Below are 49,062 nucleotides of genomic sequence, written 5' to 3' on the forward strand. Positions count from 1 at the left end.
ATTTTGGTGAATTCCTGAGGGATTTCCCCGATAGAGTCCCGAACCGCCGGGCGCCGCCGCGCCCGGCGGTTTTCCGCACTCCGCGAGAGGGATTCCCCGTGTGCTACGACCCGGACGCCGCGCCGCCCGCCTTCAGCCCCGCCCCGTGGCCGTCGGCCGAGGCCACCCCCCTCACCCTGACCTCGGCCGACGGCACCGAATTCGGCGCCTTCCTGGCCCGCCCGGAGATCGCCACCGGCGCCGGCGTGCTCCTCCTGCCGGACAACAAGGGCCTTTCCGCGTTCTACCGGCAGACCGCCGCCCGACTCGCCGAACAGGGCCATCCGGCACTCGTCCTCGACTATTACGGGCGCACCGCCGGCGCCGATCCGGAAAAGCGTCCGGCGGAATTCGGCGAACTGCCGAACCTGCTCCCCCACCTGCTCGCGCTCACCCCCGAGGGGCTGGACGCCGACATCACCGCCGCACGGGACCGGCTGCGCGCCGCCGGGCCCGCCGAGGTGGTCGCGCTCGGCTTCTGCTTCGGCGGCCGGCAGGCCTTCCGCGCCGCCGCGCCGCGCTTCGGCCTGGCGGGCGCGGTCGGGTACTACGGCTACCCGGACACCCTCAACGGTGCCCCGGGGCCCACCCAGCTCGCCGCCGGGCTGACCGCCCCGGTCCTCGCCTTCTGGGGCGGCGCCGACGAGCACATCCCGGCCACCGCCGTCGAGGACTTCGACGCGGCGCTCACGGCGGCCGGCCTCCCGCACGAGTTCGTGACCTACCCGGGCGCGCCGCACAACTTCTTCGAACTCTCGGCGGCCGCGCACGCCGCCGCGGCCCGCGACTCCTGGCAGCGCCTGCTGGAATTCCTCGGACAGGCCGGCTGAACCCCCCGGCGGATCGTCCGTGGACACCCGCTAGGCTTCGCGCCGTGTCCGAGCCCGATGCCGCCACCGCGCCGCCCGCCGCGCCCCCGATACCCGCCGCCGCGCCACGGTCCCCCTGGTGGCGCTTCGCCCTGCTGGTGGCGCTGCTCGCGGCGACCGCCGCCTCACTGCTGCTGTGGAGCCCGACGGACCTGCTGAACGGCGGGCTGGCGGACCGGATGCCCTGGTACTGGTTCGGCCCGCTGTTCACCCTGGTCTACGCGGTGGGGACGCTCGCCTTCCTGCCCCGGCTGGCGCTGAACATGGCGGCCGGGCTGCTGCTCGGCATCAAGCTGGGCCTGGCGCTGGCGGTGCTCGGCAGCACCCTGGGCGCCGCCATGGCCTTCGCCCTCGGCCGGGGCCTGGGCCGCGAGGCGCTGCGCCCGTACCTGCGCGGGAAGGTGCTCGGCGCGCTGGACCAGCGGTTCACCGAGAAGGGCTTCCGCAGCGTCCTGGTGATGCGGGTGCTGCCCGGCATGCCGTTCCAGGCGGCCAACTTCGGGGCGGCCTTCTCCGGCACCCGCTTCCTGCCCTTCGTGCTCGCCACCGCGATCGGCGTGGTGCCGAACACCCTGGTGTACGTCACGGCGGCGGCCAGCGCCGGGCAGCCGGACTCGGCGGCCTTCCTGCTGTCGGCCGGGATGATCGCCCTGGTGGGGGTGGGCAGCGTGGTCGGGCTCTGGCGGGCGGCCAAGGCCCGCCGCCGGGTGATGGCGGGCTGAGCCCACTCGCCCGCCCCCGGAGCCTGGCCACACGGACCGGTGGAACGGACCGGTGGAACGGACCGGCGACACGGACCGGTGGAACAAAATGGTTCGCGTCCGCCCGTCACCGGCCGCCAGGATGGCGCGCATGAACGAACCGAACCCGCGGGTGGACCCTCCGATGGTGGCCGACGAGGCCACCACCCTCACCGGCTTCCTCGACTACCACCGCGACACCCTGGCCCAGAAGTGCGCGGGCCTGACGGACGACCAGCTGCGGCTGCGCTCCGTCCCGCCGTCCAACCTCTCGCTGCTGGGCCTGGTCCGGCACATGGCCGAGGTGGAGCAGTACTGGTTCCAGTCGGTGCTGCTCGGCCAGGAGATCCCCGAGGGGCACTTCTGGACCGAGGCGAACGAGGACGGCGACTTCGACGACATCGACACCGCCGACGTGGCGGCCGACTTCGCCGTCTGGCGCGCCGAGATCGAGGCCTCCCGGAGCGCGGCCGCCGGACTGCCGCTGGACACCGTCGGCAAGAAGCTCCGCCGGGGTGAACCGGTGACGCTGCGCTGGATCCTCGCCCACATGGTCGAGGAGTACGCCCGACACAACGGTCACGCGGATCTTCTGCGCGAATCGGTCGACGGCGCGACCGGCGAGTGAACCGCCGGGTGAAATCGTTTCCGCATTGTTGACAGATGGTCAATTACCGGTCCGACGCGACCGATAAGGTCAACGCGCGCAACCGTACGACGCCGTGTCGCGTCGCTGGAGGTGCCCGGGTCCGCCCGGGTTTCCGGCACGGCACGACTCGTACGGGGGTCGCGAGCGGGCACGGGACCGGTGAACAGTGCGATACTCGGACAGTTCCGACGAGTGGATGACGTGTCAAAAACGGACACGCGCCCCCGGGGGACCAGGACGGGACGAGGCAGGGAGGCGCGGCATGGGAGCACTTCGCGACGAGCACCACAACGGGTGGCTGATGCCCTCGGGTCACTACCCGGCCGCGGTGTACGACGACGAGTGGGTCGACCAGGAGACGGTTCCGTCCTCCCCGGCGCCCGCGAAGATCGTCTCCCTGCGGCCGACGGGCTTCGAGGCGGCGCGGACGGTCGGTGAGCACATCCGGGCGAGCATCCCGGTCGTCATGGACCTGACCGAGATGGAGGAGGCCGAGGCCAAGCGCATGGTCGACTTCGCCTCCGGACTGATCTTCGGCACCCAGGGCGGCATCGAGCGGATCGCCCGGCGGGTCTTCCTGCTGACGCCGGCCGACGTCGAAGTCATGGTGATCGACCGCCCGCTGGACGACACCGGCTTCTACAACCAGAGCTGAGCCGCCGCCGCTGCCGGGCAGCGGCACCCCGACACCCCCGACCGGGGACGGTGACCCACCGTCCCCGGTTTTCGCATGTCCGGACGCCGAGAACCCATGCATCAGATGAGACATCGCGAAAACGAATGAGACATCGATGTCTCATGTGAACTACACTCGCTTCATGGCCACCGATCGCGACACCGTCCTGGAAGCCGCCGTCGGCGTGCTCTCGCGCCGCCCGACCGCCCACCTGGACGAGATCGCCCGCGCCGCCGGCATCAGCCGCGCCACGCTGCACCGGCTCTTCCCGGGACGCGACGCGCTGATCCGCGAGGTCGGCCTGCTCGGACTGCACCGGTTCGCCACCGCGCTGGACACCGCCGGGGTCGACCAGGGCGACGCCGAGGGCGCGCTGCGCCGCCTGGCGGACGCCGCCGTCCCGGACGCCATGCTCTGCGCCTTCCTGGCCGGAGAGAACCAGCTCTACGCGCACGACGACATCAACGACCTCTGGGAGGTCCAGATCGCCCGGCTGCACGCGCTCTTCCTGCGCGGCCAGCAGCAGGGCGTGTTCCGCATCGAGCTGAGCGCCGCCTGGCTGAGCGAGGCCTTCTTCGACCTGGTGGCCGGCGTCGGCTGGTCCATCCAGGAGGGCCGGCTCGCCCCGCGCGACGCCGCCTTCTCGCTCACCGAACTGTTCCTCGGCGGCGCGCTGCGCAGACCGGACGCCGGCACCCCCGCTCCCCCCATCCACCGCACCTCCGACCACGGGCCGGACACCGATACGCCATGAACACCCTGACCGCCCGCCAGCGCTGGACCGGCCTCGCCGTCCTCGTCCTGGCCGTGACCGTCGTCGCCCTGGACGCGACCGTCCTCTCCCTCGCCATCCCGTCGATCAGCGAGACGCTGCGCCCCAGCGGCACCCAGCTGCTCTGGATCGGCGACTCCTACTCCTTCGTGCTGGCCGGACTGCTGGTCAGCATGGGCGCGCTGAGCGACCGGATCGGCCGCAAGAAGCTGCTGCTGGCCGGCTCCGCCGCCTTCGGCGCCGCCTCGCTGCTGGCCGCCTACGCGCCGAGCCCCGGCTGGCTGATCCTGGCCCGCGCGCTGCTCGGCGTGGCCGGCGCGACGATCATGCCCTCCACCCTCTCGCTGATCCGCGGCCTCTTCCCGGACGACCGGGAGCGGGCCACCGCGATCGGCATCTGGGGCGCCGCCGCCACGGCCGGTGCCGCGCTCGGGCCGGTGGTCGGCGGGGTGCTGCTGGAGCACTTCTGGTGGGGCTCGGTGTTCCTGATGAACATCCCGGTGCTGCTCCTGCTGCTGGTGTCCGGCGCCTGGCTGCTGCCGGAGTCCAAGGACCCGAAGCCGGGCCGCTGGGACCTGCTGAGCGTGCTGCTGTCGCTGGCCGGTGTGATCGGCCCGGTCTACGCGATCAAGGAGGCGGCCGCGCACGGCGTGGACCGCTGGGACGTGCCGGTCACCTTCCTGGCCGGCGGCGCCGCACTGTTCCTCTTCGTCCGCCGCCAGCTGCGGCTGGAGACCCCGCTGCTCGACGTCCGGCTCTTCCGCGACCGCCGGTTCACGGCGGCCGTCTCGGCCTCGCTGATCTCCCTGGTCGGACTCTCCGGCGTGATCTTCGTGGTCTCCCAGTACCTCCAGCTGGTCCGCGGCTACCAGCCGCTCCAGGCGGGCCTGGCCGAGCTGCCGGCCTTCGCGGGCTCGGTGGCCGGCGGTCTGCTGACCGCCCGGATCGCCCGGCGCTTCGGCGCCCGCAAGTCGCTGACGGTCTGCCTGCTGGCGATGGGCCTGGGCGTGGGCGCGCTCGGCTGGCTGGAGCAGGACACCACCTACCTGGTGCTGGCCGCCTCCTTCCTGCTGACCGGGACGGCCGAGGGCGTGGTCTACACCCTCGGCGCCGACCTGGTGCTGAGCGCCGCGCCCGCCGACAAGGCCGGTGCCGCCTCGGCGGTCTCGGAGACGGCGTACGAGCTGGGCACCGCGCTCGGCATCGCCCTGGTCGGCTCGGTGGTCGGCTCGATCTACGCGAACGGGCTGGCCGTCCCGGCCGGGACGGACCCGGCGGCGGCCGCCACGGCCGGCGAGTCGCTGGGCTCGGCCGTCGAGACGGCGCAGGGCCTGCCGGCCGAGCTGGCGCAGCCGCTGCTGGCGAGCGCCCGGACGGCCTTCGTCCACGGCATGAACAGCGCCGGACTGCTGGCCGCCGCCCTGCTGGCCGGAGCGGCCGTGATGACCTGGCGGCTGCTGCGCGGGCGCTCCACCCCGGCGGCCGACCCGGAGGGCGTCGGCACCGAGTCGCCCGTCCGGCCGAAGGCCGACGCGCGGTAGTCCGCGAGAACGGCCGCTTCCCCCTCGGGAAGCGGCCGTTCTCCGTTGCCGACCGCCCGTTCTCCGCGAGCCCTACGAGACCCCGAAGGGAAGTTCCAGCTCGGCCCAGACCACCTTGCCGTCCCGGGTGAGCCGGCTGCCCCAGCGCTGGGCCAGCTCGCTGACCAGGAACATCCCGCGCCCGCCCTCGTCCTGCTCGGCGAACGGGCGCAGTTGCGGGGTCTGCCCGCCGGCGTCGGAGACCTCGACGGTGAGCACCCGGTCGCGGAACAGCCGCAGCCGTCTCGGGGCGCCCGCGTGCAGCAGGGCGTTCGTGACCAGTTCGCTGACCAGCAGCTCGGCGTAGTCGGTGAGCCCCGCCAGGCCCCAGGCCTCCAGGGTGGCGCGGGTGAAGCGGCGGGCCTGGCCGGGTACCCGGCCGCCGCCGGTGAGCGGCAGGGTGGCGACCCGGCCGTCGGGCAGCGGCAGCACCCGGGCCATGATCATCGCGATGTCGTCCTCGGTGCCGTCGGTGACCAGCGCGCCGAGGACGGCGTCGCAGCTCTCCTCCAGGGTCCGCCCCGGGCCGGCCAGGGTGCGGGCCAGCAGGTCGATCCCGGCGTCCAGGTCCTGGCCGCGCCGCTCGACCAGGCCGTCCGTGTAGAGCGCGACCATGCCGCCCTCGGGGATGGTGAACTCGATCGACTCGAAGGCCACCCCGCCGACGCCCAGCGGCACCCCGGGCGGCACCTCGACCCTGGTGGCGGTGCCGTCGGGGGCGACCCGGACCGGCGGCAGGTGCCCGGCCGAGGCGACCTGGACGCTGCGCTCCAGCGGGTCGTACACCGCGCAGATGCAGGTGGCGAACTGGCCCTCGCCGATCCCCGAGGCGGTTTCGTCCAGTCGGGTGAGGACCTGCTCGGGCGGCATGTCGAGGGTGGCGAGGGTCCGGGCGACGGTGCGCAGCTGGCCCATCGTGGCGGCGGCCCGGATGCCGTGGCCCATCACGTCGCCGACCACCAGGGCGACCCGCCCGGAGGACAGCGGCACCACGTCGAACCAGTCGCCGCCGACCTCGCTGACCACGCTGCTGGGCAGGTACCGGTAGGCGATCTCCAGGCCGAGGGTGCGGTGCACCTCCTGCGGCAGCAGGCTGCGCTGGAGGGTGAGGGCGGTCTCCCGCTCGCGGCGGTAGAGCCGGGCGTTGTCGAGCGCGAGCGCGGTGCGGGCGACCAGTTCCTCGGCGAGGGCGAGGTCGGCGGCGGTGAACGGCTCGGGGTTGCGCATCCGGATGAACTCGGAGCCGCCGAGGACCATGCCGCGGGCGGTGATCGGCACCATCAGGTACGAGTGGATGCCCGCCGCCATCCCGGGGGCCACCCGGTCCTCGCTGGAGACCAGTCCGCGCAGCGCCTCCTCGTCCACGTGGGTGCGCAGCAGCGGCTTCCCGCTGCGCAGGCACTGGACGTAGCTGCGGTCGGGGCCGTACTCGGAGGTCTCGCCGACCACGTCGACGGCGTGCGCGAGGCCGGAGTCGTAGGACTCGCCGACGGCGACGGCGCGCAGCATGATGTCCCGGTCGGAGGGGATCGCGGTGGGTTCGGCCCCGCGCAGCACCGGTTCCAGCAGGTCGACGGTGGCGAAGTCGGCGAACCGGGGGACGACGGCCTCGATCAGTTCCTCGGCGGTGCGCTGGAGGTCGAGGGTGGTGCCGATCCGGGAGGTCGCCTCGGCGATGGTGGCCAGCCGCTCCTGGGCCCGGGCGGCGCGGGCCTCGGCCTGGAAGCGCTCGGTGACGTCGATGATCGAGGAACAGACCCCGAAGATCCGTCCGGTGGAGTCCTCCAGCCGGAAGTAGGAGGCGGACCAGGCGCGGTCCCGCTTGGGGTCCCCGGGCACCCGGCCGTGCGAGCGGGCGTCCACCACGGGTTTTCCGGTCTTCAGCACCTGGCGCATGATCTGTTCGATCTCGCTGCTGTTGATGCCGGGCAGGACGGCGGATATCCGGCGGCCGAGGTGGGCGGCGACCGGCACGCCGTTCATCCGGGCGAGCGCCTCGTTGATCCGCAGGTAGCGCAGGTCGGTGTCGTAGACGGCCATGCCGATCGGCGAGCGGGCGAAGATGCCGTCCAGCACCGCGAGGTCGGCCTCGACGGCGTGCAGGGCCCTGGTGTCGGAGGCGGTGGCGAGCAGCAGCAGGGTGCCGGCCGGGCCGGCGATCGGGTAGGTGCGGAACTCCAGGTCGACCTTGTGGCCGTCGCGGTGGCGCACCGGGAAGACGCCGGACCAGCCGGTGCCGCCCATGATCCGCTGGAACAGGCCGAGGACCTCGGCGCGGTCGGACTCGTCGGTGAGCAGCCGGGCGGCGTGGCTGCCGACGGCCTCCTCGGCGGAGTAGCCGAGCAGGGCCTCGGCGTCCTCGCTCCAGTGCAGGATGAGTCCGTCGTCCTGGAGCAGCGCCGTCGCGAGCGGGACCAGCCGATGGCCTTCGGGGCGTTCAGCCTCGGGACGTGTCAGGGCTCCGCCCCGTGCCAGGTCGGCGGCGGTCGCGTCCCACTCGTGTCCGTGCATGATCAGGCAGCACCCCGGTTCGGCTCGTGCCCGGCCGGGTGGGCCTCGCGGTCCGTGCCGGCCGGGATTCTTCTCCAGACTGCACGGACATCGGCCGCCCGGCGACCCCTTGGTCAGGGGGCGTCCGGCCGCTCCGGGTGTACGGGAGTCATGGGCGTACCGGGCGCAGCGTACTCTCCAGAACGCCTGCCCACTGCCTGATCACTCCGGAACGTCGGTGACTGTCGTCGGTGAGCAGGTTGGCGAGGCCCAGTCCGCGGGCGAGGTCCAGTGTGGCCTGCACGGATTCGCGGACGCCGGGGCGGTTCTGGTCGGCGTCCAGGAACTCCACGGCGGCCCGGTGGGCCTCCCGGCCGACGCGGCCCTCCAGGGCGATGATCCGTTCCCGAAGCGCCTCCTCGGTGGCCGCGGCGGTCCACAGGTGGAGGGCGGCGCGGAACAGCGGGCCGGTGTAGAGGCGGACGATCATGTCGACCACGGCGCGGGTGCGGTCGGGCCCGGCGGCCGGCAGGTCGTCCGCGTGGGCGCGGACGGCTGCCAACCGCTCGGCGGTGACGTGCTCGACGGCCGCGGTGAAGAGGTCCTCGCGGGTCGGGAAGTGGTGCTGGGCGGCGCCCCGGGAGACCCCGGCGCGCTCGGCGACGACGGCGACGGTGGAGCCGTGCCAGCCGAGCTCGGCCAGGCAGTCCACGGCCGCCGCGAGCAGCCGGGCCCTGGTGGCTCGGCTGCGGTCCTGCTGCGGGGTGCGGGCGGCGGGGTGGCTGGTCATGGCGGCGGGCGGTTCCTGTTCCGGTCGGGTCGCGGCGGCTCCGGGTCGGGGTGCGGCGGGACGATCCTCACAGACGGGTGCCGGTCCCGGGCCGCCGGGGCGGTCCCTCAGCGGACGGCGGTGCGCTCCGCCTCGCGGGCGCGCAGCTCGCGGCGGAGGATCTTGCCGGCCGCGGACTTGGGGACGGCCTCGACGAACTCCACCGCGCGGACCTTCTTGTAGGGGGCGACGTGGCCCGCGACGTACCCGGCGACCTCGTCCTCGGTCAGGGCGCTGCCCGGGGCGCGGACCACGAAGGCCTTGGGGCATTCGGTGCCCTCGGCGTCCGGGACGCCGATCACGGCGGCGTCGGTGATCTGCGGATGGCCGAGCAGGACGGCCTCCAGTTCGGCGGGGGCGACCTGGTAGCCCTTGTACTTGATCAGCTCCTTGACCCGGTCGACGATGTGCAGGTAGCCGCGTTCGTCCACGAAGCCGACGTCGCCGGTGTGCAGCCAGCCCTCGGCGTCGACCACCGCGGCGGTCTCGGAGGGTCGGCCGATGTAGCCCTTCATCACCTGGGGGCCGCGGATCAGCATCTCGCCGCGCTCGCCGGGCCCGAGGTCGCCGTCGGAGCCGTCCAGGGCGGCGATCCGCATCTCGGTGGAGGGGAGCATCCGGCCGAGGGAGCCGGGCGGGGGGTTGTCCTCGCGCGGGGAGACCACGTGGCTGACCGGGGAGAGTTCGGTCATGCCGTAGCCCTGGAGCAGGTGCGGCAGGCCGAGGCGGCGGGCGCAGGCGGTGGCGAGTTCGTGGTCGAGCGGGGCGGCGGCGCACAGCAGGTACTCGACGGTGGAGAGGTCGTACCGCTCCACGACCGGGTGCCGGGCCAGGGCGAGGGCGATCGGCGGGGCCACCACCAGGGCCTGTACCCGGTGTTCCTGGACGGTGCGGCAGAACTGTTCGAGGTCGAAGCGGGGCAGGATGACGACGGTGGCGCCGCAGCGCAGCGGCTGGTTGAGCAGCGCGGCCTGTCCGTAGATGTGGAAGAAGGGCAGGACGGCGAGCACCCGTTCGCCCTCGGCGGGGCGGTAGAGGGCGTCGCACTGGGCGAGGTTGGTGGAGATCGAGCGGTGGGTGAGCATCACGCCCTTGGGCAGGCCGGTGGTGCCGCTGGAGTACGGGAGGACGGCGATGTCCTCGGCCGGGTCGATGGCGACCTCGGGGGCGGGGCCGGGGGCGGCCAGCAGGTCGGCGAGCGAGCGGTGGCCCTCGGCGCCGTCCAGGACGATGATCTCGGTCGGCGGGTGGCCCTGTTCGGCGAGGAGTTCGGCGGCCGTACGGGCGGTCGGCAGGAAGTCGGCGACGGTGACGAGCCAGCGGGCGCCGCTGTCGCGCAGCTGGCGGGCCAGGTCGGCGGGCGTGGCCATCGAGGAGACCGTGGTGACGGTGGCACCGGCCCTGCTCACGCCGTAGTAGGCCATCGGGTAGGCGGTCGAGTTGGGGCTGAAGAGGGCGACGACGTCGCCGCGGCGCACGCCTGTGTCGGCCAGTCCGGCGGCCACCCGCTCGACGGAGGAGACGAGCCGGGCGTAGCTGACGGTCTCGCCGGTGAGGCCGTCGATCAGGGCCGGACGGTCGCCGTGCTCCGCCGCGGCGCCGAGCACCGCCTCGTGGATCGGCAGGTCGACCACGGGAACGTCGGGGAACTCGCTTCGGAACACCAAGGTGGGCCTCCAGTAAGGAAGTTGACGCTGCAACGAACCCGCGGGCAAATTCGGCGCGAGGGCGCTTTCAGGAGCATACGGACAGTCAGGGTGCTGGCTCCGCCATTGTGGGGAACCCGTGATGGGACAGGGGAGGCGCAGTCGCTCCCGGGGGGCGCCCGCGTGGAGGGCGCGCACCACCGCCACCCGCCCCGGGTGGCCTTCTCCGCCCCCGGGGCACTCACGCCGGACGCCCGTTCCCGCCCGAACTCCTCGCTCGCCCGTCCGAATTCCTCGCTCGCCCGTCCGACCGGCCGGAGGTCAGTACGACTTGGGCAGCCCCAGGGTGTGCTGGGCGACGTAGTTGAGCACCATCTCGCGGCTGACCGGGGCCACTCGGCCCACCCGGGTGGCGGCGAGCAGCGCGCCCAGTCCGTACTCCTGGGTCAGGCCGTTGCCGCCCAGGGTCTGCACCGCCTGGTCGACGGTGCGGGCGGCGGCCTCCCCGGCGGCGTACTTGGCCATGTTGGCGGCCTCCCCGGCGGCGGCGTCCTCGCCCGCGTCGTAGAGCAGCCCGGCCTTCTGGGTCATCAGCCGGGCCAGCTCGATCTCCACCGCGCACTGGGCGAGCGGGTGGGCCAGGCCCTGGTGGGCGCCGATCGGGGTGGACCAGACGGTGCGGGTCCTCGCGTACTCCACGGCCTTGCCGAGGGCCTGCCGGGCCAGGCCGAGCGAGAAGGCGGCGGTCAGGACCCGTTCGGGGTTGAGGCCGGCGAACAGCTGGAGCAGACCCGCGTCCTCGTCTCCGACCAGGGCGTCGGCGGGCAGCCGGACGTCGTCCAGGAACACCTGGAACTGCTTCTCCGGGGCGATGAGTTCCATCGGGATCGCCCGGTACTCGAAGCCGGCGGTCCCGCGCGGGACGACGAACAGGCAGGGCTTCAGCTTGCCGGTGCGGGCGTCCTCGGTACGGGCGACGAACAGCACCGCGTCCGAGTGGTCGATGCCGGAGACGAAGACCTTGCGGCCGGTCAGCAGCCAGTCCTCGCCGTCCCGCCGGGCGACGGTGGATATCCGGTGCGAGTTGGAGCCGGCGTCCGGCTCGGTGATGCCGAAGGCCATCGTGCGGCTGCCGTCGGCCAGGCCGGGCAGCCAGCGGCGCTTCTGCTCCTCGGTGCCGTAGCGGGCGATCACCGTGCCGCAGATCGCCGGGGAGACGATGAGCAGCAGCAGCGGGCAGCCGGCGGCGCCGAGTTCCTCCAGCACGATGGCCAGATCGGTGATGCCGCCGCCTCCGCCGCCGTACTCGGCGGGCAGGTTGACGCCGAGGTAGCCGGCCCGGCCGGCCTCCGCCCACAGTTCCTCGGCGGGCTCGCCGGCCCGGGCCTTGGCGAGGTAGTACGAGGAGCCGTAGCGGCGGCCGAGATCGCCGACGGCCCGGCGCAGGTCACGGCGTTCGGGGGTCTCCAGGAGCTGACTGCCGATGGTGGACATGCGGGTCCTTCCTCAGGCTTCGGTGGGTTCTCGGACCCACGCGGGGTTCCCGGGCCCACATGGGGTTCCCGGGCGCCGGTGCGGGCTCGGGCGTCGGCGGGCTCGCGGGCTCGGGCGCGGTTCTCAGGCCTCGGCGCGGTCCCGGGCACCGGCCGGCTCGCGGGCGTCGGCGGCCCCGGCGGGCCGGACGACAGCCAGCAGGGCGCCGGTCTCGACCTGACGGCCGGGGGCGGCGAGCAGTTCGACGAGGGTGCCGTCGGCGGGGGCGGCGACCCGGTGCTCCATCTTCATCGCCTCCAGCACCAGCAGCGGCTGCCCGGCGGCGACGGTGTCCCCCACGGCGGCCGCGACCCGGACGACGGTGCCCGGCATCGGGGCGAGCAGCGCGCCGGGGTCGGTGCGGACGACGGGGTCGGGGAAGCGCGGCAGGGCGGTGAGCGCGGCGCCGCCGTCGGGGGTGTCGACGTACACCCGGTCGCCGTACCGGGCGACCGGGTACGCCCGGCGCAGCCCGCCCTCGGACAGCACGACCCGGTCCGGCGCGGCCTCGACCAGTTCGACCCCCGGGTGGTCCTCGGCCAGCAGACCGGCCCGGGTGAGCCGGTAGCGGACCTCGGTCTCGGTGCCGTCGGCGTTCCGGTAGCGCTTGACCTGCGGTTGGGAGGGCAGGTTGCGCCAGCCGGAGGGGAAGGGGCTCCGGCGGGCGGCGGCGTCCGCGAGGGCGGCGGCCAGCGCGGCGCGTTCCACCGCGCCGGCAGCCGGGGCGGTGAGTCCGGCCGCGTGCTCGGCCAGGAAGCCGGTGTGCAGCCGGGCGGCCAGGAACGCCGGGTGGCGCAGCGCGCGGACCAGCAGTTCCCGGTTGGTGGCGGGGCCGTGGACGCGGGCGCGGGCGAGCGCGTCGGCGAGCCGGCGGGCGGCGGCGGCGCGGGTCGGCGCCCAGGCGATCACCTTGGCGAGCATCGCGTCGTAGTGCGGGGTGATCTCGTCGCCGGACGCCACCCCGGAGTCCAGCCGGAGCCCGGCGCCGGTGAACTCCTGGTGCGGGAGGGTGAGTTCGAGCCGGTGCAGGGTGCCGGTGGCGGGCCGCCAGTCGTGCGCGGGGTCCTCGGCGTAGAGCCGGGCCTCGATCGCGTGCCCGGTGGTCGGCGGCGGGGTTGGCGCGGGCAGCGGTTCCCCTTCGGCGACGGCGAGTTGGAGGGCGACCAGGTCCAGGCCGGTGACGGCCTCGGTGACCGGGTGTTCGACCTGGAGGCGGGTGTTCATCTCCAGGAAGAAGAACCGGCCGTCCTCGGCGAGCAGGAACTCGGCGGTGCCGGCGCCGGTGTAGCCGATGGCCCTGGCGGCGTCGCGGGCCGCCGTGTGCAGCCCGGCCCTGACCCCGGCCGGCAGACCGGGGGCCGGGGCCTCCTCGATCACTTTCTGGTGGCGCCGTTGCAGCGAGCAGTCCCGGTCGCCGACCGCCCAGACGGTCCCGTGGGCGTCGGCCAGCAGCTGGACCTCGACGTGCCGCCCGGCGGGCAGGTAGCGCTCGCAGAACACCTCGTCGGAGCCGAAGGCCTTGACGGCCTCGGCCCGGGCGGCCGCCACCGCGCCGGGCAGCTCCGCGAGGCCGCGCACGACGCGCATGCCGCGCCCGCCACCGCCCGCCGCGGCCTTGACCAGCACCGGCAGGTCGGCCTCGACGGGCTCGGCGAGGGCGTCGAGCACCGGCACCCCGGCCTCGGCCATCAGCCGCTTGGCGGCCGTCTTGGAGCCCATCGCGGCGATCGCGGCCGGCGGCGGGCCGACCCAGAGCAGCCCGGCGTCCCGCACGGCCCGCGCGAACTCGGCGCTCTCGGAGAGGAACCCGTACCCGGGGTGGACGGCGTCGGCCCCGGCGGCGAGCGCGGCCCGGACGATCAGGTCGGCGCGCAGGTAGGTGTCGGCGGGCGCGGCGCCGGGCAGCCGGACGGCGGTGTCGGCCTCGCGGACGTGCGGGGCCCCGGCGTCCGGGTCGGAGTGGACGGCGGTGGTCGCGATGCCCAGCTCCCGGCAGGTGCGGAAGACCCGGCGGGCGATCTCGCCCCGGTTGGCGACCAGCAGGTTGGTGATCATGTAGTCCCTCAGAATCGGAAGACGCCGTAGCCGCGCGCGCCCTCGACCGGCGCGTTGTGGACCGCGGACAGGCAGAGGCCGAGCACCGTGCGGGTGTCGCGCGGGTCGATCACCCCGTCGTCGTAGAGCCGGCCGGAGAGGAACACCGGCAGCGACTCCGCCTCGATCTGCTGCTCGACCATCGCCCGGATCGCCGCATCCGCGTCCTCGTCGTACGGCTGCCCCTTCGCCGCGGCGGACTGCCGGGCGACGATCGACAGCACCCCGGCGAGCTGCTGGGGGCCCATCACGGCGGACTTGGCGCTCGGCCAGGAGAACAGGAAGCGCGGCCGGTACGCCCGGCCGCACATCCCGTAGTGCCCGGCCCCGTACGAGGCGCCCATCAGCACCGACAGGTGCGGGACGGTGGAGTTGGCGACGGCGTTGATCATCATCGCGCCGTGTTTGATGATGCCGCCCTGCTCGTAGTCCTTGCCGACCATGTAGCCGGTGGTGTTGTGCAGGAACAGCAGCGGGGTGTTCCGCTGGTTGGCCAGCTGGATGAACTGGGCGGCCTTCTGGGACTCCTGGCTGAACAGCACGCCCTGGGCGTTGGCCAGGACGCCGACCGGATAGCCGTGCAGTCGGGCCCAGCCGGTGGCCAGGCTGGTGCCGTAGAGCGGCTTGAACTCGTCGAAGTCGGAGCCGTCGACGATCCGGGCGATCACCTCGCGCGGGTCGAAGGGCACCTTGAGGTCGCCGGGGACGATGCCCAGCAGTTCCTCCTCGGCGTACTTCGGGGCCTCGGCCAGCGGGTCCGGCCCCGGGCCTGGTTTGCGGTGGTCGAGCCGGGCGACGATCCGGCGGGCGATCCGCAGCGCGTCCGCCTCGTCCGCCGCGACGTGGTCGGCCAGGCCGGAGGTGCGGGCGTGCATCTCGGCGCCGCCCAGCGACTCGTCGTCGGCCTCCTCGCCGGTGGCCATCCGCACCAGCGGCGGGCCGCCGAGGAACACCTTGGCGCGCTCCTTGACCAGCACGGTGTGGTCGGACAGTCCCGGCACGTAGGCGCCGCCGGCCGTCGAGTTGCCGAACACCACGGCCACGGTGGGGATTCCGGCGGCGGACAGCCGGGTGAGGTCGCGGAACAGGGCGCCGCCGGGGATGAAGATCTCCTTCTGGCTGGGCAGGTCGGCGCCGCCGGACTCGACCAGGTTGACCAGCGGGAGGCGGTTGTCCAGCGCGATCTCGTTGGCGCGCAGGGCCTTGCGGAGGGTCCACGGATTGCTGGCGCCGCCGCGCACGGTCGGGTCGTTGGCGGTGATCACGCACTCGACGCCCTCGATCACCCCGATGCCGGTGACCAGGGCCGCGCCGACCGGGTGGTCGCTCCCCCAGGCGGCCAGCGGGGACAGCTCCAGGAACGGGGAGTCCTGGTCGACCAGCAGCTCGATCCGCTCGCGGGCCGGCAGCTTGCCGCGCCCGCGGTGGCGTTCCAGGTACCGGGGGCCGCCGCCCGCCAGCGCCTTGGCGTGCTCGGCGTCGAGCTCGGCGAGCTTGGCGGCCATCGCGGCGCGGTGCTCGGCGTGGTCGGGCCCGGCCGGGTCGACGCGGGTGGTCAGGACGGTCACAGCAGGGCCTCCGGGAGGTCGAGGTGGCGGGCACGCAGCCACTCCCCCAGGGCCTTGGCCTGCGGGTCGAAGCGGTGCCGGGCGGCGACGCCCTCGCCGAGCAGGCCGGCGATGGTGAAGTTGACCGCGCGCAGGTTCGGCAGCAGGTGCCGGGTGACGGGCAACTCGGCGGTCTCGGGCAGCAGTTCGCGCAGCCGGTCGACGGTGAGGGTGTGGGCCAGCCAGCGCCAGCCGTCCTCGGAGCGGGCCCAGACCCCGAGGTTGGCGTCCCCGCCCTTGTCGCCGCTGCGGGCGCCGGCCACCAGGCCGAGCGGGGCCCGGCGGGTGGGCCCGTCCGGCAGCGGCGCGGGCAGCTCCCGCTCGACGCGGCCCGGCCGGGAGGACACCGGGGCCGGCGGTACGGCGATCCGGCGGCCGTCCGGCAGCACGGCGGTGTGTCCGACGGCCTTCGCGTCGACGTGGGCGGCCTCGAACACGCCGTACGGCGCACCCGGTCCGGGCGGCGCGGTGAGGTGGAACCCCGGATATCCGGCCAGCCCCAACTCCACGGCGGCCTTGCCGAGTTCGCGCCCCACCTTGGCCGGGTCCGGGTCGCGGGCGGACAGCCGCAGCAGCGCGGAGGCGGCCTCCTCGGTCGGGGCGTCCGGGTGGTCGGTGCGGGCGAGGGTCCAGCGCAGTTCGGCCGGGCGGGCCTCCGGCCCCAGCGCCTCGGCGAACTGCCGCCGCACCAGCGCGGCCTTGGCCTCGATGTCCAGGCCGGTGAGGACGAACACCACCTCGTTGTGGTGGCCGCCGAGCCGGTTGAGACCGACCTTGAGGGTGGGGGGCGGGGCCTCGCCGCGCACCCCGTCGATCCGCACCCGGTCCTGCTCCTCCTCGGTGAGCCGGACGGTGTCCAGCCGGGCCGTGACGTCCGGGCCGAGGTAGTGCGGTCCGCCGGTCTCGTACAGGAGTTGGGCGGTGACGGTGCCGATGGTCACGGCGCCGCCGGTGCCCGGGTGCTTGGTGATCACGCTGGAGCCGTCGGCGCGCAGCTCGGCGAGCGGGAAGCCGGGGCGGGTGACGTCGTGCTCCCGGAAGAAGGCGTAGTTGCCGCCCGTCGCCTGCGCCCCGCACTCCAGTACGTGCCCGGCCACCACGGCCCCGGCCAGGGCGTCCAGGTCCTCGGCCGTCCACCCGAACCGGGCGATCGCGGGCCCGGCCACCAGCGCGGCGTCGGTGACCCGCCCGGTGACCACCACGTCCGCGCCCTCGGCCAGGCAGGCGGCGACGCCGAATCCGCCGAGATAGGCGTTCGCCGCCAACAGTCCTTCCGGCAGGCCGAGTTCCGCCCGGCGTGACAGCAGGTCGTCGCCCTCGACATGGGCGACGGCCGCCGCCACCCCCAGCCGCCGCGCCAGCCCGCGCAGCTCCTCGGCCAGCCGGCCGGGGTTGAGCCCGCCCGCGTTGACCACGATCCGCACGCCCCGTTCGCGGGCGAGGCCCAGGCACTCCTCCATCTGCCGCAGGAAGGTCCGGGCGTAGCCGAGCGACGGGTCTCTCAGCCGGTCCCGGGCGAGGATCAGCATCGTCAGCTCGGCCAGGTAGTCCCCGGTGAGCACGTCCAACGGCCCGCCGGTGAGCATCTCCCGCATCGCGGCGAACCGGTCCCCGTAGAAGCCCGAGGCGTTGCCGATCCGCAGCACCGCGCCGTCGTCCACCAATGCGCCTCCCCTGTCGGCGAGTTGGACGGCACCCTCGACGGGCTCCGCCGAGCAGCAGCGTGGCACCGGCCGGAGAAAAAAGCAATCATGCTTGCTTGTTTCTCTGCGGGACCCCACCATCGGGACCGGGGCGGGACGGTCGGCCACCGGACGCGCCGACCGGCCGACGTCCGGCGACGACGACGGCTGCGCCGAGTGCCCGGCGCGGGTGCGGTCGGCGAAGCGGCCGCCCGGCGGGCCACGGCCACAACCGGGCGAACCGCGGCCCGAGTCGGCTACCGGGTGATCCAGATCGCCGCGACTCCGCAGACGACGAGGGACACGAAGACCTGCGCCATCATGGCCGGAGGCCAGGTGTCGTCCTCCGACTCACCCCTCCGCTCCGCCTCCATCAGGCGCCGCGCGAACTTCCCCCGGTGGCCGATCATCCCCAGCGGGATGGACACCACCGCGAACGAGTACATGGCGAGCACCGCGGCCAGGTCCATGTGCTTCGCGAAGTAACCGCCGACACCGAAGACCGCCATCGCGGCCGGCGCCAGCGCCATCCTGATCCGGTACCCGGGGGTGGGCATTCCCGGCACCAGGACGGCCCAGAACACCGCCGTCGCCAGGACCGCCAGCCACCACCACGACACGACACCGAGCCCCAACGGATACACCGCACACCCCCACGTCCTGGCTGTGGAGCCGGCGTCGAACGCGGGGGCTCCACAGCGCCGCCCCGTCACGGCCCTTCGAACACGGCCGATCACCCACAGCCTAACGATCACCCGGCCGGCCGTTCGGGCGACCTGACGGGTCAGGGCGCCGGGGCCGGCCCCGGGAACGCCGTCACCGCCGTCACCGTCGACGCGGGCGGCGCGCTCCGGCCCCGTGGCCGGATGCCGTGAAGTTGCCGGTCGCCGGGGCCGAAGCCCGTCGACCGGCAACTACGGAGGCCGCGGCGGGTGTGTGTCGCACAACCATTGACCCGGAGTCAGCGGTTCCGGAAAGATCCGCGGTCATGACTACGCGCGTAAACCTTTTGTCAAGACGGCTGGTGGCACCGCTGCGCTGGGCCGCCCTGCTGTCGGTGCTGGTGTCGGTCGGCGTGTTCTTCGCCGGCGCCGAGCCGGCCCACGCGGCGCCCGCCTGCGGAGTGCTCTCCACCGGTGCGGCGAGCCAGGCGAACGCCGCCGTCCGATCCGCCTGCGGGCAGCTGGGCACCCCGTACTCGTGGGGCGGCGGCCACGGCTCGCAGCCCGGCCCGACGTACGGCCTCTGCGACTCCGCCAACGGCGCGCCCAACGACTGCAACGTCCGCGGCCTGGACTGCTCCGGCTTCGTCCGCTACGCCTACTCCCTGGCGGTCGGCGAGGACGTCATCAACGGCACCACGCGCACCCAGTGGCCGACCTCCCGGGCCGTCGCCCGCTACTACCGGGCGGACGGGACTGCGCCGCTGCTCCCCGGCGACCTGGTGTACTTCGGCAACACCGCCTCCACGATCCACCACGTCGCGATGTACCTCGGACAGGGCTACATCGTCGAGGCCCCGTACTCCGGCGGCTACGTCCAGGTGGCGCCGCTCTCCTCGCACGGCGACTACTACGGCGCCATCCGGCTCTACGGCCCCGGCAGCACCACCCCGACCCCGCCGACCACCCCGCCGCCGGCCAACAGCGGCCAGTACTGGGTGGACACCAACGCCACCGCCTCCGTGTACGGCTCCCCCACCTCCACCAACGCCACCGGGACGCTGTACCAGGGCACCAACTACGTCTACTGCAAGGCCTGGGGCCGTGAGGTCTCCAACGGCGGCAACTACAACCACTGGTGGCTGAAGACCGACCCGGACTCGGGCCCCGGCGGCCAGTGGGTGTCCGCCTTCTACCTGTCGCGCTGGGGCAACGACACGGCCAAGGCCAACGACGGCACGGTCATCCCCACCTGCGCGGGCGGCGGCACCCCGCCCGCCACCGGCAAGTACTGGGTGGACACCTTCGCCAACGCGAGCGTCTACTCCTCGCCGACCTCCGCCAACGCCACCGGGACGCTGTACCAGGGCACCAACTACGTCTACTGCAAGGCCTGGGGCCGTGAGGTCTCCAACGGCGGCAGCTACAACCACTGGTGGCTGAAGACCGACTCGGACGGCGGCCCGGCCGGCCAGTGGGTGTCCGCCTTCTACCTGTCGCGCTGGGGCAGCGACACGGCCAAGGACAACAACGGCACCACCATCCCCGACTGCTAGGTCCTGTCCGGTACCGACCGCCCCCGGACCGCCGCGCCGACCGAACCGATCAGGATTCGAGAAGCGCCCGGCCCGGGGGCGCGCCTAGCGTTGCGGTCATGAGCGACATCACCGTCCACTGGACTTTCCTCCCCCACACCGACCCCGAGGCCTCCCTCGCCTTCTACCGCGACCTGCTCGGCTTCGAGGTGCGCAGCGACGTCGGCGGCGGCCCGATGCGCTGGATCACCGTGGGCCCCGCCGACCAGCCCGACGTCTCCCTGGTGCTGGAGCCGGCCTCCGCCGACCCGGGCCGCACCGAGGAGGAGCAGCGGACCATCACCGAGATGATGGCCAAGGGCACCTACGCCCGGATCGTCCTCGGCACCCGTGACCTGGACGGCGTCTACGACCGGCTGAAGTCCGGCGGCGCCGAGCTGGTCCAGGAGCCGACCCTCCAGCCGTACGGCATCCGCGACTGCGCGTTCCGCGACCCGGCGGGCACCATGGTCCGCTTCAACGAGCTGCGCTGAACGCGCCGAGCACCGGCTCCCCCGCCCCTCAGGCCGCCGCCGGCCACCACCGGCCACCACCGCCGCACCCGAAACCGTTCGATCCCGCGCGGATCGATGGTTGGATCGAGGCGTTCGAGCACACCGACGGCGGCCGCACGGGCGGGCCCACCGGGCCGAGGAAGCACCGGGCCGACCGGGCCCCCGGACCGCCGAGAGCCAGGGAGCGAAGAGAACGATGCCCAAGCGGACGGACGTGCGGCCGCACGTCGCCGACAGCCACGACCTGATCCGCGTGCACGGCGCCCGCGAGAACAACCTCAAGGACGTCAGCGTCGACATCCCCAAGCGCCGGCTGACGGTGTTCACCGGCGTGTCCGGCTCGGGCAAGAGCTCGCTGGTCTTCGACACCATCGCCGCCGAGTCCCAGCGGCTGATCAACGAGACCTACAGCGCCTTCGTCCAGGGCTTCATGCCCACCCTGGCCCGCCCCGAGGTGGACGTCCTCGAAGGCCTGACCACCGCGATCATCGTCGACCAGCAGCGGATCGGCGCCGACCCGCGTTCCACCGTCGGCACCGCCACCGACGCCAACGCCATGCTGCGCATCCTGTTCAGCCGCCTCGGCACCCCGCACATCGGCTCCCCCAAGGCCTTCTCCTTCAACGTCCCCTCGATCAGCGGCGCCGGCGCCGTCACCGTCGAGCGCGGCGGCAGGACGGTCAAGGAGCGGCGCAGCTTCAGCGTCACCGGCGGCATGTGTCCGCGCTGCGAGGGCCGGGGCACCGTCTCGGACATCGACCTCACCCAGCTGTACGACGACAGCAAGTCGATCTCCGAGGGCGCGTTCACCATCCCCGGCTGGAAGACGGACAGCTGGTGGACGGTCGGTGTCTACGCCAACTCGGGCTTCCTCGACCCGGACAAGCCGATCCGGAAGTTCACCAAGAAGGAGATGTGGGACTTCCTGTACCGGGAGCCGACCAAGGTCAAGGTCAACGGCGTCAACCTCACCTACGAGGGCCTGATCCCCAAGATCCAGAAGTCCATGCTCTCCAAGGACAAGGACGCGCTGCAACCGCACATCCGGGCCTTCGTGGAGCGGGCCGTCACCTTCGCCGCCTGCCCCGACTGCGGCGGCACCCGGCTCAGCGAGGCGGCCCGCTCGTCGAGGATCGCCGGGACCAGCATCGCCGACGCCTGCGCGATGCAGATCAGCGACCTCGCCGCCTGGGTCGGCGACCTCGACGAGCCCTCGGTGGCGCCGCTGCTCGGCACCCTCCGGCAGGCCCTCGACTCCTTCGTGGAGATCGGTCTCGGCTACCTCTCGCTGGACCGCCCCACCGGCACCCTCTCCGGCGGCGAGGCGCAGCGCGTCAAGATGGTCCGCCACCTCGGCTCCTCGCTCACCGACACCACCTACGTCTTCGACGAGCCGACCACCGGCCTGCACCCGCACGACATCGACCGGATGAACCGGCTGCTGCTGCGCCTGCGGGACAAGGGCAACACGGTGCTGGTCGTGGAGCACAAGCCGCAGACCATCGCGATCGCCGACCACGTGGTCGACCTCGGCCCCGGGGCCGGCACGGCGGGCGGCGCGGTCTGCTACGAGGGCGGCGTCGAGGGGCTGCGGACCAGCGGCACGGTGACCGGCCGGCACCTGTCCGACCGTACGGCGCTGCGGGAGGACGTGCGCGAGCCGACCGGCGTGCTGGAGATCCGCGGCGCGAACACCCACAACCTGCGGGACGTGGACGTGGACGTCCCGCTCGGGGTGCTCACGGTGGTGACGGGGGTGGCCGGCTCGGGCAAGAGCTCGCTGATCCACGGCTCGCTGCGGCAGGAGCCGGGGGCCGCCGGCGAGGGCGTGGTCTCGGTCGACCAGGGTTCGATCAAGGGCTCCCGGCGCAGCAACCCGGCCACCTACACCGGGCTGCTGGAGCCGGTCCGCAAGGCCTTCGCCAAGGCCAACGGGGTGAAGCCGGCCCTGTTCAGCGCCAACTCGGAGGGCGCCTGCCCGACCTGCAACGGCGCCGGGGTGGTCTACACCGACCTGGCGATGATGGCCGGGGTGGCCACCACCTGCGAGGACTGCGAGGGCAAGCGCTACCAGCCGGCGGTGCTGGAGTACCGCCTGGGCGGGCGGGACATCGCCGAGGTGCTGGCCATGCCGGTGACAGAGGCGCTGGAGTTCTTCGGCTCGGGCGAGGCGAGGCTCCCGGCCGCGCACCGCGTCCTGGAGCGGCTGGCGGACGTCGGCCTCGGCTACCTGAACCTCGGCCAGCCGCTCACCACGCTCTCCGGCGGCGAGCGGCAGCGGCTCAGGCTGGCCACCCACATGGCGGACAAGGGCGGCGTCTACGTCCTGGACGAGCCGACCACCGGCCTGCACCTGGCCGACGTCGAGCAACTGCTCGGGCTGCTGGACCGGCTGGTCGAGTCCGGCAAGTCGGTCATCGTGATCGAGCACCACCCGGCGGTGATGGCGCACGCCGACTGGATCATCGACCTCGGCCCGGGGGCCGGGCACGACGGCGGCACGGTGGTCTTCGAGGGCACCCCGGCCGAACTGGTGGCCGCCCGCTCCACGCTGACCGGCGAGGCGCTGGCCCGGTACCTGGGCTGAGCCGTCCCGGGACCGCCCGGCCGGCCGGGGCGGGAACGGCGGCGCCTCCGCCGCCGGTGGGCACCGGTGGCGGAGGCGGCGTCGGCCGTGGACGGGGACCACGGACGGGGACTACGGCTTGATGCGGACCACCTGCGGGTCGTGGTCGCTGGCCTGCTTGGCGAACTCGGCGTTGATGTGCACCACGTCGTACTTGGCGTAGCCCACCTCGGGGCTGACCAGGATGTGGTCCAGCACCTGCGAGTTGCCCTGGTAGACGTACGAGTACTGCTCGGTCTCCGGCAGCTCGTTCACCAGGTCGCGCAGCACGCCGTCCTTGGTGAGCGCGGCGAGCGCGGGCGAGAACTGGTAGTCGTTGAAGTCGCCGAGGGAGACGACCTTGGCCGTCTTGTCGGCGGCCAGCAGCTGGGCGACGAAGCGCTGCTCGACGGCGGCCTGCTTGATCCGCTGCACCTCGGAGCTGCGGGTCGGCTGCTGGAAGCGGCTGTCGATGCCCTGGTCGCCACCCTTGCTGTTGAAGTGGTTGGCGATCACGAAGACCTTCTTGCCGCGGAAGGAGAACTGGCCGACCAGCGGCTTGCGGCTGTTGGTCCAGGCCTCGTCGTTCGGCTCGATCCGGCCGGGCGAGGCGGTCAGCGCGGTGTTCGCGCCGGTGCCGGCCACGCGGACGGCGGTGGTGGCGTCGCCGCCGGGTATGTCGGTGAAGGACACCCGCTGCGGGTTGAACAGGAAGACCTGGCGGATGTTGCCGCCGGGCTCGCCGCCGTCCTTGCCGTCCTGCGGGTCGACCGAGCGCCAGTCGTAGGCCGGGCCGCCGGCCGCCTTGATCGCGGCGATGAACTTGGCGACGGTCTGGCTCGCGTCCACCGTGCCGTCGTTCTTGTTGCCGTTGTTGTCCTGGATCTCCTCCAGGGCGACGACGTCGGGCGAGCGCAGGTTGGTGACGACGCCCTGGGCCAGCTCGGCGAACTTGGCGTCCGGGTTGGCCGGGGCCAGGTTCTCCACGTTGTAGGTGGCGAGGGTCAGTTCGCGGTCCGTCGCCTGGGGGGTGACCTCGCGCTGGAGGTGGTTGTCCTTCAGGGTGCCCAGGGTGCCGGCGACCAGGGTGTAGCCGCCGAACTGGTTGTAGTCCAGCGGGCCGGTGGTGGCGCCGGTCAGCTCGTCGCCGACGTTGGCCACCGGGAACGGCTGCTGGTTCACCGGCGCCTGCTGCTGCACCATCAGGCGGCCGACGTTGGGCTCCTTGTACGACTCGTACAGCAGGCCGCCGCGCTTGCTGCGCTGGTCCTGCTTGTCGGCGGCGACCCACAGCTCGTTGTACTTGTCGGTCGCCTGCACCACCCGGACGTCGTTGACCTGGACCAGCATGCCCTCCAGGGACGCGTAGAAGTCCAGGGTGTACTTCTCCGGGTTGAGCACCGCCGACTCGATGGAGCCGTCCGGGCCGGCCGGCGGGGCGTAGCGGCCGGGGATGTTGCGGGTGTCCACGACCACCGGGGCGGGCAGCGGGTTGCCGGCCGAGAGCACGGTGATGCCGGGGGCGCTGAGCTCGGTGATGGACTGCGAGCCGCCGGCGAAGTTCGGGTAGTACCGGGTGACCTTGGCGCTCACCAGCACCGAGTCGCCGACCTTCACGGTCGGGTTGCCGCCGGTGTAGACGAAGATGCCCTCGCCGGTGGCCGGGTCGGCGTCGGGGTTCGGGTCCTGCATCCAGAAGCCCTTGGCACTGCCGTACGCGCGCAGGCCGGTGACGACGCCGGGCACGCCGGTGACGGCCTTTCCGATCTGCGGGGACGTCCGGGTGTTGCCCTTGATGTCGTGGATCCGCAGCGGTCCGGCCTCGGTCGGGGCGGGCGTCGCGGGGGTGGCGGCGTTGGCCACCGGCAGCGGGACGAGGACCAGCGAGGCGGCCAGCGTGGCCGGGATCAGGGCGGCGCGCAGCAGGGTGCGGCGCGGACGGGGTGCGGGGGCGGTGGTCACCGGGGCAGGGCTCCTAGCTCCGTCGTGCGGCACGGGGTGGCACGGCGGTCCGGGCGGAGGCGCGCTCGAGCGCGCTGCTCGCGTAGGGAAGTAGGCGGGGGAACGGAAGGCCGCCCCCCGCGGCGCCCATCAAGATACGCGCGTAGAAAACGCCCCGACAAGACCTGATCGGTGAACGGCTGGTTCCCTGGGGGTGACGTGACGGGTGCTCAGCCCCAGCTTCTCACAGCCCGCTCCCAGCGGACTCCCAGGAAGACTCGATCCGCTCGACGACCAGCTCGCACAGCTCGTGGGTGCGCAACGCGTCGTGGGCGTCCAGCCGCTGCCCGGTGCGGACGGCCGTCAGGAAGGCCAGCACGCACTGCTCGATGCCGCGCTGACGGGCCACCGGCACCCAGTCGCCGCGGCGGCGGACAGTCGGCTGGCCGCGGTGGTCGACCACCTCGGCCAGGTTGCGCACCTCGCGCTTGGAGTCGCCGCCGGAGACCTCCAGCACCTCCTCGGTGGAGCCGGAGACCCGGTTCATGACGCCCAGGGCGGTGAAGCCCTCGCCGCCGAGGGTGAGCACCACGTGCTCGACCAGTCCGTCCCGCACCCGCGAGCGGACGTCGACGTGCTCGATCTCACCGGGCGCCAGGAAGCGCAGCACGTCCACGACGTGGATGAAGTCGTCGTACACCAGGGTGCGGGCGGTCTCGGCCAGGCCCTCGCGGTTCTTCTGGAGCACGATCAGGTCGCGCGGGCGCTCCTTGGCCTGGGCGTAGCCGGGCGCGTGGCGGCGGTTGAAGCCGACCATCAGCGAGCGGCCGGTGCGGTCGGCGAGGTCGACCAGCTTGCGGGCGCCGTCCAGGGTGTAGTCGAGCGGCTTGTCCACGAAGACGTCCACCCCGGCGGTGAGCAGCCGCTCGACGACCGGGACGTGCGCGGCGGTGGCGGCGTGCACGAACGCGGCCCCGATGCCACTGCCGATCAGCGCGTCGAGGTCGGTGAAGCGGTGCTCGGGGGCGATCCGGTGGGCCTCGCCGATCCGGTCCAGCTTGGCCGCGTCCCTGGTCATCAGCCGCAGGTCGAGCCCGGGCAGCGCGGTGAGCACCGGCAGGTAGGCCTTCTGCGCGATGTCGCCGAGGCCGATCACCCCGACCGGGAGCGGGGTCTCGGTCACTGCGCGCGCGTTCATCGGGCCTCCTGCGGGTGGGGTGGTCGTCCGGGTACACCCTAGGGTGTGGGCCGGTCGGGCCCGGTCTCCGGGCGGGCCGCCCGGGCCCACGAGCACCGCGCGAGGCCGCCCGGCCACGACGCGCGCGGGACGTCGGCCGGGCCGGCCTCCCGCGCCGGGCGGACCTCCCGCGCCGGGCCGGCGTCAGCTCGACCGGGCGGCCGCCGCGAGGAAGGCCGCGCCCGACCGGAGCAGCGGAGGCAGCGGGGCGGCGGCCGGATGCCAGGGGGCCTCGTACTCCCAGCAGACCCAGGCCTCCGGCGCCAGCAGGCGCAGGCAGTCGGTGATCGGCAGGACGCCGGTGCCCAGCGGGAGCGGGGTGCGGTCCCGCGGGCCGGCGATGTCCTTGACCTGGACGTGCCCGAGGTACGGCGCCAGCGCGGCATGGGACTCGGCGGGGGTCTCGGCGGCGAGGTGGGTGTGCATCAGGTCCCACAGGGCGCCGACGGCGGGGTGGGCGACGCGCTCCAGCAGTCCAGCCACCGCCCGTCCGCTCCGGTGGGAGTCGTGGGTCTCGACCAGGACGCGCACACCGAGCCGCCGTGCCTCCTCCGCGACGGCGGTGAGCCGCCGCACGGCCCGGTCGTCGGCCTCGGCCCGGGGGCCGTCGCCGCCCCGGGGGAAGACCCGGACGGCGGACGCGCCCAGGTCCGCGGCGAGGCGCAGGTGGGTGCGCAGCGCGTCCGTCACCGGGGCGTCCGTCCCGGGGGCGGCGACGCCGACGTAGGAGGCGAGCGCGAGGGGGGTGAGGCCGTGGGCCCGCAGGGTGCGGGCGGCGGCGCGGCGTTCCGGCCCGGTCATCGCGGGGTGGACGGACTCGCCCTCGGCGCAGCGCAGTTCGAGCCCCGCCCAGCCGTGGTCGACGGCCAGTCGGGCGGCCTCGGCCAGGGGGAGCCCGGGGACGCCGAGCGTGGAGTAGGCGAGCGGCATGACGGCTCCGTGGCGTGTCGGACGGCCGGAAGCGGCCGGAGAAGGGTGCGGGGAGGGCGCGGGGAGGGCGCGGGGAGGGAAGGCCGTGGACGGCCTGGGGAAGGCCCGGCCAAGGATATATTCGAGCTGAGACAAAGTCCTGACCCGCCCGGGCCCGCCCCGGTCCGAGGAGCCCCCGATGCCCCCGAGCCGTACCCCCGCCACCGCCACGACGCAGACCGTCGCCCAGGTGAACCAGACCGTCCTGCTGGAGGTGCTGCGCCGGCACGGCACGCTGTCCCGGCAGCGGCTGGCCGCCGAGAGCGGGCTGAGCACCGCGACCGTGCACCGGCTGGTGGAGGTGCTGCGGGCCGAGGGGCTGGTGGAGGTGGAGACGGAGCGGGCGCCGTCCAGCGGCGGCCGGCCGCCCCAGCTGATCCGCTACAACGCCCGCGCGCAGACCGTGCTGGCGATCGCGGTGCGCCCGCGCCGGATCGTCGGCGTGGTCGCCGCCCTGGACGGCACGGTGCTGCACGAGGCCGAGCACCACTGGGCGTTCCCCGGCCCGGACCGGCCGCGGGAGATCGCCGCCGAGGACCTGACCGGCCCGCTGCTCGCGCTGGTGGACGGCCTGCGGGACTGGGCCGGACGGCACGCGGGCGCTCCCCGCGCCCTCGTCGTGGGCGTGCCCGGGGTGGTCCGGGACCGCACCGGGCTGGTGGAGTTCGCGCCGGCGCTGGACTGGCCCGGACTGCGCCTGGGGGTGCTGCTCCAGGAGCGCTACGGCGTGCCGGTGGCGGTCGAGAGCAACGTCAACCTGGTCGCGCTGGCCGTCCGGGAGTCGCCGGCCGCCTCCGGGGTGAGCGACCTGGCGGCGGTCGTGGTGGGCATCGAGGTCGGCGCCGGGATCGTGCTGGAGGGCCGGCTGCACCGCGGCCGGCTGGGCGCGGCCGGGGCGCTCGGCCACCTGATGGCCGGGCACTCGGCGCTGGACCGGCCGCTCGGGCGGACCGGCGACACCCAGGCGAGGATCGGCGACCACGCGGTGGACCGGCGGATCACCGAGGCGGGCCTGACGGTGTCCGGCGGCCCGGCCGAGCGGGTGGCGGGACTGTTCCGGCTGGGGCGGGAGGGCGATCCGGCGGCGGTGCGGCTGATCGGCGAACTCACGGACGACCTGGCGCTGTTGGTGGCCAATCTCAGCGCGGTGCTGGCGCCGGAGCTGATCGCCCTCGGCGGGCGGCTGTTCTGGGAGAGCGGCGGCGAGCTGCCGGCCGCGATCGAGAGCCGGTTGCAGGGGCGGGTCCCGGTGCTGCCGCGTCTGGTGGTGGTGCACAGCACGACCACCGAGCTGGTGGGCGCGGCCGCGGCGGCCGTCCGGCTCGCGGACGGGGCCACGTTCATCACCCGCTGAGGCCCCTCGCCCGCCGGCTGCCCCACCGCTTCCCCGCCACCGCCCCACCGCCACCGACCGGGCCGACTATTTCTCACTATGATAGAAACTCCTTGTGCGTCAGCGACCCGAGGAGAACCGGATGCCCACCGCCGCCTTCGCGATGGACCCGGAGCGCTTCCCCGACGTCTACGGCCCCGAGGCCCGCGCCCGGGTCGCCGCCCGGGCCGAGGTGTTGGCCGACCAGGCCGCGCCCGACGGAGTGTGGAGCGCCGAGCGGCTGGCCGCCGCACCGGAGGCGCTGCGCGGCGTCGAGGTGCTGTTCACCGGCTGGGGCGGCCCGGTCCTGGACGCCCCCGCGCTGGCCCGACTCCCCCGGCTGCGGCTGGTGCTCTACGCCGCCGGCTCGGTGCGCCGGATCGCCGGCGAGGCGTTCTGGGCGGCGCGCATACCGATCGTCACCGCCGCGCACGCCAACGCCGTCCCGGTCGCGGAGTTCACCGTGGCCCAGATCGTCTACGCCCTCAAGGGCGGCTGGCGCCACGTCCTCGCCGCCCGAGCCGCCCGCGCCGCCGTCCCGGCCACCCGCACCCCCGGCGGCTACGGCGCCACGGTCGGCGTGCTGTCGCTCGGCGCGACCGGGCGGCTGGTCTGCGAGATGCTGCGCGGCTACGACCTCCGGGTCATCGCCCACGACCCCTACGCCCCGGTGCCGCCCGGGGTGCGCGCCGTCGGCCTGGACGAACTCTTCGCCACCGCCGACGTGGTGAGCGTGCACACCCCGCTGCTCCCCGCGACCCGCGCTCTCGTCGGCCGGCGGCTGCTCGGCTCGATGAAGCCCGGCGCCACGCTGGTCAACACCTCGCGCGGAGCCGTCCTGAACGAGCCCGCGCTGCTGGCGGTCCTCGCCGAACGCCCGGACCTCTTCGCCGTGCTGGACGTCACGGACCCCGAGCCACCGCTGCCCGGCTCACCGCTGTTCACCCTGCCCAACGTGGTGGTCACCCCGCACCTGGCCGGCAGCCGGGGGCTGGAGCGCCGGCGCCTCGGCGACCTGGTCGTCGGCGAGTTCGAGCGCTGGCTGAGCGGCGCGCCGCTGCGCCGGGCACTCGACCCGCACACCTACGAACGGATGGCCTGACCCATGCCGGACCTTCTGCCGAGGCACCGCCCCGACGTGGTGCTGATCCTGACGGACCAGCAGACCGCGGACGCGATGAGCGCCGCCGGGAACCCGTACCTGCGCACCCCCGCGATGGACGCGCTCGCCGCCGCCGGTACCCGCTACCCCAACGCCTACTGCGCCCAGCCGCTCTGCACCCCGTCCCGGGCCAGCCTGATGACCGGCCGGCTTCCCAGCACCGTCGGCGTCACCGGCAACACCGGCGGCCCCGAGGACCCGCTGCTGGGGCGGCTGTTCACCGAGGCCGGCTACGACTGCGGCTACGGCGGCAAGTGGCACCTGCCGGAGCTCGACCTGCCCGCCGACCGGGGCTTCCGCCGGATCCACCCGGCCGGCGGGGACGACGCCGGGCTGGCCCGCGCCGCCGCCGCGTTCGTCCGGGCACCGCGCGACCAGCCGTTCCTGCTGGTCGCCTCCTTCCTGGAGCCGCACGGCATCTGCGAGTGGGCGCGCGGCCAGGACCCGCGCACCGGCCCGCTGCCGCCCGCCCCGCCCGTCCCCGAACTCCCGCCGCTGCCGCCCAACTTCCCGGTCGGACCGTACGATCCGGCGCTGCCCCGGCTGGCCCGGCTGGCCCAGCCGCACACCCACCCGACCGCCGAGTGGCGGGAGGACGACTGGCGCCGCTACCGGCACGCCTACTACGCCCTGGTGGAGCGGGTGGACCACCACATCGGCCTGCTGCTGGCGGCCCTCGCGGACCGCGGCGGGAACCGGGAGACCGTGGTGGTGTTCAGCTCCGACCACGGCGACGGCGCGGGCGCCCACCGCTGGAACCAGAAGTGGGCCCTGTACGAGGAGTGCGTGCGGGTGCCCTTGGTGGTCACCGCTCCCGGGCTGCCCGCCGGCGCGGTCGACGAGCGGCTGGTCGCGGCCGGGCTCGACCTCATCCCGACGCTCTGCGACCTGGCCGGCGTCGAGGCGCCGGACGGGCTGCCCGGCCGCAGCGTCCGCGCGCCGCGGCCGCACGACAGCGTGGTGGTGGAGACCCGCTGGGAGATACCCGGCTTCAACAACGCCCTGGGCCGGATGGTCCGGTCCGGGCGCCACAAGTACGTCTGCTACGCCTGGGGCGACCACCGGGAGCAGCTCTTCGACCTCGCCGCCGACCCCGGCGAGCTGGTCAACCTCGCGGTCGACGCCCGGCACGCGGCGCTGCTCGACCGGTTCCGGGCCCTGCTGTCCCAGCACTCCGAACGGGCCGGCGACCCGTTCGCGCGCTTCGTCCCGCGCGCCGCGGACTGAGCGTCCGACGACGGAGGGGCCCGACGGCGGACGAGCAGGCAACGGAGGGGCCGACGACGGAGGGGCCGGCCCGTTCGGGCCGGCCCCTCGCACCGTGTCCCGCGACGTCCTACGGGCGGACGGCGATCAGCTCGCGCCCGCGCAGCGTGTAGAGCACACCGTCCTCGTCCGCGGCCAGCCGGGCGCCGCTGTACCACTCGGCGTCCAGCCGGACCAGCACGGTGGCGGCCAGGGTGTCGCGGTCCAGCCGGAACAGGGTGCGCTCGCTGACCCCGTACAGCTTCCCTCCGACGGCCAGCAGCCGCGGGTTGGCGCCGGACACCGCCCTCAGGTCGGCCCGCCGCCCGACCACGGGCGCGAACCCGGGCCGCCGCGATCCGCGCAGGTCGACGGTGAACGCCCGGCCGTCCACCGTCAGGCCGTACAGGGTGTGCCCGAGCACCGCGAGGCTGCTGACGCCCGCGCCCAGGTCGGTCGCGGTGCGCCACAGCTCGCGGCCGGCCACCGGGTCCCAGGCGGCCAGGTCGCCGCGCGGGCCGGTGGGCCGGGCGTTGTCGCCGCCGAGGAAGGCCTGTCCCTGCCCGACGGCCACGGCCCGCACCAGCTGCTCGGGGCCGAGCGGGTCGGTGTGCACCGTGGGCCGGCCGCTGCCCGGGCGGTAGGTGACGAAGGAGCCGCCGCCGGTGGTGTCGGCCTGGACGCCGAGCAGCAGCAGCCCGCTGTCCGGGTCCAGCTTGATCGCCTGCGGCCGGTTCTGTTCCTGGGGCAGCGCCGCCTCCTGGACGGGTGCCCGGTCGACGCCCGGACGGTAGCGCCAGATGCCCTGCGAGGAGTAGACGCCCAGGTAGAGGGTGCCGTCGTCGAGGACCAGGGTGTCCTTGGCCTCGCCCGGCACCGGGAGCTTGCGGACGGTTCCGGCGGCCAGGTCGTGCAGGGCGAGCGAGCCGTTGCCGCCGACGTACACCCGCCCGGCGCGGGCCGCCACCGACATGCCGAGCTGGGCGGCGGCGGGTGCCCCCGCCTCCACCAGGTCCCGGGTGGCGACGGCCCCGGTGCCGAGGTCCAGGGTCCACACGGTGCCGCCCTCGGTGACGCCCGCGAGGGTGTCGCCGAGCCGGCCGAGTCCCCAGGAGTTGCCGTCCGGCACCGGGACCGCGAGCTGCTCCAGCGCGCCGGTGGCGAGGTCGTGGCGCCACAGCACGCCGTGCTCGGTGGAGGTGAACCAGAGGGTGTCCCCCCGGCGCTGGAAGTTGGTGACGCTCTTGGTGCCGGGGACGGCGAAGGAGCGCAGCACCCGGTGGCCCGCCGGGTCGAGCAGCGCCACGTGGGCGGGCGCGCCCTCGGTGGACACCGCCAGCAGGTCGTCGCCGAGGACGGTGATCCGGCGGATGATCGTGTCGCCCCGCAGGTCGGGCGGGGTGATGTCGGTGACGGTGCCGGTGGCCCGCTCGACGGCGAACAGGCTCGCCCGGGTCGCCCCGCCGCCGCCCGCGAGGTTGCTGCCGACGCCGAGGTAGGCGTGGGTCGCGGTGGCCGCGACGGCGCGGCCCTGGGTGGCGTTCGGCGCCGGGGAGGCGACCTCGGTGACGGCGCCGGTGGCCGGGTCCCAGGCGTACAGCCCGGGGCCGGCGGCCCGGCCCTTCTGCCGTCCGGTCGCGTAGAGCGTTCCGTCGGGCGCGAGGGCCACGTCGCGCACGTCGGCGCCGGGGACGGTGCCGAGCGCGGTCAGCGTGCCGTCGTAGCGGTAGAGGTTGGCCGCGCCGGGGGCGTCGGTGACGCCGAGGTGGAGCACGCCGTCCCGGGCGGCCGAGCCCTGGACGAAGTTGCCGGTGGGCAGCTCGACGGTGGCGGTCACCCGGCCGGTCGGCAGGTGGTAGCCGATCACCCGGGCGGGGGCGAGGTTGCGCGACCCGATCCACAGGGTCTCACCGATCAGCGTCGCGCTCATCAGCGGGAAGTCGGCGTTCCCGGGGCCGAGTCCGGTCACCTCCGGCCCGGTGGCGGCGGCGGCCCCGACCGGCCCGAGGGCCGAGAGCGCGGCCACCGCGCCGGTGCCGAGCAGGAGTTGGCGACGCGAAGGGGGCACGGTAGGCATGGTTCTCCAGGGTCGGGTCAGGGGCGGGTCAGGGGCGGGACGGGATCGGGGAGCCGGCGGCCGCCAGCAGCTCCCGGGTGTACGGGTGGGCGGGGGCCGCGAACAGCTCGGCGGCGGGGGCCCGTTCGACCACCCGGCCGTGCCGCAGCACCAGCACCTCGTCGCACAGGTGCCGGACCAGCGCGAGGTCGTGCGAGATGAACACCAGCCCGACGCCGGTCCGTTCGCGCAGGTCGGCGAAGAGGTTGAGGATCTGCGCCTGGACCGAGACGTCCAGGGCCGAGGTCGGCTCGTCGGCGACCAGCACCCGCGGGCCGACGGCGAGGGCGCGCGCGATCGCGACCCGCTGGCGCTGGCCGCCGGAGAGGCGGTGCGGCCGGGCGTCGAGCACCGCCTCGGGCAGGCCGACCAGTTCGCACAGGTCACCCGGCTCCCGCCGGTCCCGCAGACCGTGGGCGGCCAGCGGTTCGGCCAGCGCCTCGCGCACGGTCATCCGGGGGCTGAGCGAGGCGTACGGGTCCTGGAAGACCATCTGCACCCGGCGCCGCAGCTCGCGCTCCTCGGCACGGCCGGCCTCGACCCAGGAGCGGCCCGCCACCCGGACCGTCCCGCCCTGCGGGGTCAGCAGTCCGAGCAGCGCCCGGGCCAGGGTGGACTTCCCGGAGCCGGACTCGCCGATCACTCCCACCGCCCGGCCGGGCGCGGCGCTCAGGCTCACCCCCTCCAGGGCCGGGGGCCGTCGCCGGCCGTAGCGGACGGTGAGGTCCTCGGCGACCAGGACGGGCTCCGCGGCCGGCTCCACCTCCCGCTCCACGGCCGCCGGCTGACGATCCGTCACCATGGCGTGGGACACCGGAAGATGGCAGGCGAAGCCGGACTCGCCGCCGCCCGACCACGGCGGCGCCTCGCTCGCGCAGCGCTCGACGGCGGCCGCGCAGCGCGGGGCGAAGGCGCAGCCGGCCGGTGCCTCGCCGACCGCCGGTGGGCGCCCTCCGATCACGGTGAGCGGTACGCCGGGCGGGCCGTCCAGCCGGGGCACCCCGGCCAGCAGCCCCGCGGTGTACCGGTGTCGCGGTCCGCCCAGCAGGTCGCGCTTCGGGGCCCGTTCGACGATCCGCCCGGCGTACATCACCTGGACGGTGTCGCAGCCGCGGGCCACCACGCCGAGGTCGTGGGTGATCAGCAGGACGGCCGTGCCGGTCTCGTCGCGCAGCCGGACCAGCAGGTCCAGGATCTCCACCCGGGTGCTGGGGTCCAGCGCCGTGGTCGGCTCGTCGGCGATCAGCAGCTCGGGCCGGTTGGCCATCGCCATCGCGATCAGCACCCGCTGGCGCATGCCGCCGGAGAACTCGTGCGGCCGGTCGCGGTAGCGGCGCGCGGCCCCGTCGATGCCGACCAGGTCGAGCAGGTCGAGCGCCCGGGCCCGGGCCTCGCGGCGGCTCGCCCCGTGGACGAGGGCGGCCTCGGCGAGCTGGCGGCCGATCGGCATCCGGGGGTTGAGGTAGGCCAGCGGGTCCTGGAAGACCATGCCGATCCGGCGGCCGCGCACCGCGCGCACGGCGGGCTCGGGCAGCGCGAGCAGGTCGGTGCCGTCGAACCGGACGGTGCCGGCCGTGGTGCGGCAGCCCGGCGGCAGCATCCGGTTGACGGCCAGGGCAGTGAGGGTCTTGCCGGAGCCGGACTCGCCGACCAGGCCGAGGATCTCGCCCGGCCGCACGGTGAAGTCCACCCCGCGCACGGCCTCGCCGCCGCCGGCCGCGACGCGCAGGCCGCGCACCTCCAGCAACGGCGCGCCCGGCACGACGGCGGCGCTCGGGTCCTGGACGGTCTCGGTCGTGGTCACCGCAGTCTCTCCCGGTTGAACGAGTCGGCGAGCAGGGTCAGGCCGAACACCAGCAGCCCGAGCAGGGCGACCGGCGCCAGGGCGTAACCCGGGTACAGGAAGAGGTACTTGGAGCCGGTGTTGATCATCGTGCCGAGCGAGGGCGCGGGCGGCTGGATGCCGAGGCCGAGCACGCTCAGCCCGCCCTCGATCTTCACGGCGTTCGCCATCGCCACGGCCAGCAGCGCGGTCGTGGCGTCGACCACGTTCGGCAGCACGTGGCGACGCAGGACGCGGCCGCGCGGCACGCCGAGCACCCGGGCCGCCACCACGTGGTCGCGGGCCAGCTGGGAGAGCAGGGCGGCCCGCGCCTGGCGGCCGAAGGAGGGCAGCGCGCTGAGCACGATGGTGGCCACCACACTGCCCAGGCCCGGACGCACCAGCAGGGCGAGCGCGAGGCCGAGCAGCAGTCCGTGGAGCCCGAGCAGCAGGTCGAACAGCCGCTGGACGGCCTCGCCGAGCAGCCGGTTCAGGCCGCCCAGCAGGCCCAGCGCGGTGCCCAGCACGGCGGCCGCCGGGACGGCCAGCAGGCAGACCAGCAGCTCGGTGCGGATTCCGGCCAGCGCCCGGGCGAGCAGGTCCCGTCCGACCTCGTCGGTGCCCAGCAGGTGGGCCGCCGAGGGCCCGGCCAGGGCGTCCGGGCCCTGCTGGTAGGGGTCGGCGGCGAGCAGCGGGCCGAGCAGTCCCAGCAGCACCACCGCGAGGACGAGCAGCGTGCCGGTGCGCCCGCGACGGGTGCGCAGCGCGGCCGGGAGTGCCGGCAGCGCTGGGCGGCGGCGGGGTGCGGGAGCGGAGGCGGTGGTGGTCATCGGTCCTCCCCGGTGCCGGCCCGGGCGATCCGCGGGTCGAGCCGGCCGACCAGCAGCTCGGAGCCGAGCTGGACGAGTACGGCGACCGCGATCGCGAGCATGATCAGGGTCTGGGCGACGGGATAGTCCCGCTGGTTGATGGCGTCCAGCAGCAACTGGCCGAGCCCGTGGCGGGCGAAGAGCTGTTCGGCGACGACCGCGCCGCCCAGCAGTTCGCCCAGGTGCAGGCCGAACTCGACGCAGAACGGCGCCAGGCTGTTGGGCAGTACGTGGCGCGCGAGGACCCGTCGGGGTGACGCCCCCTTGGCGACGGCGGTCAGCACGAACTCCTCCTGGCGGGTGCGCCGCAGTTCGGTGGCGAGCAGCCTCGCCAGCACCGCCGACCCCGGCAGCGCGAGCGCGACGGCGGGCAGGGCGAGGTACTGGACGGCGAGGTCCGGCGCGCCGAACAGGTCCCGTTCCCCGCCGGCCGGCAGCACCCGCAGCAGGACCGCGAAGACGAAGACGAACAGCACGGCGGTGACGTACACCGGCAGCGCCAGCAGGGCGGTGGCCAGCGGGTCGAGCGCCCGGGCGAGCCGGCCGCGGCGCTCGGCGGCCAGGGCGACGCCCAGCAGCAGTCCGAGGACCAGCATCAGCAGGCCTGCGGCGAGGGCGAGTTGGACGGTGCTGCCGACGCTCTGACCGATCAGCCGGGTGACCGGTTCCCGGTAGTGGAAGGAACTGCCCGGGTCGCCGGTGAGCAGCCCGCGCAGCCAGCCCAGGTACTGGACGGGCATCGGCCGGTCGACGCCGAGGCTGTCGGCGAGCCGGTCGCGCTGCTCCTGGTCGGCCTCGGCGCCGAGCGCGGCGGACACCGGGTCGCCGGGGGCGAGGCGGAGCAGCAGGAAGACGGCGACGGAGGCGAGCCAGAGCGTGGCCAGCGCGCCGGCCGCCTTTCTGGTCCAGTAGGGCACGGGGGTTCTCCGGGTGGTCGGGGCGGTGCCGGGCGCGTCCGGCCCAGGACGGTGGGGGTCGTCCTGGGGCGACGCGTCAGGCGGTGCGGCGGGTGTCGTCGAGCCGCAGGTAGCCGAGCGCGCTGGTGGCCACGCCGTGCACCGAGGAGGCCAGCGCGTAGGTCTCCCAGGCGTGGGCGAGGGTGATGTGGAAGGACTCCGTGAGCAGGTACTCGGACAGTTCGTGGTTGACGTCCGCTCGGGCCTGCTCGTCGACGGCGGCGAAGGCGCGGGTCTGGAGCTCGGCGTAGGCGGGGTCGGTGACGTGCGAGGTGTTCCGGCCGACCTGGAGCGGGCCGGAGACGGTGATCCCGCTCAGCGGGGAGACGCTGACCATGCCGTGGTTGGCGATGAACAGCCCCTCCAGCGTGCCCTGCTGGATCTTCGGCTGGATGGCGGCGTTGTCCAGCAGCTGGACGTCGACGCCGAACCCGGCCTGCTCCAGGTCGTACTTGACGAGTTCCACGAGGGAGGCGAAGACCGGCGAGTTGGCGGCGGTGAGCGGCACCCGGGTGCCTTCCGCGCCGGCCTCCCGGAGCAGCCCGCGGGCCTTGTCCGGGTCGTGCGGGTAGCGGGTGACCTGGTCGGGGGTGACGCCGGGGGTGTGGGAGGGCCAGGGCAGGCTGCTGGCCTCGGCGTGGCCGCCGTACACCTGGGCGACGACGCGGTCGCGGTCCACCGCGTACTGGAGGGCCTGGCGCACCCGGCGGTCGTCGAAGGGCTTGGTGGTGACGTTCACGCCGAGGAACGCCTGCTGGTAGGAGGACTTGGCGGACTGCACCGCGTAGGCCGGGTTCCCGCCGAGCACCTTGAGGTCGCGCCCGGGCACCGCGCCGATCAGGTGGGACTGCCCGGACTGGAGGGCGGACAGCGCGGCCTGGCTGCTGGTCACCGACCGGACGGTGATCCGCTCGAAGTGGGGCCGGCCGCTCTGCCAGTAGCGGTCGTAGCGGGCGAGGTCGAGCTGGTTGCCGCCCTTGAACGACTGCCAGGTGAAGGGCCCGGTGCCGTTGACCTTCTCGGCGGCCTTGCCGTCGACGTAGCCGCGGGCGTCCACCACGGGGTTGAAGGCGAGCGCGTCGAACAGGTTGCTGGTGGGCTTGGCGAGGGTGAGGGTGACCTCGTCGGCGGCGCTGGCCCGGATGTCGGCGATCCGCTCCAGCAGCGGCTTGACCTGGGAGGTCTTGGTCGCGCCGGTGAGCGAGAAGACGACGTCGTCCGGGCTGAGCGGGCGGCCGTCGTGGAAGGTGACGTCCTCGCGCAGCTTGAGCACCAGTCGGGTGCGGTCGGCGCTCCACTCCCAGGAGGTGGCGAGCCACGGCACGGGCTGGAGGGTCTGCGGGTCGAGGTCGACCAGCCGGTCGAGCACCAGGTTGACGAACACCGGGGTGTCCGGGCCGCGGTGGAGCAGCTGGGTGGGGTCGGGGGCGGCGCCGTAGACGATCTGGAGGTCCGGCGCGGAGGCGGTGGCGGGGGCCGCGGCCCCGCCGGCCGCGTCGTCGGTGGCGGAGCGGCAGCCCGCCGCCAGCAGGACCGCGCCGGCGCTCAGGCCCAGGAAGCCTCTTCGGGGCAGGCCGTGGTGACGGGCTGCGTCGCTCATGGTGGTGCTACCTCTTCGGTTCTCGGGGGACGCGGGTGGTGCGGGTGGTGCGGGTGGTGTGGGTGGTGCGGGTGGGCCGTACGGCCGGATCGGGCGGGTGCGGGTCAGTACCTGGTCACGACGACGCTGTCGCTCCAGGCCACCACGTCGGGGCCGCCGGTGGGGTAGGGGATGTTCTTGGCCGGGTTCCAGTTGGCCCGGTAGATGCCGGTCTTGAAGTACGGCGACTGGTTCTGGTGGTAGTTGTTGAGGCCGCTGTACGCGCCGACCTGCGCGCCGTCCCGGAACACGGTGATGGCGCCGGGGGTGGTGGCGGTGGACCAGGTGATGTCGAAGGCCCACTGGTTCCAGTGGCCGAACTGCACGTCGCCGAGCGGGATCACCGCCTCCTGGACGGTGGTCGGGTCGGTCAGCCAGTGCACCTTGAGCCGCCAGCTGCCGTCCTTGACGGTCAGCGCGATCGGCGGCTTGGTGTCGCTGCCGTCGGCCAGCGGGTAGCCGTGCCACTGGGCGAGGATCGTCTCGGTGGAGGTGCGCACCCAGTCGGCGGGCAGGTAGTCGGCGAGGGCGAAGCGGTAGCTGCCCCAGCCGAGGGAGTTGACGGCGACCTCGGAGCGGTAGGAGGCGCCGTCGTCCGGCACGCTGAAGCGGGCGGCCAGGCCGGTGCCGCCTCCGGGCGCGGGGGCCACGGTGATGCTGCCGTTGCCGTCGATCCGCTGGCGGGTCCAGGCGGAGACGGTGCCGGACTCGAAGTCGTCGGCGAAGACGTCGGTGCCGGACACCGTCGCGGGCGCGGGGGCCGGGGCGGCGGCGTGGGCGGGAGCGGCGGCGGCGACGGCCAGGGCGGCCGTGAGCACTGCGCCGGCGAGGCGGGCGGGGAGGCGGGTCATGGTTCTTCTCCTTCGGGGTTCGTGCGGGGACGGGCGGCCGGTGGTCCGGGCCGGTCGACCCTGGGAGGGGTCAACCGGCCCGGCGACAGGAGTCGGCCGGTCCGACCCAGGTCGGGCTGGACCAGGCCCACTGGTCGTTCAGCTGCCGCACCCTCACGTGGTAGAAGTCGCCGTCGCCGTCCGGGCGTTCGTCGGTCAGCTCGAAGTCGGCGGTGGCCTCCCGGTCCGGCACGGCCCGGTCGAAGCGGTAGGCGCCGGAGACGAACCCGCCGGTGAAGCCGGTCCGCGCGCCGGCCAGCAGCTCGCCGACGGCGTGGGCCGTCTCGACGCCGTTGACGACGGCGACCAGCCGCGTCCGCGCGTCGCCCTCGACCCGCAGGGAGAAGCCCTGGGTGCTGTCGGTGGCCGTGTTGGGGTTGCCGTCGGTGACGGTCCGCAGCCGGACCTCGCCCGGTCCGGTGCGCTCCCAGGCGGACGGCCGGTAGGTGTCCGGCTCGGCCTCGGCCGGCGCGACCGTCTCCGGGCCGCGCAGCCGGGGCTGGACGTCCAGCAGCCGGCCGCCCTCCACCCGCAGCCAGACGTCCCACCGGACCTGCTCGCCGCGCCGGCCCCAGCCGACCGCGAAGCCCAGGGTCCCGGTGAAGGCGTCCGCTTCCCCGGCCCCGGCGAGGAGTTCGGGGCGGCTGACCCGGTGGACCGGGACGCCGTTGCGCAGCACCTCCACGTGGTCGAGCGCGTCCAGGCCCCGGACGGTGACCTCGATCCGGCGCCGGTCGGCGGAGGCGGCCTCGGCGCCCATCGGCGCGCCGTTCACGGAGGTGGCGAGCAGGATGCGGTCGCCGGTGATCGCGTAGGTGCGGCGCTGCCGGACGGCGTTCCAGATCCCGTCGCGGGTCAGTTCCGGCGCCCAGACCGCCACCCGGCCGTGTCCGTGGCTGCCGGGGAAGGCGCTGTGGTGGTCGGTGGAGCCGATCAGCCCGAAGCGGTGGCCCAGGCGCAGGCCGTGGACGGCCGTCCCGGCGGCGGCGCGCGGGCCCATGGTGTGCAGGTAGGTGCGCGGAGCTTCGTCGGACTCGGCGCAGCCGTGCATCGACACCATCTCCACCACCGGGGCGAACTCCTCGGTGTAGGAGGCCCAGTCGATGCCGCGGCGGGCCGGCCCGTAGCCGATGTGGTGCGGCAGGGCCCAGGTCCGGACGCCCCGCGCGGCGAGCGTCCGGAGCCGGGCGCGCAGCTCGTCCAGGTCGGCCGCCCGGATGATCTCGCCGCGCGGGCCGTCGAAGTACACGCAGTGGTCGCCGTACGCGAGGCTGTGCCACTCGAAGGACTGGAAGGTGACGAAGCGGCCGTCCTCGTGGGCGGCGGCGGTGACGTCCTGGACGTGGTCCCAGAGCCCGGCCAGCCGGGCGAAGCCCTCGGTGTGGTAGTCGACCAGGCTCGCCAGCTCGGGGGTGCGTTCGGGCAGGTCGGGCCACCAGCCGTGGCCGGTGACGCTGGCGAAGTCGAGCTGGAGCCGGGCGTTGGCGTAGGCGTCCTCGATGCTCCCGTGGCCGTAGCTGATGCCGCAGTGGTTGTGGAGGTCGCCGACGTACAGGCCCAGGCCGGCGTAGCCGGGCGCGTCGGTGGTGGGGGCGGTCATCGGGGTGGGCTTCCTCGGGTCGCGGGCGGCGATGTTTGATCGACTGTGAGAAGAAGCTAGCCGTGATCTCCCGGGGGTGGTCAAGGGTCGGCCGTTCGGTGTCGCGTGATCGCCATCGGGCGAAACACGGGATTCACAGAAGATCAGCTGGTGGAAGCAGTGAGATGCAGGTCGGCGGGTCGGGCGATGCCTTCCGCGGACTGCTCAGACTTTTGATCGATCTGATAGAAACTTCTCCGACCCCCGGTGATCCCCTCACGATCCCCTGCCTCCCCTCTTCGCCTCCCCCTCCCCCTCCCCCGAAGGACGGTCCCGATGCCCCACTCCCCCCTGCCCGCCGCACCCGACCTGGGCGGCTCCCACCTGGTCCGCGCCCCCGAGCGCCCCGAACCCGGCTACTGGGCCGGCTGCCCCGGCGTCCGGTACGAGCCGGACCTCGACCGCTTCCTGCTCACCTACCGCGAGCGCCGTCCGCGCGGCACCGCGGACGGGCCCGACCGGGGCTGGCGCTGCGCCGTGGCCGAGAGCACCGACGGCATCGCCTTCGACGACCTGTGGTCCGTCCGGCGCGACGAGCTCGGCTCCCCGTCGATGGAGCGCCTCGCCCTGCTGCCCCGCGAGGACGGCTACCTGCTCCACCTCAGCTACGTCGACCCGGCCGACAACCGCTGGCGGGTCGACGCCCTGCGCGCCGACTCCCCCGGGTCCTTCGACCTCGCCGCCCGCACCCCCGTGCTCACCGCCGCGGGCACCGGCACCGAGGGCGTCAAGGACCCGTACCTGCTCGACACCGGGAACGGCGTCCACCTGTTCACCACCGTCTCCCGCGCCCGGCCGTTCACCCCCGAGGAGCGGTCCCGCGCCCACGCCGACGCCGACATCCACACCACCGGCCTCACCGTCCAGCCCACCGCGCTCGCGGTGTCCCCGGACGGGCTGCGCGTCACCGCCCCGCCCGGCCGGGCCGCCGAGGCCCTGGACGTCGGCCCGGCCGGCGCCTGGGACGGCTACGAGTCCCGGATCACCGCCGTCCTCCCGGACGGCCGGGGCGGCTGGCTCGCGCTCTACGACGGCTCGGCCGACGCCTCCGGCAACTACGAGGAGCGCTGCGGCCTCGCCGCCTCCGCCGACCTGCGCGACTGGCGGCGCCTGACCCCGGACGGCCCCTGGCTGGACGTCCGGTACGCCGACCTCGTCTCCGCCCGCGGCCGCTGGTACCTGTACTACGAGCAGAGCCGCCCGGACGGCGCCCACGAGCTGCGGGTGGCCGTCCTCGACGAGTTCGCCGGAGTCCGCCCCGACGGCAGCTCCGCCGCACCGGCCGTCGGCTGACCGGGCGGGCACCGTCGAGCCACCGGGCCGGCGCAGGCGGGCCGGCTCACCCGCCCGAGGCGGCGGCCTCGGCCAGGGCGTCCAGGACCGGCCGGATCAGCGGGTGGCCGTCGGCGCCGGCCCGGACGGCGGCGAAGACCCGGCGGGTGGCGAGCTCGCTGTCCACCGGGCGCACCGCGACCCGCCCGAGGTCGACGCCGCGCAGCGCCGAACGCGGCACCAGCGCCACCCCGAGGCCCGCCGAGGCGAGCGCGACCACGGCCCGGAAGTCGTCAGAGGAGTGCAGCAGCCGGGGCTGGAACCCGGCGTGCTCGCAGGCCAGCAGCACCACGTCGTGGCAGGGGTTGCCCGGGTACGGGCCGATCCAGGGCTCGTCGGCCAGCGCGGCGACGGCCAGCGGGCCGGACTCGGCGGCCAGCCGGTGGCCGAGCGGCAGCACGGCCTCGAAGGGCTCGGCGTACAGCGGCACCCTGGTCAGCCGGGCGTCGTCGGCGCGCGGGGCGCCCCGGTACTCGACGGCCACCGCGAGGTCGGCCCGGCCGTCCAGGACCATCGGCAGGCTGGCGTCGCCCTCGGCGTCCAGCACCTTGAGCCGCACCCCCGGCGCGCGCTCGGCGAGCAGGCCGACGGCGGGGGCGAGCACCGAGGCGATGGCGGTGGCGAAGGAGGCCACGGTGACCTCCCCGGAGACGCCCGCGCTGTACGCGGCGAGGTCGGCCTCGGCCCGCTCCAGCTGGGCGAGCACCACGTCGGCGTGGCCGAGCAGGATCTCCCCGGCGGCGGTCAGCCGCACGCCCCGGCCCTCCCGGGCGAGCAGGTGGTGGCCGGTCTCCTGTTCCAGGGCGGCCAGCTGCTGGGAGACCGCGGAGGGGGTCAGGTAGAGGGCGGCCGCCGCGGCGGTCACGGTGCGGTGGTCCGCCACGGCCCGCAGGGTCCGCAGCCGTCGTGCGTCGATCACGGGTCAATTCTGCCAGCGTGGCGCGGCCGGCCGGCCGGCGATCCCGGAAGAGCGGCGTCGGGGGGTTTCGGCCGCGCCTACCACCGAGAGCGCATTTCCGGACGAGATCCGTCCCGGTCGTTGACCGCCCGCCGGGCCCGGCGCTTGGCTCAGTCCCACCGGGCCGCGGGGGTCGAGGGCCCGGCACCGTCATCAGGGGAGGACGATCCATGACCACCGCACGCACCCGCCGCCGGCTCGCCCGTACGGCCGCCGTCCTGGTCGCCGCCGCCGTGGCCGGCGCCGCGATGCCCGCCGCCGAGGCCAAGCCGCCCAAGGGCGACACCGCCCGGGTCAGCGAGGGCCCCAAGGGCGAGTCGTTCCACGGCGAGTCCTTCGCCCTCGGGCTGAGCGGCGACGGCCGGCTGGCCCTGTTCTCCTCGTGGGCGGCCGACGTGCTGCCCGGCGGCGCCGGGTCCGCGGGCGACATCTACGTCCGCGACCTGCGCAACGGCCACCTGGAGCGGGTCAGCGTCGCCGACGACGGCTCCTCGCTGGACGGCGGCAGCTACACCGGGGAGATCAGCGGCGACGGCCGGTACGTGGTGTTCGTCAGCTACGCCGGCAACGTGGTGCCCGGGCAGGTCAAGCACCCGACCGACGTCTTCGTCCGGGACCGCTGGACCGGCCGCACCGAGCTGATCACCGCCGGCGACGGCGTCTCCGGCGCCGGAGACGACCAGAGCGGCCGCAACACCCTCGACACCGCCATCAGCTTCGACGGCCGCTACGTGGTCTACGCCTCCGACCGCACCGACCTCGCCCCCGGCGTGCACCGCGGCAAGTACAACGTCTTCGTCACCGACCGCTGGACCCACACCACCCGCCTGGTCACCACCGGCGCCGACGGCACCCCGGCCGACAACAACTCCTACCGCCCGACGATCAGCGCGGACGGCAGCGTCATCGGCTTCAACTCGCGGGCGGGCAACCTGCTCCCTGCCGACCGGACCCCGCCCGCCGCCCTCGCGGCGGACGCCGCCGACACCGCCGACACCGCGCCGGCCCCGCGGGGCGCCGCCGCCGACCGCGCGGGCCTGGCCGCCATCCGCACCTACCCGTACTACGTCTGGGACGCCCGCACCGGGAAGACCACGGGCGCCAGCTACGACGAGGCCGGCGAGTTCACCGAGGCCGGCACCGACGGACGGATCAGCCCCTCCGGCCGCTACGCGGCCTACACCGTCTTCGAGGACGGCGGCCGGCCCGGCTCGCACGGCGTCCACAAGGACGTCTACGTCCGCGAACTGGCCACCGGGAAGACCACCAAGGTCAGCAAGCCGCTGTCCGGCGCCACCAACCGCGACTCCTCCTCCGACCCGGTGATGCCGCTGAACGACCGCTGGGTGTACTTCGCCTCCGACGTCGCCGACCTGGTCCCCGGCGACACCAACGGGCAGGCCGACGTCTTCCGACACGACCTGGAGACCGGCCGCACCGAGCGGGTCACGTTCACGGCGGACGGCGCGCAGACCGACACCGACGCCCGCTTCCCGCAGGTCGACGCCGACGACACGACGCTGTTGTTCAGCGCCCACGACGGCAACCTGGTCCCGGGCGTCTCCAACACCGCCATGGACGTCTTCCGGCGCCGCCTCTGAACCCCTGACTCCCTTGCCGGATACGTCTGTTGACGTATTTCCCGACGGGATCTCCCCCGGCCGTTGACCACCGGCCCTCCCGACGGTTGGCTCTGCGAGAGCCCGCCGCCGGGAGGGAGTCCGGCCGGGCGACCCCAGGGGAGGACGATCGATGACGACCGCACGCACCCGCCGCCGGCTGGCCCGTACCGCCGCCGTCCTGATCACCGCCGCCGTGGTCGGCGCCGCGATGCCCGCCGCCGAGGCCAAGCCGCCCAAGGGCGACACCGCCCGGGTCAGCGAGACCGCCAAGGGCGAACAGCTCGACGGTCCGTCGAAGGCGCTCGGGCTGAGCGACGACGGCCGCCTCGCCCTGTTCACCTCGGCCGCCACCGACCTGCTGCCCGGGGCCGGCACCCCGAACACGGACGAGGTCTACGTCCGGGACCTGCGCAACGGGAAGGTCGAGCGGGTCAGCGTCGCCGCCGACGGCTCCCGGCTGAACGCCCCCACCTCGGACGCCTCGATCAGCGGCGACGGCCGCTACGTGGCCTTCAGCACCAGCGCCACCAACGTCGTCCCCGGCCAGGTGGCGCACCCCAGCGATGTCTTCGTCCACGACCGCTGGACCGGAAGCACCGAACTGATCACCGCGGACGCCCCGGGCAGCGGGAGCGGGAACAACGGCTACTCCGACCACCCGACCCTGAGCCGGGACGGCCGCTACGTCGCCTACGCCTCCAGCCGCACCGATCTCGCCCCGGGCCAGAGCGGGCGCTACTTCAACGTCTTCTTCGCCGACCGCCGGACCGGCACCACCAGGCTGGTCACCCCCGGCGCGGACGGCGGGCCCGCCAACAACTCCTCCTCCAACCCTATGATCAGCGCGGACGGATCCACCATCGGTTTCGCCTCCCGGGCCGGCAACCTGCGGTCACAGGCCCCGGTCCCGGCCGAGCACGCCGCCCCGGAGCCCGCCGCTGAGCCCGCCGACGGCGCGGCGCCCCTGTCGGCTCCCCGCTTCTACCCGTACTACGTGTGGAGGGCCGACACCGGCACGATCTCCGGCGCCAGCGTGGACGACGAGGGGCAACTGCGCGGCGTCAGCGTCGGAGCCCGGCTCAGCCGCGACGGGCGCTACGCCCTCTTCGGCCTGCCCGTCCGCCTCGCACCCAACTCCTACCGCTACCGGATGGACCTGTACGCCAGGGAACTCGCCACCGGCCGGCTCACCCAGCTGAACGCCTTCCTGCCGGGCACCACGACCACCGAGAGCGCCTACCACCCCGTCCTGGCCGACGGCCGCTGGGCGTACTTCGACTCCGCCGCCGACAACCTGGTGCCCGACGACACCAACGGCGTCAGCGACGTCTTCCGCCGCGACCTGTGGACCGGACGGATCGAGCGGGTCAGCCTCACCCGGGAGGGCGGCCAGAGCAACACCGCCGCCGAGAACCCGCGGGTCCACGAAGGCGGCGACACGGTCCTCTTCGACGCCGGGGACGGCAACCTGGTCCCCGGTGACACCAACGGCGCCACGGACGTCTTCCTGCGCCGCCCGTGATGGCCTGATTCCCTTTCCGTACAAGTCCGTTGAAGCATTTTCCGCCGAGACCGCACACCGACGTCGTCCCCGGCCCTCCCGGCGACCGGCTCCCGCCGAAGAGCCCGTCGCCGGGAGGGAGTCCGGCCGGGCGACCCCAGGGGAGGACGATCCATGACCACCGCACGCAGCCACCGCCGGCTGGCCCGTACCGCCGCCGTCCTGATCGCCGCCACCGTGGCCGGTGCCGCGATGCCCGCCGCCGAGGCCAAGCCCCCCAAGGGCGACACCGCCCGGATCAGCGAAGGCCCCAAGGGCGAGCGCCTGGACGGGAATTCGTCCGCGCTCGGGCTGAGCACGGACGGCCGCTCCGCGCTGTTCTCCTCGACCGCGACCAACCTGCTGCCCGGCACGGGCACCCCGAACTCGGACGAGGTCTACGTCCGGAACCTGCGCAACGGCCACCTCGAACGGGTCAGCGTCGCCGACGACGGCTCCCGGCTCAACGCCCCCACCACCACGGCCTCGATCAGCGGCGACGGCCGCTACGTGGCCTTCAGCACCACCGCGACCAACGTGGTGCCCGGCCAGCCGGCCCACGCGAGCGATGTCTTCGTCCGCGACCGCTGGACCGGACACACCGAACTGGTCACCGCCGCCGCCCTGCCCGGCACCGGCGACCAGAGCGCCGCCGACGCCCTCAGCCCCAGCATCAGCGGGAACGGGCGCTACGTCGCCTACGTCTCCGACCGCACCGACCTCGCCCCCGGCGTCGACACCCACGGCAGGCGCAACGTCTACGTCGCCGACCGCTGGACCCACACCAGCCGGCTGGTCACCGTCGGCGCCGACGGCCAGGCCGCGGACCGGGAGTCGCTCGACCCGGCGATCAGCGCGGACGGCTCCACCGTCGCCTTCACCTCCAAGGCCCGCAACCTCCTCCCGGCCGCTCCCGCCGGACCGGACCCCGGGGACGGGACGCCCGGGCTGGCGAGCGGGCCGCGCTCCTACCCCACCTACGTCTGGACGGCCGGCACCGGCACGATCACCGGCGCCAGCCTGAACGAAGCCGGGGAACTCGAAGGCAGCCGCGCCGGCCGGATCAGCCCGGACGGCCGCTACGCCGTCTACAGCCTCGCGGAGGACGCCGCCGGAATGCCCGGCCACGGCGGCGCCCGGTGGGACCTGTACGTCCACGAGCTGGCCACCGGCAAGGTCACCCCGGTCAACCCCGAGGTGTCGGGCAAGGCTCCGAAGGGCCACACGATCGGCGGCGTCATGACGGCCGACAGCCGCTGGGTCTACTTCGACTCCGGCATCGACTTCCTGGTCCCCGGCGACACCAACAGCGCCCCCGACGTGTTCCGCCGCGACCTGTGGACGGGCCGGATCGAACGGGTCAGCCTCACCCGGGACGGCGGGCAGAGCACCACCTCGTCCCTCGACCCGTTCGTGGACGCGAGCGGCGACACGGTGATCTTCGACGGCGGCAACGGCAACCTGGTACCGGGCGAGCCCAACGACTTCCAGGACGTCTTCCTGCGTCGCCCGTGATGGCCTGACTCCCTTGCCATACAGGTCAGTTGACGTATTTTGCGCCAAGCTCATCCCGGCCCGTTGACCCGCCGCCCCTCCCGGCGATTGGCTCTGCGAGAGCCCGTCGCCGGGAGGGAGCCCGGCCGGGCGATCACAGGGGAGACACCTATGACCCGTACCACCCGGACGACCCGCAACCGCCTGCTGTCAGGCGGCGGCGCCGTCCTGGCCGCCGCCGTCGCACTCGCCGTCGCCGCCGCACCCGCCCAGGCCGACGCGGCGCCGCGCGGCACCACCCAGGTCAGCGTCGGCCTGAACGGCGCCGCGCCCGACGACCAGGCCTGGAGCAAGGGCCTCAGCGCGAACGGCCGCTACGCCCTGTTCACCTCCTGGGCCCAGAACCTGGTGTCCCAGCCCTCGAAGAGCCGCAACGACGCCTTCGTCCGGGACCTGCGCACCGGCCGCACCGAGCGGGTCAACCTGGCCGACGACGGCAGCGCGCTGGACGGGTCCACCGACTACGTCGCGATCAACGGCAACGGCCGCTTCGTCGCCTTCGAGAGCGACGCCTCGAACGTGGCGTCCGGCGCCCAGGTCCCGGGGCGCGAGGAGCTCTACGTCCGCGACCGCAAGACCGGCCGCACCGAGCTGATCAGCCGCTCGCTCGCCGGCGCCACCCCCGACACCGACAAGTACCACTCCTCGTACGCGCCCTCGATCAGCGCCGACGGCCGCTGGGTGGCCTTCGTCTCCTCCCGGAAGGACCTCGTCCCGGAGACCGCCGAGCCCGAGCCCGAGCCCTCGCTCACCAGGCCCTACACCTGGAAGTACAACGTCTACCTCACCGACCGCCGGACCGGGACGACCCGGCTGGTCTCCCACGACCTGGACGGCAAGCCGGGCGAGAGCCTGTCGCTCCACCCGACGATCAGCGCGGACGGCCGCACGATCGGCTTCTCCTCCCTCTCCGCCCTCCTTCCGCACGAAGATCCCCAGGAACCGGCGGCCGCCGACGTGGAGGTCGCCCCGGGCGCCGACGCCGCGCTGCCCGCCGGGCAGTCCCTGACCTCGCACCCGACGATCGCGCACTACTACACCTACGACGCGGCCACCGGGAAGCTCTCCGCCGCGAGCCTGAACCCCGACGGCACGTTCGCCCTGGCCGGATTCGACGCCACGATCAGCCCCGACGGGCGGCGCGCCGTCTACGCGCTGCCCGAGCCCGGCGGCTCGACCGGCGGCCACCACTACCACCTGGTGCTCCACGTCCGGGACCTGAGGACGGGCGCGGTGACCAGGGTCAGCGGCGGCCTGCCCGGCACCAGCTCGATCCGCTCCTCCGGCAACCCCTCGATCACCGCCGACAACCGCTGGGTCTACTTCGACTCCGCCGCCGACAACCTGGTGCCCGGCCCCCAGCACCCGGGCTGGGACGTCTACCGCCAGGACCTGCGCACCGGCCGCACCGAGCGGGTCGCGACCACCCCGAACGGCTCGCCCGGCAACGGCTCCTCGCAGCTCCCCTTCGTGGACGCCTCCGGCGACACCGTCCTCTTCGGCTCGACCAGCACCGACCTGCTGGCCGGGGCGGCCGCCCCGGCCGGCGACAGCTCCCAGGTCTTCGCCAAGGCCACCGGCCGCCACCAGGGCGACGGCGACGACCAGGGCGAGGACCAGGACGACTGATCCCGGGC

The 49,062-nt window shown here is 74.4% G+C and carries 36 protein-coding genes; 17 read left to right on the forward strand and 19 right to left on the reverse strand.

The features are described from left to right. Window positions 1–98 precede the first annotated feature (98 nt). The 6 genes from ACFRMQ_RS04870 (at window position 99) to ACFRMQ_RS04895 (ending at window position 5,286) form a co-directional block, all read left to right on the forward strand. Window positions 99–869 (forward strand): dienelactone hydrolase family protein, encoded by a 771-nt coding sequence (locus tag ACFRMQ_RS04870; RefSeq protein WP_380726962.1) that lies wholly within the window; start codon window positions 99–101, stop codon window positions 867–869. Window positions 870–913: 44 nt separating this feature from the next. Continuing rightward, on the forward strand, window positions 914–1,630 hold the full coding sequence (locus ACFRMQ_RS04875) for a TVP38/TMEM64 family protein (RefSeq protein WP_380726964.1): 717 nt from the start codon (window positions 914–916) through the stop codon (window positions 1,628–1,630). Between the two features lie 130 nt (window positions 1,631–1,760). Next, a complete protein-coding gene (locus ACFRMQ_RS04880) occupies window positions 1,761–2,276 on the forward strand; it encodes a DinB family protein (RefSeq protein WP_380726966.1) in 516 nt (171 codons plus the stop codon). A 283-nt stretch (window positions 2,277–2,559) separates the two neighbouring features. Further along, window positions 2,560–2,952: a cell division protein SepF gene (locus ACFRMQ_RS04885; RefSeq protein ID WP_380726968.1), complete on the forward strand. Its 393-nt coding sequence runs from the start codon at window positions 2,560–2,562 to the stop codon at window positions 2,950–2,952. A gap of 163 nt (window positions 2,953–3,115) precedes the next feature. Then, a complete protein-coding gene (locus ACFRMQ_RS04890) occupies window positions 3,116–3,727 on the forward strand; it encodes a TetR/AcrR family transcriptional regulator (RefSeq protein WP_380726970.1) in 612 nt (203 codons plus the stop codon). Then, on the forward strand, window positions 3,724–5,286 hold the full coding sequence (locus ACFRMQ_RS04895; RefSeq protein ID WP_380726972.1) for an MFS transporter: 1,563 nt from the start codon (window positions 3,724–3,726) through the stop codon (window positions 5,284–5,286). Before ACFRMQ_RS04890 ends, ACFRMQ_RS04895 begins: the two co-directional genes overlap by 4 nt. Window positions 5,287–5,358: 72 nt before the next feature. On the opposite strand, the gene ACFRMQ_RS04900 is transcribed toward ACFRMQ_RS04895, so the two are convergent. From ACFRMQ_RS04900 to ACFRMQ_RS04935, 8 genes are all read right to left on the reverse strand, one after another. Continuing rightward, entirely contained in the window at window positions 5,359–7,836 is a 2,478-nt protein-coding gene (locus tag ACFRMQ_RS04900; protein WP_380726974.1) for a SpoIIE family protein phosphatase, read from the reverse strand. A 148-nt stretch (window positions 7,837–7,984) separates the two neighbouring features. Further along, entirely contained in the window at window positions 7,985–8,605 is a 621-nt protein-coding gene (locus ACFRMQ_RS04905; protein ID WP_380726976.1) for a TetR/AcrR family transcriptional regulator, read from the reverse strand. A gap of 107 nt (window positions 8,606–8,712) precedes the next feature. Next, window positions 8,713–10,311: a 4-coumarate--CoA ligase family protein gene (locus ACFRMQ_RS04910; protein WP_380726978.1), complete on the reverse strand. Its 1,599-nt coding sequence runs from the start codon at window positions 10,309–10,311 to the stop codon at window positions 8,713–8,715. Window positions 10,312–10,611: 300 nt separating this feature from the next. Continuing rightward, window positions 10,612–11,784, reverse strand: coding sequence for an acyl-CoA dehydrogenase family protein (locus ACFRMQ_RS04915; protein WP_380726980.1), 1,173 nt, complete (start codon window positions 11,782–11,784; stop codon window positions 10,612–10,614). Window positions 11,785–11,907: 123 nt separating this feature from the next. After that, on the reverse strand, window positions 11,908–13,878 hold the full coding sequence (locus tag ACFRMQ_RS04920; RefSeq protein ID WP_380726982.1) for an acetyl/propionyl/methylcrotonyl-CoA carboxylase subunit alpha: 1,971 nt from the start codon (window positions 13,876–13,878) through the stop codon (window positions 11,908–11,910). An 8-nt stretch (window positions 13,879–13,886) separates the two neighbouring features. Further along, entirely contained in the window at window positions 13,887–15,485 is a 1,599-nt protein-coding gene (locus tag ACFRMQ_RS04925; RefSeq protein ID WP_380726984.1) for an acyl-CoA carboxylase subunit beta, read from the reverse strand. Then, window positions 15,482–17,185, reverse strand: coding sequence for an acyclic terpene utilization AtuA family protein (locus ACFRMQ_RS04930; protein ID WP_380726985.1), 1,704 nt, complete (start codon window positions 17,183–17,185; stop codon window positions 15,482–15,484). Before ACFRMQ_RS04930 ends, ACFRMQ_RS04925 begins: the two co-directional genes overlap by 4 nt. Before the next feature lie 278 nt (window positions 17,186–17,463). Further along, entirely contained in the window at window positions 17,464–17,841 is a 378-nt protein-coding gene (locus ACFRMQ_RS04935; RefSeq protein ID WP_380726987.1) for a hypothetical protein, read from the reverse strand. Window positions 17,842–18,194: 353 nt separating this feature from the next. Here ACFRMQ_RS04935 and ACFRMQ_RS04940 point away from each other — a divergent pair, with 353 nt between their 5' ends. The 3 genes from ACFRMQ_RS04940 (at window position 18,195) to ACFRMQ_RS04950 (ending at window position 22,544) form a co-directional block, all read left to right on the forward strand. Beyond that, the gene (locus tag ACFRMQ_RS04940; protein ID WP_380726989.1) at window positions 18,195–19,424 is read left to right on the forward strand and encodes a C40 family peptidase; all 1,230 of its coding nucleotides are present in this window, start codon (window positions 18,195–18,197) and stop codon (window positions 19,422–19,424) included. 98 nt (window positions 19,425–19,522) lie between these two features. Next, a complete protein-coding gene (locus ACFRMQ_RS04945; protein ID WP_380726991.1) occupies window positions 19,523–19,936 on the forward strand; it encodes a VOC family protein in 414 nt (137 codons plus the stop codon). 217 nt (window positions 19,937–20,153) lie between these two features. Next, entirely contained in the window at window positions 20,154–22,544 is a 2,391-nt protein-coding gene (locus tag ACFRMQ_RS04950) for an ATP-binding cassette domain-containing protein (RefSeq protein ID WP_380726993.1), read from the forward strand. Between the two features lie 111 nt (window positions 22,545–22,655). Here the strand turns inward: ACFRMQ_RS04950 and ACFRMQ_RS04955 are convergent, their stop codons facing one another. The 3 genes from ACFRMQ_RS04955 to ACFRMQ_RS04965 all read right to left on the reverse strand — a co-directional run bounded on the left by ACFRMQ_RS04955 (window position 22,656) and on the right by ACFRMQ_RS04965 (window position 26,670). After that, entirely contained in the window at window positions 22,656–24,524 is a 1,869-nt protein-coding gene (locus tag ACFRMQ_RS04955; protein WP_380726995.1) for an endonuclease/exonuclease/phosphatase family protein, read from the reverse strand. Between the two features lie 223 nt (window positions 24,525–24,747). After that, window positions 24,748–25,701: a Gfo/Idh/MocA family protein gene (locus ACFRMQ_RS04960; RefSeq protein WP_380726997.1), complete on the reverse strand. Its 954-nt coding sequence runs from the start codon at window positions 25,699–25,701 to the stop codon at window positions 24,748–24,750. Window positions 25,702–25,884: 183 nt separating this feature from the next. Next, complete coding sequence (locus tag ACFRMQ_RS04965; protein WP_380726999.1) at window positions 25,885–26,670, reverse strand: sugar phosphate isomerase/epimerase family protein; 786 nt, start codon at window positions 26,668–26,670, stop codon at window positions 25,885–25,887. A gap of 178 nt (window positions 26,671–26,848) precedes the next feature. Between ACFRMQ_RS04965 and ACFRMQ_RS04970 the strand changes: the two genes are divergently transcribed. From ACFRMQ_RS04970 to ACFRMQ_RS04980, 3 genes are all read left to right on the forward strand, one after another. Beyond that, entirely contained in the window at window positions 26,849–28,063 is a 1,215-nt protein-coding gene (locus ACFRMQ_RS04970; RefSeq protein WP_380727001.1) for an ROK family protein, read from the forward strand. Between the two features lie 94 nt (window positions 28,064–28,157). Continuing rightward, complete coding sequence (locus tag ACFRMQ_RS04975) at window positions 28,158–29,183, forward strand: hydroxyacid dehydrogenase (protein WP_380727003.1); 1,026 nt, start codon at window positions 28,158–28,160, stop codon at window positions 29,181–29,183. Window positions 29,184–29,186: 3 nt separating this feature from the next. Further along, on the forward strand, window positions 29,187–30,470 hold the full coding sequence (locus tag ACFRMQ_RS04980) for a sulfatase (protein WP_380727005.1): 1,284 nt from the start codon (window positions 29,187–29,189) through the stop codon (window positions 30,468–30,470). Between the two features lie 109 nt (window positions 30,471–30,579). Here the strand turns inward: ACFRMQ_RS04980 and ACFRMQ_RS04985 are convergent, their stop codons facing one another. The 7 genes from ACFRMQ_RS04985 to ACFRMQ_RS05015 all read right to left on the reverse strand — a co-directional run bounded on the left by ACFRMQ_RS04985 (window position 30,580) and on the right by ACFRMQ_RS05015 (window position 40,380). Continuing rightward, window positions 30,580–32,556, reverse strand: a complete 1,977-nt coding sequence (locus ACFRMQ_RS04985) for a hypothetical protein (protein WP_380727007.1) — start codon at window positions 32,554–32,556, stop codon at window positions 30,580–30,582. A 37-nt stretch (window positions 32,557–32,593) separates the two neighbouring features. Then, complete coding sequence (locus ACFRMQ_RS04990; protein WP_380727009.1) at window positions 32,594–34,408, reverse strand: dipeptide ABC transporter ATP-binding protein; 1,815 nt, start codon at window positions 34,406–34,408, stop codon at window positions 32,594–32,596. Next, the gene (locus ACFRMQ_RS04995) at window positions 34,405–35,256 is read right to left on the reverse strand and encodes an ABC transporter permease (protein ID WP_380727011.1); all 852 of its coding nucleotides are present in this window, start codon (window positions 35,254–35,256) and stop codon (window positions 34,405–34,407) included. Before ACFRMQ_RS04995 ends, ACFRMQ_RS04990 begins: the two co-directional genes overlap by 4 nt. After that, window positions 35,253–36,212 carry an ABC transporter permease gene (locus tag ACFRMQ_RS05000; protein ID WP_380727013.1) on the reverse strand — a complete coding sequence of 320 codons (960 nt, stop codon included), beginning with the start codon at window positions 36,210–36,212 and terminating at the stop codon, window positions 35,253–35,255. Before ACFRMQ_RS05000 ends, ACFRMQ_RS04995 begins: the two co-directional genes overlap by 4 nt. 76 nt (window positions 36,213–36,288) lie before the next feature. Then, entirely contained in the window at window positions 36,289–37,851 is a 1,563-nt protein-coding gene (locus ACFRMQ_RS05005) for an ABC transporter substrate-binding protein (RefSeq protein WP_380727015.1), read from the reverse strand. A 104-nt stretch (window positions 37,852–37,955) separates the two neighbouring features. Beyond that, on the reverse strand, window positions 37,956–38,741 hold the full coding sequence (locus ACFRMQ_RS05010) for a heparin lyase I family protein (RefSeq protein ID WP_380727017.1): 786 nt from the start codon (window positions 38,739–38,741) through the stop codon (window positions 37,956–37,958). 70 nt (window positions 38,742–38,811) lie between these two features. Beyond that, window positions 38,812–40,380, reverse strand: a complete 1,569-nt coding sequence (locus ACFRMQ_RS05015) for a DUF3604 domain-containing protein (protein ID WP_380727019.1) — start codon at window positions 40,378–40,380, stop codon at window positions 38,812–38,814. A 315-nt stretch (window positions 40,381–40,695) separates the two neighbouring features. On the opposite strand from ACFRMQ_RS05015, the gene ACFRMQ_RS05020 reads away from it, so the two are divergent. Then, window positions 40,696–41,712: a hypothetical protein gene (locus ACFRMQ_RS05020; protein WP_380727021.1), complete on the forward strand. Its 1,017-nt coding sequence runs from the start codon at window positions 40,696–40,698 to the stop codon at window positions 41,710–41,712. 46 nt (window positions 41,713–41,758) lie between these two features. On the opposite strand, the gene ACFRMQ_RS05025 is transcribed toward ACFRMQ_RS05020, so the two are convergent. Further along, window positions 41,759–42,670 (reverse strand): LysR family transcriptional regulator, encoded by a 912-nt coding sequence (locus ACFRMQ_RS05025; RefSeq protein ID WP_380727023.1) that lies wholly within the window; start codon window positions 42,668–42,670, stop codon window positions 41,759–41,761. Window positions 42,671–42,879: 209 nt separating this feature from the next. On the opposite strand from ACFRMQ_RS05025, the gene ACFRMQ_RS05030 reads away from it, so the two are divergent. The 4 genes from ACFRMQ_RS05030 (at window position 42,880) to ACFRMQ_RS05045 (ending at window position 49,054) form a co-directional block, all read left to right on the forward strand. Beyond that, window positions 42,880–44,310 carry a hypothetical protein gene (locus ACFRMQ_RS05030; RefSeq protein WP_380727025.1) on the forward strand — a complete coding sequence of 477 codons (1,431 nt, stop codon included), beginning with the start codon at window positions 42,880–42,882 and terminating at the stop codon, window positions 44,308–44,310. Between the two features lie 151 nt (window positions 44,311–44,461). Continuing rightward, window positions 44,462–45,853: a hypothetical protein gene (locus ACFRMQ_RS05035; protein WP_380727027.1), complete on the forward strand. Its 1,392-nt coding sequence runs from the start codon at window positions 44,462–44,464 to the stop codon at window positions 45,851–45,853. Between the two features lie 153 nt (window positions 45,854–46,006). Then, the gene (locus tag ACFRMQ_RS05040; RefSeq protein ID WP_380727029.1) at window positions 46,007–47,386 is read left to right on the forward strand and encodes a TolB family protein; all 1,380 of its coding nucleotides are present in this window, start codon (window positions 46,007–46,009) and stop codon (window positions 47,384–47,386) included. 150 nt (window positions 47,387–47,536) lie between these two features. Beyond that, window positions 47,537–49,054, forward strand: a complete 1,518-nt coding sequence (locus tag ACFRMQ_RS05045; protein ID WP_380727031.1) for a TolB family protein — start codon at window positions 47,537–47,539, stop codon at window positions 49,052–49,054. Window positions 49,055–49,062 lie beyond the last annotated feature (8 nt).

The sequence above is a fragment of the Kitasatospora sp. NPDC056783 genome (assembly GCF_042789895.1).
GTDB lineage: Bacteria > Actinomycetota > Actinomycetes > Streptomycetales > Streptomycetaceae > Kitasatospora.

Excerpts from the sequence above, each read along its gene's own strand:
- ACFRMQ_RS04880 (WP_380726966.1), top strand. The coding sequence starts at position 1,761 with ATGAACGAACCGAACCCGCGGGTGGACCCTCCGATGGTGGCCGACGAG.
- ACFRMQ_RS04885 (WP_380726968.1), top strand. The coding sequence starts at position 2,560 with ATGGGAGCACTTCGCGACGAGCACCACAACGGGTGGCTGATGCCCTCG.
- ACFRMQ_RS04890 (WP_380726970.1), top strand. The coding sequence starts at position 3,116 with ATGGCCACCGATCGCGACACCGTCCTGGAAGCCGCCGTCGGCGTGCTC.
- ACFRMQ_RS04895 (WP_380726972.1), top strand. The coding sequence starts at position 3,724 with ATGAACACCCTGACCGCCCGCCAGCGCTGGACCGGCCTCGCCGTCCTC.
- ACFRMQ_RS04900 (WP_380726974.1), bottom strand. The coding sequence starts at position 7,836 with ATGCACGGACACGAGTGGGACGCGACCGCCGCCGACCTGGCACGGGGC.
- ACFRMQ_RS04905 (WP_380726976.1), bottom strand. The coding sequence starts at position 8,605 with ATGACCAGCCACCCCGCCGCCCGCACCCCGCAGCAGGACCGCAGCCGA.
- ACFRMQ_RS04915 (WP_380726980.1), bottom strand. The coding sequence starts at position 11,784 with ATGTCCACCATCGGCAGTCAGCTCCTGGAGACCCCCGAACGCCGTGAC.
- ACFRMQ_RS04920 (WP_380726982.1), bottom strand. The coding sequence starts at position 13,878 with ATGATCACCAACCTGCTGGTCGCCAACCGGGGCGAGATCGCCCGCCGG.
- ACFRMQ_RS04940 (WP_380726989.1), top strand. The coding sequence starts at position 18,195 with ATGACTACGCGCGTAAACCTTTTGTCAAGACGGCTGGTGGCACCGCTG.
- ACFRMQ_RS04945 (WP_380726991.1), top strand. The coding sequence starts at position 19,523 with ATGAGCGACATCACCGTCCACTGGACTTTCCTCCCCCACACCGACCCC.
- ACFRMQ_RS04950 (WP_380726993.1), top strand. The coding sequence starts at position 20,154 with ATGCCCAAGCGGACGGACGTGCGGCCGCACGTCGCCGACAGCCACGAC.
- ACFRMQ_RS04960 (WP_380726997.1), bottom strand. The coding sequence starts at position 25,701 with ATGAACGCGCGCGCAGTGACCGAGACCCCGCTCCCGGTCGGGGTGATC.
- ACFRMQ_RS04965 (WP_380726999.1), bottom strand. The coding sequence starts at position 26,670 with ATGCCGCTCGCCTACTCCACGCTCGGCGTCCCCGGGCTCCCCCTGGCC.
- ACFRMQ_RS04970 (WP_380727001.1), top strand. The coding sequence starts at position 26,849 with ATGCCCCCGAGCCGTACCCCCGCCACCGCCACGACGCAGACCGTCGCC.
- ACFRMQ_RS04980 (WP_380727005.1), top strand. The coding sequence starts at position 29,187 with ATGCCGGACCTTCTGCCGAGGCACCGCCCCGACGTGGTGCTGATCCTG.
- ACFRMQ_RS04995 (WP_380727011.1), bottom strand. The coding sequence starts at position 35,256 with ATGACCACCACCGCCTCCGCTCCCGCACCCCGCCGCCGCCCAGCGCTG.
- ACFRMQ_RS05005 (WP_380727015.1), bottom strand. The coding sequence starts at position 37,851 with ATGAGCGACGCAGCCCGTCACCACGGCCTGCCCCGAAGAGGCTTCCTG.
- ACFRMQ_RS05010 (WP_380727017.1), bottom strand. The coding sequence starts at position 38,741 with ATGACCCGCCTCCCCGCCCGCCTCGCCGGCGCAGTGCTCACGGCCGCC.
- ACFRMQ_RS05015 (WP_380727019.1), bottom strand. The coding sequence starts at position 40,380 with ATGACCGCCCCCACCACCGACGCGCCCGGCTACGCCGGCCTGGGCCTG.
- ACFRMQ_RS05020 (WP_380727021.1), top strand. The coding sequence starts at position 40,696 with ATGCCCCACTCCCCCCTGCCCGCCGCACCCGACCTGGGCGGCTCCCAC.
- ACFRMQ_RS05030 (WP_380727025.1), top strand. The coding sequence starts at position 42,880 with ATGACCACCGCACGCACCCGCCGCCGGCTCGCCCGTACGGCCGCCGTC.
- ACFRMQ_RS05035 (WP_380727027.1), top strand. The coding sequence starts at position 44,462 with ATGACGACCGCACGCACCCGCCGCCGGCTGGCCCGTACCGCCGCCGTC.
- ACFRMQ_RS05040 (WP_380727029.1), top strand. The coding sequence starts at position 46,007 with ATGACCACCGCACGCAGCCACCGCCGGCTGGCCCGTACCGCCGCCGTC.
- ACFRMQ_RS05045 (WP_380727031.1), top strand. The coding sequence starts at position 47,537 with ATGACCCGTACCACCCGGACGACCCGCAACCGCCTGCTGTCAGGCGGC.